The following is a 57671-nucleotide window of genomic DNA, read 5'->3' on the forward strand; positions in this document are numbered from 1 at the left end:
GACTTGGCAAGATGGAAAGGTAAAGGTAGATAGAGTTGGAGCATTAGTTGTTAGTATGCTAATAGTATTTGGTACAAGATTAGATATATTAGCACTTTTAGAAATAGAGACTGTAATACCTTTCTTAGGGGTTGTTCTTACTGGAATACTTATTAGCAGGGGATCTAATTTTATACATGATCTATTAGTTAGGTTGAGCAACAAGAATACAGAAGTTCCAAAAGAAATTAGTCCTAAGGGAGAAATAACAAATTTTAATGGAAAGTAAGAGTAGTCAAATAGGCTACTCTTTTAATTTATTTAATAGAAGGAGGAAAAGATATGATAATAGGAATAGACAAAGGACATAGTACATGGGATAAAAGTCCGTGTGGAGCTGTAGGTTTACTTAATGAATCTAAAGAGAATAGACAAGTTGGAGATAAGGTTATACAAAAGTTAAGAGCTTTAGGCCATACAGTAATAGATTGTAGTTGTAATAGTGCTAGCTCTGTAAATGAACAGCTAGCAGCTATAGTTAATAAAGCTAATGCACAAAAGTTAGATCTATTTTTAAGCTTACATCTTAATGCTGGTGGAGGTACAGGAGCAGAGATATATACTACCAATACTAGTGGAGCTAAGGAAGAAGCTAAGAGATTAATAGAAACTTATTGTAAGAGAACAGGGTTTAGAAATAGAGGGCATAAGTATAAAGAACTATATGTATTAAGGCATACAGTAGCGCCAGCTATGCTAATAGAAATGGCTTTTGTAGATACAGAAGCAGACTTTAAAAAGTGGAATGACTTAGGAGCAGAGTTAATAGCAAATGCAATAGTAGAAGGAATTACAGGGCAAGTAGTGCAAGAAAAACCTGTAGAAAATAAACCTATAGTTAAGGAGGAAGGAAAATTGTTAAAGAATTGTAAGAAGAACGTATTAAAATATGGAGCAAAGGGGACTTATGTATTTTTAGCACAATCAAGTATGAAAGCTTTAGGATTATATAATGGCCCTATAGATGGTTCATATGGTCCGGCTAAAGGTAATGGAAGCTTTTATCAAGGTGTTGTAAATTTAAATGCTAAATTAGGATTTAAGAACGACAGTAATTTAGGTCCTGCATGTTGGGAGTATATTTTAACTAAGTAGTATAATAAAGTTGGTCTTAAATTGCTAATCAAATAAAAAATACAGTAAGTATAGTGAATATTATTACTTACTGTATTTTTTCTGCAAGGTAAATAGTGTTTTTATGACAGCGTATATTAGCTGGAAGTATTATACATTACAAACTAACATAATTGCTAATTACCCATTATTCTTTAATTTTCTATAGTATACAATTCCAACGACGTATAGAACAATCCATAACGCGGAAAGATATAATATTATTAGTAAAGAATTATAAATTTCTAATGCATTAAGGATTGAAAATATGATAATTGATATAGGAATAATTATCATACCTATTATATATGCGTATCTACCAGCCTTATCTCTATATAAAGTATTTCTTTCATCATGTAATATTATTTCTTCATTTTCAATTTTTTTTGAAAGTTTATCCACTCTTTTTGGATTGCTCCAGTAAAAATATCGGGATATCATTATTATACCTACAACTATTCCTGCACCTGCAAAACCTGAAAATAAACTACTTAGTTTACCTTCGTTTAAGCAGGTCATAACAACAAAGAAAATGCCAGCTAAGATATAACAAATTCCATACCATAGATTATTTTTTAATTCGTTCTTTTTCACTTTTGGCTCTCCTTCCATAAAAAAATTTCTTCAATTGGCATTTCAAATAAATCAGCTATTTGAAATGCAAGTTCTAAAGAGGGGTTGTATTTCCCAGTTTCTATAGCACTAATAGTTTGCCTTGATACCTTAAGTAACTTTGAAAGCTCATCTTGATTTAGCCCCATTTTTTTTCTTATATGTTCAACACGGTTTTTCAGAATATCGCCTCCTTTTTTGTAAATGTTCCTTTACAATTTTAATATATAATGATTAATACCTTTTGTCAAGTTTCCTTTACAAAAGATTTGATTTTATTCTTTTTTTGTATAAATAAAGTGTTGCTTATAAACAAACTTTTGATCAATAATTTTTAAGAGTATAATATATGTTTAACAGCATTAAAAAAGAGCGATTAATCACAATAGGGGAGGATTAATCGCTCTTTTTGTTTATATATGGTTCTAGGAGTATTAATTTAATTGAAAATTAATACCAACTTATGTTTCAATAAAAAAATATCATAAAAATAACAAAAAATCAATAAAAACTAATTTATGGTGTAAAAAGGTATATAGTTGGTTATACTTATAGATAAAAGCTAGTAGATAGGGATAAAACCTTGTTTGCTAGCTTTTTTTTATTAAATTCAGGAAAGAGCTTATAAGGTATTAAAAAAATTCTAGAACATGAGTCTCAAGAAACGACATAAAGGTATGCACAGATTTCTCAAGAGAATCTTAAAAAGGAATATAAGAGATTAGTAAGTAAAAAAAACGCTTCATTATATATAGATTATTTTAGGTATATTAATGTAACAAACATACAACTAACAAAATAGTTTATAAACTCGATAAATACTATATTTCAAATTCTCAAAGAGATAATACAAGAGTTTTTCAAAACCCCACAAACCAAATGTTTGTGGGGTTTATTTATATTTAAATTAATAAGTATTAAAAAAGCTAAGGACTTAATCCTTAGCTTTTTTTGACAGAAGAACTTTTAATTGTGGAATATATGTTCATAATAACCATGTCAACAGCTATAAATGGTTGTAACTTGTAAGGAATTTCATTGTTATTATACAAATAATAAATTAATATGAAAATATAAAAAATCAAGTGAAAAACATGGAAATAATTAATCCTTTTTTCTTTTATACTATCAATTAAAAGGTATAATTGACATAAAATAATTAATAGAAGCCAAAAAATGATACTCATGCTATATTCTCCTTATAATAGAAGTTCACATTTTAATTATATAACATAAATGTAAAATATTCCTTGAATTGTTTAGTAAATCTTTCTTTAGTATTCATTAAATAAATACATCCTTCTTAATATATATTATAAGTAGTTTCTATGTGTCCATCAAATTAGGTATACTCCAGAAGTGCGTGATACTGGAAAAAGAAAATTAGAAGAAATATTTAAAAAGAACAATAATAAAAAGGCATTTTGCTCACAGTTCAGAACATTACTATAAGTGACATATAACTAACAGAGTATATACAAGTCATTGAAATTACATAAACTCAAATTCTCAAAGACATAGTATGGAATATTCAAAAGAGAGGCTTTACATCTCTTTTTTATTGAGAAATATGGTAAAAAAAGGTTTATTAAATTCATGTTAAAAGTATTTATATTATATTAACAAAAGGTAAAAAATAAAGTAAACTAGGTTATGTAATGCTAGAAGAGTTGGAGGAGAAGAACCTTGGAATCAACAATAATGATAATTATGAAGTTAATGGGTGGTCTTGGACTATTTATTTATGGTATGAAGTTAATGGGAGATGGTCTAGAAAATGCAGCTGGGGATGGATTAAAAAAGATTCTTGAAAAAGTAACTAGCAACCCAATAAAGGCTGTTCTTGTTGGTGCTATTGTTACTGCTGTAATTCAAAGTAGTAGTGCAACAACAGTAATGGTTGTTGGATTTGTTAATGCAGGTTTAATGAATTTAACACAAGCTACAGGTATAATTATGGGTGCCAATATAGGGACAACAATAACTGCTCAGCTTGTATCATTTAAACTAGATCAAATAGCGCCGTTATTTGTATTTTTAGGAACAATAATGGTTATGTTTGCAAGAGGTAAAAAAAGAAAAGATATTGGTAATATAGTATTAGGTTTTGGTATCTTATTTACTGGAATGGGAATAATGAGTGGTGCAATGAAACCTTTAACTAGTTCACCAGTATTTGAGCAGTTAATAGTAACTATAGGAGATAACTGGCTTATAGGAGTAATTGCAGGTGCTACTATAACAGCAATATTACAAAGTTCATCTGCCACTACAGGTATATTAGTTGCATTGGCTACAGCTGGTGCTATTAACATACAGGTTGCCTTACCAATAATATTTGGATGTAATATAGGAACATGTATTACTGCTATCATTGCGAGTATTGGTGCAAATAAAACTGCGCATAAGGCTGCAGCAATACACTTGATATTTAATATAGTGGGAACAATAATATTCTTACCATTCTTAGGATTGCTAGGAGTAGCAGTAACTAAGATGAGCCCAGATGTTAGCAGACAAATAGCTAATGCACATACAGTATTTAATATTGTAAATACAATGTTATTACTTCCATTTAGCAAATACTTAATTGTAATAGTTAATAAAATCATTCCTGGTGAAGACGAGGAAGAAAAGGCTGGACCTAAATATATAGATGATAGATTATTAGAAACACCTGTAATAGCAGCAGGGCAAGTTATAAAAGAAACTATAAGAATGGCTAATAAGGCTAAAAAGAATTTAGAATTATCTATGGATGCATTCTCTAATCAAGATGAAAAGTTAGTTGAAAAGGTATATGAGAATGAGAAGATAATTAATATCTTAGAAGAATCAATAACTACATACTTAGTAAAGCTTGCTAAATGTGAAATGTCAGATAGAGAGAAAGATATTGTTGCATCTACTTTCCATGTAATAAACGATATAGAGAGAATTGGAGATCATGCTGAAAATGTAGCAGATTTAGCCTCTCAAAGAATTAATAGAGATTTATCATATAGTTCAGATGCAATGGAAGAGCTATATGAGATATATAATTATACAGTAAATGCGTTAGAGATTTCTATAGAAAGTTATGCTAATAGAGATGTGGAAAAAGCTAGAAGTATAAGAGCTATAGAATCAAGAATAAATTCTTCGCAAAAGAAATTTAGAGATAAACATATTAAGAGACTATATGATGGAAAATGTAATGCATATGCAGGTGCCATATTCTTAGATTTAATAAGTAATTTTGAAAGAATTGGAGACCATTCAACAAATATAGCAGAGAGTGTTATTGAAAATTATTCAGCATAGTTTAATCCCCCATAATTTATGGGGGATTTTTTCTTTGAATAAATGGACAAATTAATCACATAATAACTTTGTGATAATAAGTTTGAATGGAGGATGCACTATGAAAGTAAGACGAATAATAGTGGCAGTGTTTATAGCATTATTAATGATAAAAGTACCTGTTATGGCAGAAGAAGTATCAAAAGGCATTGTACTTATAGATGCTGGTCACGGTGGCATTGATGGTGGTGCACAATCAAGAAATGGAACTATTGAAAAAGATATAAATCTTCAAATTAGTAAAAGATTAAAAGAAAAACTTGAAAAAGAAGGATATAAGGTATACATGACTAGGGAGGAAGATAAAGAATTATCTCCTAAAAAGGTAAAAGATTTAGAGGCTAGATGTAAAATGAAGATAGAAACTAAATGTGATATTTTCATTTCAATACATCAAAATAAGTTTAATAGTGAAAAATGTTTTGGAGCTCAAGTATGGTATGCAAGTAACGAAAAAAGTATGAAATTAGCAAAGTATGTACAAGGTTCCTTAAAAGAAGTAGTAAAAGATAATAACAAGAGATTAGAAAAGGCCGCAAAAGAACAATATAAGATATTAAGAGATAAATATGATGGTGCTTGTTTAATAGTAGAATGTGGTTTTTTATCAAATAATGAAGAAGAACAAAGGTTAAAAAGCGAAAGCCATCAAAATCAAATTGTAGAGGGAATAACAATTGGAATAAATAAATATTTTGATGAAATAAAATAAATTTCCGGGGAAATATGTAGAAGAAAGAAGGTGTTTGTATGCACCTTCTTTTTTATTACGAATTTTGCAAGTAATTGAAAAGTAAATGAACTATTAGTATAATATGGATGTAAGTTATATTAGAGGTAGAGGTGAAGTTTATGAGAGAGATAAATGTAAGAGAAATAGAAAATGTAGTTAAACAATTATGTATTGATGCAAATTATTATATAAGTGATGATATAAAAGATGCTTTAAATAAATTTAAAGAAGAGGAACCATTCATGATAGCTGAGGATGTATTAGATAAAATTTTATTAAATGCAGATATAGCTGCTAATGAGAATGTCCCAATATGCCAAGATACTGGAATGGCTTGTATTTTTATAGAAGTTGGACAAGATGTTCATTTTGTTGGGGGATTACTTGAAGATGCAATTAATGAAGGGGTAAGAAAAGGATATGATGAGGGATTTTTAAGGAAGTCAGTAGTGAAAGACCCTATAGATAGAATAAATACTAAAGATAATACTCCAGCTGTAATATACTATAATCTAGTAAAAGGGGATAAGGTCAAAATTACTTTGGCACCTAAAGGGTTTGGCTCTGAAAACATGAGTAAAATAGCAATGTTAAAACCAGCTGACGGTTTAGAAGGTGTTAAAAAGTTTATTTTGGATACAGTTAAGCAAGCTGGACCTAACCCATGTCCCCCTATGGTTATTGGAGTTGGAATTGGTGGTACTTTTGATAAGGCTGCATATTTGGCTAAGAAGGCATTAATTAGACCAATAAATGAAAGAAATAAAAATGAATTTTATAAAGATCTTGAAATTGAACTTTTAGAAAAAGTTAATAAGTTAGGTATAGGACCACAAGGTTTTGGTGGAAGAACAACAGCCATTGGATTGAATATAGAAACTTACCCTACCCACATAGCAGGATTACCTGTTGCAGTAAATATAAATTGTCATGCTACAAGGCATAAAGAGATAATATTATAGGAGGTAATTATGGAAATAAATTTAAAAACACCATTAACTGAAGAAAAAGCAAAAAGCTTAAAGGCTGGAGATACTATATTATTATCAGGTACAATTTATACTGCAAGGGATGCAGCCCATAAAAGATTAATAGAATTAGTAGATATGGGAGAGGAGTTGCCTTTCAATATCAAAGATGAAATAATTTATTATGTTGGACCTACTCCAGCAAAGCCTGGGGAAGTTATTGGTTCAGCAGGGCCAACTACTAGTTATAGAATGGATCCATATGCTCCAATACTTTTAGATTTAGGTCTTAAAGGAATGATAGGAAAAGGTTCAAGAAGTGAAGAGGTAATAAATGCAATTATAAGAAATAAGGGGATTTACTTTGGTGCTATTGGAGGAGCAGGAGCATTAATAGGTAAGAGTATTATTAGTTCAGAAATAATAGCATATAACGATTTAGGTGCAGAAGCTATTAGAAAAATTGAAGTTAAAGATATGCCATTGGTTGTTATAGTAGATACTGAAGGAAACAATTTATATGAAATTGGACAAAAGAAATATTTAGATAGCAAAAAAGCCAGATAAAATATCTGGCTTTTTATTATAGGTTTTGGAATCCACGCCCTTTAACTTCAGAAACGTCTAAGATACTAATAAAAGCTTTGGGGTCGCATGATAATATTCTGTTTTTTAAAGTAATCATCTGCCTAGAGGTAACTAGACAGTATAACATTCTCTTGTCTTGATCTGTAAACTCTCCTCTTGCAGGAAGAGTAGTGACTCCTCTATGCATATCAGCTATTATATATTTAATAATTTCTTCTTCTTTTTCAGTTAGTATCATCATTAACTTTTTACTTGAGAAACCTCTTATAACTTGGTCCAATACAAGACCTTGAATAAACATTGATATTAATGTATATAAAGCTCTAGGAATACCAAATATTATAGCTCCTATAGTTACTATTATTAAATTTATAGCAAAGTTAACTGCTCCTATATTAAAATTAGAATATTTTTTTCTAATTAGCATGGTTATTATATCTGTACCACCAGCAGAGCCATTACGCAAAAAAACAAGTCCGTAACCTATTCCGCATAAAATCCCTCCGTAAATACAGTAAAGAAGCATATCATTTACTTTTATATATGAAGAAAATTGCTTAGTAATGATTAGTGACGTTGATAATGAAACCATACCTACGGCAGAATAAATGGTAAAATCTTTACTTAATTTTTTATAACTTAATATAAAAAGTGGGATATTTAAAATAAAAAGAGTAATACCAGAGGAGATATTCCACATGTATTCTAAAATAAGTGCAATACCTGTAGCACCACCACTTAATAATTGAGCATGACTCAAAAACAAGTTAATACCTAAAGATGCTATAAAGCAACCAATAAAAATAATAATTACATCTAAAATAAAGCTTTTGTTATTTTTTATAATTTCCATAAAAAAACCCCTAAATTAAAAAATTAATCATTTGATTTATACTCCCTGTCCATTATATATAAAGAAAAAGAGAAATAAAACACTTTACTGTTAAAATTATAGTAAAATTATGAATAGAGGTGATAGTTATGAGTAGAATAAATTTGCCAGGAAGTAAGGAAAATAAAAAGATTTTACTTATTATACTAATAATTATTGCTATAATTGTTATAGCAAAATTTAAGATAGATAATAAGCAAAGTAATACTTTTTACTTTGAAAATAATGAATATACTATAGAAGAAGGAAAGTAATAAAAACTTAATAAAGGATTAGTAAAGATATGATTTAATAAGAATAGGATATAATTTAAATATATAAGTTTAAGGGGGCAATTGGTGTGTATAATGTTTTGGTTGTAGACGATGAAAAAGAAATTAGGGATGCCATTGAAATATATCTTAGAGGAGAAAAGTTAAATGTAATAAAGGCTGAAGATGGTTTAGAGGCTTTAGATATATTAGAGGGTAAGCAAATACATTTAATTATATTAGATATAATGATGCCTAAATTAGATGGAATAAAGACATGCTTAAAAATTAGGGAAAGCAAGAATATTCCTATAATAATGTTATCAGCAAAAGGAGAAGATTCTGATAAAATTTTAGGATTAAATGTAGGTGCTGATGATTACATAACAAAGCCATTTAACAATTTAGAGTTAGTAGCGAGGGTTAAGTCTCAATTAAGAAGATATGAAAAACCTTTGAGTATAGAAGAAAGTTCAGTTATAAAGGTAAAGGACTTAGAAATAGATACTTTGCTTAAAAAAATAACTGTAAGAGGAGAAGAGATAAAAGCTACAGCAACAGAGTATAAAATATTGCTTTTATTGGCTTCAAATTTAGGTCGAGTTTTTTCAATAAAAGAAATATATGAAAAGGTTTGGGAAGAGCCGTTTTATAAAAGTGAGAATACAGTCACTGTTCATATAAGAAGAATAAGAGAGAAAATAGAATTAAATACAAAGGAGCCAGAGTATATTAAGGTGGTGTGGGGTATTGGCTACAAAATTGAAAAAGAAAATTAAGAGCTATTTCAATCATATATGGATGATTGAAATATTAATAGTAGCACTTACTTGTATATTTTTTGGAGTTGAGGTATATAAAGACGTATTTACTAGATATTCTTCGAAGAATTTATCAGCTATGCAAGCAACTATAAATCCTAAGGGATTTTATAAGCAGACATTTTTAGATGAAGTAAAAGGACTTCAAAAGTATATCTATAATAATACATTTGGATTAGAAGAATTATATTATAATGACAAAAATAGAGAAGATGTTTTAAAAGCATACTTTATTAACAACTCCTATGAGGGTAGTGATATAGATTCAAGTGATAGTAAGCTATATTTCATTATACGAGACAAGAGAGATAATTCTATTATAACCAATGATTTTAGTGAGACGTTAAGTGTAAGCAATGGATTAACAGAGCAGGATATACAGGATTATTTATATAGTAAGTATAAAGGACGTGAAATGCTTAAGATAAGTGATAACGAGAATATTTCCGAAGAGAACTTAGTATATAATAGTAGTATATTATCAAACTTTCAGGAGTATTATTATTCGGATATAAATAGATATACAAACATTAATAATTTAAAGATTGCTATTTTAAACTTTATAATTATTTTTATTGCTATATTCATGTTTATAAAAATAATATTTGTATTTATAAGAAGTAGAGGTAAAGTTGAATTAAGAGGGAATTTTGTAAAAAGCGTAATATTTGTACTTAAGTATGGAGTTGCTTATAAGGAAACTAGAAGGACTTTAATGATAACTTTCAGCAGCCTATCACTATTTTTTATAGTATATTTATACTTATTAGCAGTAAATGGTGGGTATGAGAATAATATATTAGCTAAGTTTTTTTCTATGTATCCATTTAAGGGGAGTTTCTTTATAATGTTATTACCTTTGATAGGAATAACTTATTCATTAAAGAAATCTATTGAGATAATTAAGGTGAATGAAGCTATTAAAAAATCCGAAGATGGAAATATAAAATATGAAATTAAAGATCAATGTAGTCCAGAGGTTAGAGAATTACTTAATAATATAAGTAAAATAAAAGAAGGATATAGCATTGCGGTAGAAGATGCATTGAAAAATGAAAAGTTAAAAACAGAACTTATTTCTAATGTATCCCATGATTTAAGAACACCATTGACATCTATAATAAATTATGTAAATATTTTAAGACAAGATATAACTAAAGATGAGAAGGAAGATTATCTAGCTATTGTTGAAAAGAAAGCTAAGAAGTTGAAGGTTTTAATTGATGATTTGTTTGAGATGTCTAAGATTAATAGTGGCAAGATGGAATTGTTTAAGGATAATATTGATGTAGTTTCCCTTATTCATCAAACAATAGGAGAATATTATTATATATATGAAAGCAAAAATATAGAATTTAAGGTTGATAGCTATAGAGAAGAGGTATATATTGACCTTGATGGAAAGTTGATTTCACGAGCAATAGAGAATATCATAATAAATGCTATGAAGTATTCATTAGAGGGGACTAGAGTATATGTAGATATTAGAGAAAAGGATGGATACATTGTTCTTTCTTTTAAGAATATATCTAATTATGAAATGAACTTTGATAATAAGGAGATATTTGAGAGATTTGCAAGGGGAGATTCTTCTAGAAATTCTAGAATAGAGGGGTCAGGACTAGGATTGGCTATAACTAAAAGTATAATTGAATTACATGATGGGAAAGTATATATAACAAGAGAGGGAGATATGTTTAAAATATTTATATATTTACCTTTAAATAAAGAGAATGAAGTAGATCTAGGATAAGCCTAGATCTATTTTTTTGTTCTTGGAGTAATAGGATTTATTTATTAATAATCATTACAGGTAAGCGAAGTAATATGGAGTAAAATGATAAAAAGATATAATTTTTGACCAGAAAAGGAGTATATAGAATTTTACATACTTATTTATAAAAATTATAATGTACTATATATTGTACTGTAATTAGGAAATGATTAAAAAGAATACTATATATAGTGGAGGGGTCGAGTTGGAAAAGATAGAGAAGTTATGTAGAGAAGGGCTTTTAGCAATTAAAGATAACGAGGGAATATATACCCTAGATAGGTTAAAAGAAGCTTTAGAGCATATTATAACACCTAAGATGAATGATAAACAGCTTATGGAATGTATCATTCAAGTATCATTAGAGTTAACTACGGAGATGGAACCAAAGTGGCAATATGTTTCGGCTAGATTATATACTCTTAAGCTTTATGATGAAGTTAAGAAAATAAGAGGAATAAATAGCGAATCTGGATTATATTCGGGCTTGTATAAATTTATTGAGGAGTTAACTGAGGAAGGTTTATACGGGAAATATATATTGGAAAATTATACAGAAGAGGAAGTTAAAGAATTAGAGAATGTGATAAAGCCTGAAAGAGATTTTTTATTTACATATAGTGGGATAAGCTTGTTAAGTAAGAGATATCTTGTTCATAACTATGATAGAGAGGTTGTTGAATTACCACAACAAATGTTTATGGGAATTGCTATGCACTTAGCTATTCCTGAAGAGAAAGAGAATAGAGTAAATTGGGCTATAAGATTTTATGATGTATTAAGTTCATTAAAAGCAACTATGGCAACTCCAACTATGTCAAATGCAAGAAAACCTTTCTATCAATTAAGTTCATGTTTTATTGATACTGTTGATGATAGCTTGAAGGGTATATATAAATCTCTTGATAATTTTGCAGAGGTATCAAAATTTGGTGGTGGCATGGGCATATATATAGGTAAGGTAAGAGCATTAGGATCTGCTATAAGAGGCTTTAAAGGAGCATCAGGAGGAATAATACCTTGGATAAAACTATTTAATGATACAGCTATAGCAGTAGACCAGCTAGGAGTTAGAAATGGTTCAGTAGCTATTTGGTTAGATGCATGGCATAAGGATTTGCCTGAATTTCTTCAATTAAGAACAAATAATGGTGATGATAGAAAAAAAGCACATGATATTTTCCCAGGACTATGTTATCCAGAATTATTTTGGAGATTAGCAGAAACTGATATTGATGCTAATTGGTATATGATGTGCCCACATGAAATAAGAACTGTAAAAGGATATTCATTAGAGGATTTTTATGGAGAAGAGTGGGAAGAAAGATATTATGATTGTGTTAATGATTGCAGAATAGAAAAGAGAGTAATGTCTGTAAAAGATATAGTAAGGTTAATAATTAAGAGTGCGGCAGAAACAGGAACACCATTTGCATTTTATAGAGATACTGTAAATAGGATGAATCCTAACAAGCATAAGGGAATGATATATTCATCTAATTTATGCACAGAAATAATGCAAAATATGAGTCCTATGGAAATAAGGAAATCAGAGATAGTTGACGAAAATGGAGATAAAATTGTTGTAGAAAGAACTAAGTCAGGAGATTTTGTAGTATGCAATTTATCTTCTATAGTTCTAGGAAATGTAGATGTACTTAATGATAAGGAACTAGATTATGTAGTAGAAACTCAAATTAGAGCAATGGACAATGTTATAGATTTGAATTATTATTCTGTACCTTTTGCTGATATTACTAATAAAAAGTATAGAGCTATAGGATTGGGAACAAGTGGATATCATCATATGCTTGTAAATAATAGAATCCATTGGACATCAGATGAACATTTAGATTTTGCTGATAAGGTATATGAGAAAATAAATTATTATGCAATTAAGGCAAGTATGGAGATAGCTAAAGAAAAGGGAAGATATTCAGAATTTCAAGGCTCAGATTGGCAAAGTGGAGATTATTTTGACTTAAGAAGATATGATTCTGATGAATGGAATTCCTTAAAAAAAGATATTAATAAGTATGGGATAAGAAATGGATATATTATGGCAGTGGCCCCAAATGGTTCTACAGCTACAATCGCTGGTACAAGTGAAGGTGTTGATCCCATAATGTCTAGATTTTTCTTAGAAGAAAAGAAAGGAAGTATAGTGCCGAAAACTGCACCACAGTTATGTGATGATAATTATTGGTATTATAATTCTGCTTATAATATAGATCAAGAATGGTGCGTTAAAATAAATGGAATAAGACAAAGACATATTGACCAAGGGCAATCATTTAATTTATATATAACAACAAATTATACAATGAGAGGTATAATGAATCTTTATATTGAAGCTAATAAATGTGGAGTTAAATCAATTTATTATGTTAGAAGTAAATCTTTGACAGTAGGAGATTGTGAAAGTTGTTCTGCATAAAAATTTTAGAGGGTGAATGTTATGAAAATAAATAGAAAACCATTATTTAATGAGTTTGGAGATATTGAAGTTAGTAAAAAAAGAATGATTAACGGAAATACTACTAACTTAAATGATTTTAATAATATGAAGTATGGATGGGTTAGTGATTGGTATAGGCAGGCTATGAATAACTTTTGGATACCAGAAGAAATTAACTTATCACAAGATTTAAAGGATTATTTTAAATTGAATGAGGCAGAGAGAAGTGCATACGATAAAATATTATCATTTTTAATATTTTTAGATTCAATTCAAACTGCAAATTTAAGTAATATATCAAACTATATTACAGCAAGCGAAGTTAATCTATGTTTGACAATTCAAGCATTTCAAGAAGCTGTTCATTCACAAAGTTATAGCTACATGTTAGATACAATATGCTCTCCTGAGAAGAGAAATGAAATATTATATCAATGGAAAGATGATAAAATATTATTAGAAAGAAATAAATTTATAGGGGAATTATATAATAACTTTTTAAGAGAGCCTAACAAGTATAATTTAGTGAAGACAATTATGGCTAATTATATATTAGAGGGTATATACTTCTACTCTGGATTTATGTTCTTTTATAATTTAGAGAGAAATGGTAAGATGCCTGGATCTGCACAGGAAATTAGATATATAAATAGAGATGAGAATACTCATTTGTGGCTATTTAGAAATATAATTAAAGAACTTCAGAAAGAAGAACCAGGGTTATTTAATGATGATTTAAAAAAAGAACTAGTAGATATGATGAAGAAAGGTGTTAAAAATGAGATCGCTTGGGGACATTATGTAATAGGTGATAACATACAAGGAATAAACAAAAAGTTGATAGAAGATTATATTAAGTATTTAGGAAATTTAAGATTAAGCGCTATAGGATTACCTAAAATATATGATGGGTATGATGAAAATCCTGCATTGTGGGTAGATGTATTAGCAGATGCTAATTCGGTTAAAACAGACTTTTTTGAAGCAAAATCTACAGCATATGCAAAAGCTGCCACCCTGATAGATGACTTATAAAGATTGTATTAGGGTAAAATTTAATTATATTAAAAGTTTTTATGCGAAATGTTAAAAAAGAAAGAAATTAAATAATAGGTGTTAACATGTTTTGAAAATATGTTATAATAAATAATAGTTGCATTTATAATGTAAAAGGTTTACTACAGGGTATTAATATATTTAAATAAGAGTTGTGAGATGGTTAAATTAGTGGAATATATAGTTTGAGGAGGATCATTAATTATGAAAAAAGGTATTGCTGCTTCAAAAGGTTATGCAATAGGAACTGTATTTTTACAAGAACATGAAGAAATAGTTATAACAGATCAAAAAGTTACAGATGTAGCTGCTGAAAAAGAAGCTTTACAAAAATCTTTAGATGCTTCAAGAGCTCAATTAGAAAAGATTAAAGAAAAAGCTGCTGCAGAAATGGGAGAAGAAAAGGCTGCTGTATTTGAGGCTCATATAACATTATTAGATGACCCAGAATTTACAGGGGCTATGGCTATGGAGATTGAGTCAAATAGTATAAATGCTATGAAAGCTGTAGACAATGTTACTAATATGTTTGTATCAATCTTTGAATCAATGGAAGATGCATATATGAGAGAAAGAGCTGCTGATATTAAAGATGTATCTAAGAGAATAATTGCTAACTTAGCTGGTAAGAGTGCAGATGCATTTGCTATAACTGAAGCTAATACTGTAGTAGTTGCTCATGATTTAACTCCATCAGACACTGCTCAATTAGATAGAAGTAAAGTTGTAGGTTTTATTACAAACATAGGTGGAAGAACTTCTCATGCTGCTATTATGGCAAGAACATTAGAAATTCCAGCAGTTTTAGGATTAGGAGATATTACTTCAGCTGTTAAAACTGGAGATAAGATAATAGTAGATGGTATTACAGGTGATGTAATAATAAATCCATCAGAAGATGTAATAGCTGAATATGAAGCTAAGAAAGAAAAGTTCAAAGAAGAACAAGAAGAATTAAAGAAGTTAATAGATGTTAAGACTACTACTAAATCAGGAAAGAGAGTAGAAGTTTGTGGTAACATAGGTCAACCAGAGGATGTACTTGGCGTTATTGCTAATGGTGGAGATGGTGTTGGTCTATTCAGAACAGAATTCTTATATATGGATAGAGACAATGCTCCAACTGAAGAAGAACAATATGAAAGTTACAAGTTCGTTCTTGAAAAAATGGAAGGTAAGCAAGTTGTTATCAGAACATTAGATATCGGTGGAGATAAAACTTTACCATACTTACCATTACCAGAAGAAATGAACCCATTCTTAGGATATAGAGCAATAAGACTTTGCTTAGATAGAAAAGAAATATTCAAGGTTCAATTAAGAGCATTATTAAGAGCTTCTGTTTACGGAAACTTATGCGTAATGTTCCCAATGATTTCTGGATTAGAAGAATTCCAAAATGCTAAGGCTGTTGTTGAAGAATGTAAAGCTGAATTAAGAGCAGAAGGAAAAGAATATTCAGATTCAATCCAATGGGGTATCATGGTTGAAATCCCAGCTGCAGCAGTATATGCTGACGAATTAGCTAAGCATGTTGATTTCTTCTCAATAGGAACAAATGACTTAATACAATATACATTAGCTGCTGACAGAATGAGTGAAAAGGTATCATACCTATACAACCCAATGCATCCAGCAGTATTAAGATTAATAAAGATGACTATCGATGGTGCACATAAGCATGGTAAGTGGGTAGGAATGTGTGGAGAAATGGCAGGAGATGAAGCTGCTATTCCAACATTAGTAGAATATGGATTAGATGAGTTCTCAATGAGTGCTACATCAATTTTAAATGCTAAAAAGATAATATTAGATCAAGAATAATATAAAAACACTCGCATATGGCGAGTGTTTTTTTTTTGCAAAGTTATCCTACAGTTGATAAAATAGAAAATGTTTTGGATTTATATTACATATATGAAAAAGAAGGTTATAGGAATATTAAGTTTTAGAATAAAGGTGTTGTCGAATAGCAACACCTTTTATTTTATAAAATATAAATATAAAATCTATTATAAGCACACAATATTTATATGATAGAATATAAGTTGAAAAATAAGGAGATTATATAGCAATATGGAAAAGTTATTAAAAATGTTCTTTTCTTTTTTTAAAATTGGAGCATTTACATTTGGTGGTGGATATGCTATGATTCCGCTTATTGAAGAAGAAGTTGTTAATAAAAATAAGTGGATAGAAAAAGAAGAATTTATGGATATGTTAGTTATATCTCAGAGCTTTCCGGGAGCTTTGGCTATCAATTGCTCAACATTTATAGGATATAAATTAGGAGGTGTGATAGGAGGTATAATTGCAATATTAGGAGTAACGTTACCGTCTTTTATGATAATATTATTTGTAGCTACAGTATTTATGCAATTTAGAGATAATTACTATGTAAATTTAATATTTAGTGGGATTACAGCTGCAGTACCTATGTTAGTTTTAGCTGGTGTAGTAAGCTTATTAAAAGGTGTAAATAAAAATATATCTAATTTAATAGTTGGAATTATAGCTTTAATTGCATTAGTAGTATTTGATATTCATCCTGTTATAGTTATTATTTGTTCAGCTATTTATGGTATGGTATTTCTTAGAGAGAAGGTGGGATGATGGATATCCTATTAAAATTATTATTCACATTCTTTAAGATAGGTTTGTTTAGCTTTGGTGGTGGCTATGCAATGATACCATTTATGCAAAGAGAAATTATTGAAAAACATCAGTGGTTAAGCAGCAGTGAATTTGTAGATATAATAGGGATATCTCAAATGACACCAGGACCAGTGTCAGTTAATTCAGCAACTTTTGTAGGATATAAAGTTGGTGAAGTAGTAGGAAGTATTTTTGCTACATTAGGAATAACGGTGATTTCCTTTATACTTGTATCTATTGCATCTAAGGCTATAGATAAGTTTAAAGAATCTAAATATTTAAAGGCAGCACTTTTGGGAATGAGGCCTGTTCTTATTGCGTTAATAATAAATGCATTTATATCATTAGCTAAAGATGCATATGTAGATGTGAAATCTATTATAGTTACTTTGATTGTAGGAGGATGTTTATTCTCTAAAAAGATTCATCCTATAGTTATAATAGTATTAGCAGGTTTATTAGGAATTATATTTTGGGGGATTATTTAAATGAAACAAAAGAATAACAATAAATTATATTCAAAGGCAATTAAATATTATGAAGAAGGAAAGCTTGAGAAAGCATTATTACAGTGTGAAGAGGCAATAAGTTTAAATTTAAGAAATTCTGCTGCGTTGAATTTAAAAGGACTTTTACTATATTTAAAAGGAAATTTAGATGAGGCAGTTGCTACTTGGAAGATTAATTGGGATTTTAATGATGATAAAATTGCAAAAAATTATATTCAAGATAGCAAAGCTGATTATAATAGAGTGAAATTATTTAATAAGGGAGAAAAACATTTAGCTAGATTAGAAATAGATGAAGCTATAGAGAGTTTTATGAAATGTAGAGAAAGTGATTTTAATTCATTAAATGTAAATCTCTCTTTAGCAAAGTGCTATTTAAAAAAATGTGAGTATGTTTTAAGTTCATATTACTTAATAAAAGTTCTAGAAATAGATAGGTTTAATAATGAGGCAAATAATATAAAAAAGAGTATAGAGTCATATAGTAATGAAAAAGTGAATGTGGCCAATAATTTATTAGATTTGAAGAAAGTTATAATTTTTATAGGAATTATATTAATAATTATTGCGATACCTTTAATAAGCAGCTTATATGCATCTTCTGCAAAACAGCAGGAAAATGTAGACAAGCAGTATTTTAATGATAATAATATGAATGAAGATACTAAAAAAGAAGATAATAAAGAAGAGAGTTCTGTAGACTTTAGTAAAATAGATAAATACATAGATGAAAAAAATTATATAGAATTACATAATATAATTAGTAAAGTAAGGTTAGAGAACCTAAGCAAAGAAGAACAAGTATTTTATTATAAGGGCAAAGAAGCCTTAGAAGCTAATAGTGCTGATTACTTATACAAAAGAGGAATGGAATCTTATAATAATAAAAAATATGAGAGCGCAAAAAGTGATATGAATTTAGCTTACATATATGGAAGAGAAAATTATTTATATCCACATATATTGTTTTTTAATGCAGTAATTGAAGCAAAATTAAATAATGTTGATGAGTCAATAAAGTTTTATGAAGAATATGAGAAGTTGTTTTCTAAAGGAGAATATATTGAAGAAGTATTGTATGAATTAGCATTAATGTATAAGGAAAAAGATATTAATAAAAGTATTTATTATGCGAAGAAGTTGAAAAAGAGCTACTCAAAATCTATTTATTATAATAAAAATATACAGAATATCTTAGAGCTTAATTAGAAGGGATGTGTCTTTGTGATAACTGTAATAAGGGATGTAGAAGTATATTCGCCTGAATATTTAGGTAAGAAGAATGTAGTTGTGGTAGGAAACAAGTTTGAAGGAATATATGATGAAATAAATATACCTAGTGATTTTATAGAGATAAAGATAATTGAGGGAAAAGGTAAATTGATGTTTCCTGGATTTATAGATGCTCATGTACATATACTAGGTGGAGGAGGAGAAAATGGATTTTCATCGAGAACACCAGAAATTAAGTTTACAGATTTAACCAAGGCGGGTATTACAACAGTAGTAGGTTGTTTAGGCACAGATGATGTATGTAGAGATGGAAGAGCTTTATTAGCAAAAGCTAGAGCTCTTGAAATAGAAGGAATAACAAGCTATTGCTATACTGGATCATATTCTATTCCTGTAAAAACAGTTACTAATAGCATTAAAGAAGATATAATGTTAATTGATAAATATATTGGTGTTGGTGAAGTCGCCATATCAGATAATAGAAGTTCTCAACCAGCTTTTGAAGAGTTTACAAGAGTTGTTTCTCAATCAAGGGTTGCGGGGTTATTGTCTAATAAAGCTGGAGTAGTGAATATACATGTTGGAGATGGTAGTGATAAGTTGAATATGATTTTTAAGTTAAAAGAAAATACAGAAATCCCTGTATCTCAATTATTACCAACTCACATAAATAGAAATATAGATTTATTTAATGAAGGGATTAAACTGGTTAAAGAAGGTGGATTCATAGATTTAACTACAAGTTGTGATCCGGATAATATGGAAGAAGGGGAAGTAAGAGCAAGTAAGGGATTAAAGATGGCCTATGATTTAGGGGCAGATTTAAATAGAATAACATTTTCGTCAGATGGAAATGGAAGTTTACCTAAATTTGATAGTGAAGGAAACTTAAGTGGTATGGGAATATGTTCTGTTTTTAGTTTATATGAAGAGGTAAAAATTGCAATACAAGAGCATAAAGTACCTATAGAAAGTGCAATTAAGGTTATAACATCTAATATTGCAGATGTATTAAAGTTAGATTTAAAAGGGAGAATAGAGTCTAAAAAAGATGCGGATTTTGTATTAGTAGATAAAAATGAATTGACAGTTATTGATGTGTATGGAAAGGGAGAGCCTTTAATAGAAAACAGAGCAGTAATTAAAAAAGGTATTTTTGAATAAAAAAAGAGGGGTATAAAGCCCTCTTTTTAACATTTGAAAAATACGTGATTACCAATTGATTTGGTATCTTTTTTTTGTGTTTGTTTCATCCATGAGCAGGTAGCTATGGCAGGATTATAGAAGTAAAGCGCTTCATTTGTTGGATCCGTACCATTAATAGCTTCATAGACAGCATCATAACAACTTTGATCTGGATTAGCTTTAATATCTCTATTTTTAACGCAAGAAAATGCATTAGTTTGAAATATAACACCTTCAATACTATTTGGGAAACCTGGATTAAGTAATCTATTTAGCACAACAGATGCTACAGCTACTTTTCCTTCGAAAGGTTCCCCTCTACTTTCTGCATAAACGAGTTTAGCCATTAGATCTATATCACATTGTGTTATATATATCTTTTCCTGACCATGATTAAAAACTTCCACTGTTTCTTCTGTATTTATATTATTTAATTTATTTACTATATTAATTTCCTCTAGTGTAATGTCATAACTAGAAGTGTTACCCATTACTATTGCTTTAGCTGGGATTGCTGAGAAAAACAAACTGAGAAGAGCTAAGCAAAGAGTAAATTGGCACATAAATTTTTTCATAAATAACCTCCTTTTTCTAACCCAGTCAAGTGTTAGTATTGCCAAAAGAAGATTATTTATACTTATTTATTATTAAAATTATCCAACTCAGATTTTAAATCTTTTAAGCTATCAGTAAAGTCTTCATATTTTTCAAAACTATTTTCATAGTTTATATCTATATTATCATCCTTATCTTTTTCGTTAGATGTTTTTTCTACTACTATGGAATGTTCAAGAGAAGTTATATATAGTTCATAGTAGTTTAATGTGTCTTGAAGTACTTGATAACATTCATTTCCGTTTTCAGGAATGCTAAATGAATAAGTTTTGCTTTTTAATTCATTAAATTTACTTCTCTTATCCTTTACGTCTTTAAGTAGATTATCAAGAGAACGACCATCTTCTCTAATTTTATTTAGAGCAGGACGTAAATCTTCGTTAATAGAATTTAGAACTTCTATGCATTCTTCAAGATTTAGTATATAAGTACTTTTTTGACTTATTTTTATATCATTTTCTCTATTGAGCTTTATTAAGGTATTGATAAATGTAGTGGATGTTGTAAAAAATTCATCTGCTTCTGAAGGAAACTCTATATCTAGTCCTAATAAATGTAGTGTATCATAATTGTTTTTAAGTAATTCATATGTTTGGGTATATTCATTGTATGTTTGTAATATTTCCGTAGAATTAGGATTTTTTATAATTGATAATGTTAATTGGTATAGATTTATATTATATTCAAGTGTTTCAGATAATTTTGTTTTTAATTCTTTATTTTGGTCTAATACATTAGCTGAATCTAAAGTAGATTGGATATTTGATAATTCTATTAATTCATTAGTTAATGTCTCTTTTGTGGTATCAGAATTTATACCATTATCATCTAAACAATCTTTTAGTTTTTTGTTACAAGATTCTATTTTTTTTCCTATGTTATTTAATTGAGATATATTTCTATTACTTGGTGTTAATTTAATTACGCATAAAATAACAATAGGGAGTAAGATTATACATATGATTGCAATAATATATTTTTTATTGATGTTAAGTTTATCTAGTTTCATATTTTTTATCCCTCCTTTTACGGATATAAATGTTCTATATAAGATTTATATTATTTATTTATGTAAAATAGTATGATTAATTAAAAAAAATCATAATTTTGTAATCTCGATTATATTAAGAATTGGTAAATTAGTGTATAATTTAAATAGTGATTAAGAAGAGGGGTGAGACCAATGAATGAAATAGGAACATTAATAATTAATACGGTGAAAAATATTACCATTTGGTCTATTTTAGATATACTAGTTGTATCTTTTATTTTTTATAAGGGATATATGTTGATAAAGGAAACAAGAGCAGAGCAATTATTAAAAGGTACTGTATTCATATTTGCTCTTATTCCAATAAGTCTATTTTTAAGGTTGGATACATTGAATTTTATATTAAACAAAACACTTACTATTGGTGTTTTAGCTATGATTATAATATTTCAACCTGAAATTAGAAGGGTATTAGAGCATTTAGGTAGGAGTACATTTGAAGATATACATTATGGTCAGCCCATTGAGTATAGAAACGAAGTAGTAAATGAGATAGTAACAGCTGTGGAGAATCTTGCAGCTACTAAGACTGGAGCATTAATAGCTATAGAGCAAGGAACAGGTCTAGGAGAGATTATATCCTCAGGAACACTTATAGATGCACAGGTTAGTGCAAATCTTTTAGAAAATATATTTGTTGTAAATACTCCATTGCATGATGGAGCAACAATAATTAGAAGAAATAGAATTCATGCTTCAGGATGTGTTTTGCCGTTAACAAATAATAATAGCATAAATAAGAAGCTTGGAACTAGACATAGAGCCGCAATGGGGCTGTCAGAGAATTCAGATGCATTAGTTATAGTAGTATCTGAAGAAACAGGAGTTATTTCATTAGCTGTTAATGGTAGATTGACTAGAAATTATGATAAGGAAAAATTAAAAACTATACTTTTGAAAATAATGGAAAACAGAGATGCTAAAAGAGTAAAAAGTGCTGGAGAGAAGGTGAAAACATGGATAAAGGGAATGAAAAAAGAGGCGTAGTACAATTAGTTTGCGTTTTATTAGCTTTTTGTCTATGGCTTTATGTAACTAGCATAGAAAATCCTAATAAATCTTCAGAAATAAAAGATATACCTGTAGATATAATTAATTCAGAGGTACTAAGAGAATCTAATTTGGCATTATCCCCTAATCAAAACTTTACTGTTAATTTAAGGGTAGAGGGACCTGCAAATGCGGTTTATTCTGCCAAAGTAGCTGACTTTAAAGTTACAGCTGACTTAGGAACTTATGTATTAAAGAAGGGTGAAAATAATGTTCCAGTAAGAGTGGTTAATTATCCGCAAGATGTAAATGTAATGAATACTGGAGTATTATCAATAAAAATTAATGTAGAAGAGTATACCGAAAAGTATGTTAATGTTGTATCTAAAGTAGATACATTTTTTAAAGAAGGTTTCGTAGAAAGAGCTGTAGAATTTACGCCACAAAGTGTTAAGATTTATGGTCCTGAAAGTGCAGTTTCAAAGGTAGAATCAGTAGCCTTAATTGGAGAGACTAAAGATATATCAGAAGACTTTGAAAGTGAATATGAGTTGATTCCTATAGATAGTGAAGGAATTGTGGTAAAAGGTGTAAATTTAGATAGGTCAAAAGGAACGTTAAAAATGCAGGTGGGAAAAGGAACGGAAGTTCCTATAAAAGTTAAATATACAGGTTCATTAAAAAATGGATTAAGTATAGAGAAGGAAACATTATCAAAGAGTAAAGTAAGTATTATTGGTAATCCTAAGGATGTTGAAAATATTAAATATATAGAAACAGAGCCGTTAAATTTATCTGATATAGTATCTAGTAAAGATGTAAACTTGAAGTTATCAATACCGGAGGGAATAACAGTAAGTTTAGATGAGCAGTATGTAACTGTTAACTTGAAGATAAAGGATGAGATTCCAGTAACTAAAAGCTTTGATGTTAAGGTGGATTATATTGGAGTTGATACAAGTCATGAGTATACACCTAACACAGTAAAGGTGGTATTAGAAGGGACAAAAGAAGCTTTATTATCAATAAAAGCTGATAATATTAAAGTTGAAGCAAGTGTTGGCGGATTAGTTGAAGGAAATCATGAAATTGAGTGGAAAGCAACTTTAGTAGGAATTGATAGACAGGATGTATCCATAAAAACAAATAGTGGAAAGGTTACGGTAGTTATAACGACATTGCAGTAAAAACTATTAATTCTTCCAATTAAAAAAGTGGCGTAGCCACTTTTTTTTTGTTATAGTAGGAAATAAAAGATATCTAATAAGAAAAGGTGAGAATATGACAATTAGAGTTAATAATATAAGCTTAAGTATAGAAGAACCATTGGAGAATTTAAAGGGAAAAGTAGCTAAAAAACTTAGAATAAATGAATCAGATATTTTCAAGTTTAAAATTTTAAAAGAAAGTGTTGATGCTCGTAAAAAAGACAATATAAAATTTAATTATTCTATAGATATAAGTTGTAATGGAGAAAAGAGAATAGTATCTAAACTAAAAGATAAAGATATAAAAATTGAGGATAACATAGAAGAAGTTAAGGTTGAATCGGGAAATGTAGTATTAGAACATAGGCCTGTAGTAGTTGGATTTGGACCAGCCGGTATATTTTCTGCATTAAGACTAGCTCAATACGGATATAATCCTATTGTAATTGAAAGAGGAGAAGATGTAGATTCTAGAACAAAAACTGTAGAGGAATTTTGGATGGGGAATTGTAAGCTAAATCTAGAATCAAATGTACAGTTTGGAGAAGGTGGAGCAGGAGCATTTTCAGATGGTAAACTTACTACTAGAATAAAAGACAATAGATGTGGATATGTTTTAGAAGAACTAGTGAAAGCAGGAGCGCCAGATGAAATAATATATTCTGGGAAGCCACACGTAGGCACAGACTTATTAAAGGGAGTAGTTAAAAATATAAGAAAAGAAATTATTAGGTTAGGTGGAAAAGTTAAATTTAACTCAAAGTTAGAAAAGGTAAATATCAAGGATGGAGAGTTAAAGAGCATTATTGTAAATGGTGAAGAGATTCCTTGTGAAGCATTGATTTTAGCAATAGGACATAGTTCAAGAGATACATATGAAATGTTATTTAGAGAAGGAGTTTTTATGCAACCTAAGGCTTTTGCAGTAGGTGTAAGAATTGAACATCCACAAAATATGATTGATGAAAGTCAGTATGGTAGGTATGCTGGTCATCCTAGATTAAAGGCAGCAGATTATAGGTTAGCTTATCAAAGTGAAAAAACAGGAAGAGGAATATATTCTTTCTGTATGTGTCCTGGAGGAGTGGTTGTAGCAGCTGCTTCAGAGGAGAATAGATTAGTTTCTAATGGAATGAGTTATCATGCAAGAGATTTAGAAAATGCAAACTCTGCATTAGTTGTAACTGTTGGACCTGACGATTTTTATGGAGATTCACCGCTTAAAGGTATGGAGTTTCAAAGATATTATGAAAGTTTAGCATATAATTTAGGTGGCGGTGGCTATAAGGCACCGATTCAACTAGTTGGAGACTTTATGAAGGATGAAGTAAGTAAAAAATTAGGCTGTGTGACACCATCATATAAACCAGGATTTGAATTTAGGGATTTAAGAGAATGTTTACCTAATTATGTGGTTGATTCTCTAAAAGATGGTATAACTAAATTTGATACTAGAATAAAAGGATATGGAATGAATGATGCAGTACTTACAGGTATAGAGACTAGAACATCAGCACCTGTAAGAATGTCAAGAAATGAGAATTTAGAAAGTATAAATACATCAGGATTATATCCTTGTGGAGAAGGAGCGGGTTTTGCAGGAGGAATAATATCAGCTGCAGTAGACGGAATTAAGGTTGCTGAGAAAATTATAGGTAAATATAAAGAAATTTAATGAAATATTCTGAAAACTTCGGTTTTCAGGATATTTTTTGTTACAATGGAATTAATATCTATGGATAAGTATAACTATGAATGTTATAAATTTAACATAGTTTTATGTTGTTTAACTTGTAAATAATTAAAAATATAGATAAAAAGTATAAGAGGTGTGTAAAATGAGTAAGAATTTTGATGATTTATTATCAAGGGTAAAAGAGTGCAAAAGAAAAAAGGTTTCTGTTGCAGTAGCACAAGATGAACCAGTATTAGAAGCTATTAAAGCTGCTAAGGAACAAGGAATTGCTGATGCGATTTTAGTAGGAGATAAAAATAAGATTAAAGAAATAGCTGATTCAATAGGTATGGATATAACTCAATTTGAAGTTATTCATGAACCAGATGTAAAAAAAGCTGCATTATTTGCAATCCAACTAGTATCTAGTGGCAGAGCTGATATGGTAATGAAGGGGTTAGTAGATACAGCTACTTTTTTAAGAAGTGTTTTAAATAAAGAAGTTGGATTAAGAACAGGAAAGGTAATGTCTCATGTATCAGTGTTTGAAATTGAAGGATTTGATAGGTTAATATTCTTAACTGATGCTGCATTTAATACTTATCCTGATTTAAAGGCTAAAGTACAAATAGTACAAAACTCTGTTAGTGTTGCACATGCATGTGGAATAGAATGTCCAAAAGTAGCTCCAGTTTGTGCGGTTGAAGTGGTAAATCCAGATATGCCAGCTACAATAGATGCTTCATTATTATCAAAGATGAATGATAGAGGACAAATAAAGGGATGTGTAGTAGATGGACCATTAGCTTTAGATAATGCATTATCAGAAGAAGCTGCTCATCATAAAGGAATAACAGGACCAGTTGCAGGAAAAGCTGATGTTATAATGCTTCCTAATATAGAAACTGCAAATGTAATGTATAAAACTTTAACTTATACATCTAATAGCAGAAATGGTGGAATACTTGTTGGTACTTCAGCACCAGTTATATTAACTTCAAGAGCAGATAGCTTTGAAACAAAGGTTAACTCAATAGCTTTAGCAGCTGTTGTAGCTGAATCTATTAAATAATCAAGAGAATTAATGGAGGTTATGGTATGTCATACAAATTATTAATTATAAATCCAGGCTCAACTTCAACTAAAATTGGAGTGTATGAAGATGAAAAGGAATTATTTGAAGAAACTCTTAGACACTCAACAGAAGAAATAGCAAAATATGATAGCATATATGCACAAAGAGGGTTTAGAAAAGAAGTTATTTTAAATGTTTTAAAAGAGAAGAATTTTGATATAAAGACTTTAGATGCAGTAGTAGGTAGAGGGGGAATGCTTAAGCCAATTCCAGGTGGTACTTATGCTGTAACTGAAGAATTATTAGAAGACTTAAAGGTTGGAGTTCAAGGACAACACGCTTCCAACTTAGGTGGAATATTATCTAATGAAATAGCAAAAGAAATAGGAGTACCAGCGTTTATAGTTGATCCAGTTGTTGTTGATGAATTAGAAGATATAGCAAGATATTCAGGTGTTCCAGAACTACCAAGAAAGTCAAAATTCCATGCTTTAAATCAAAAAGCTGTAGCAAAGAGATATGGAAAAGAAAGTGGAAAAGGATATGAAAATCTAAATCTTATAGTTGTACACATGGGTGGAGGAGTTTCTGTTGGGGCTCATAACCATGGTAGAGTTGTGGATGTAAATAATGCATTAGATGGAGAAGGAGCTTTTTCTCCAGAAAGAGCAGGTACAGTACCAGCTGGGGATTTAGTTAAGCTTTGTTTTAGCGGTAAGTATACTGAAAAAGAGGTTTATAGCAAGTTAGTTGGTAATGGTGGATTAAATGCATATGCTAACACTAACGATATGAGAGATGTATTAAAAATGATAGATGAAGGCAGTGAAGAAGCAAAGGAGTTATTTAGTGCGTTTATTTATCAAGTTGGAAAAGATATTGGAGCTATGGCAACTGTCTTAGAAGGTAAGGTTGACCAAATAGTTTTAACAGGAGGAATAGCATATTCTCCAGTAGTTACTGAAGCTATAAAGAAAAGAGCTGGATGGATAGCTGGAATAACAATTTATCCAGGTGAAGATGAATTACTTGCTTTAGCACAAGGAGCTATAAGAGTTCTTAGTGGGGAAGAAGAGGCGAAGGTTTACTAAAATAAATTATTACTTATAGAAGAAGCTTGTTTTAAACGAGCTTCTTTTTGTTTTTAAGAACTTAAAAACTTAAGAAGTTAAGAAGTAATAGTAAAAATGCGGTGTTGAACGGATTTTGACGAGATAAATTCTAATTAGAAATAATTTATTCGTTAATAATACAATGAATAAATTTGTGATAAAATTAAGATAAAAAATATTGAGGTGAGTTTATGAGAACATCTATGAATATTCAAAACAAATTGACTATGTTATCAGAGATGAGAAATGATTCGAAGTTTCAGATTTTAGAATTTGATCGTTTAGAAGGAGCAACAGATGTTGGAACAGCTCTTGGATTACAAATAATGAATGACAGTGGAATAAAGCTGAGACAAGTTAGAATTATTCTTGAGGATAGTTCAGTAAAGCTTGAATCAGGCGCGTTAAGTTATATGAAGGGTGAAATAGAAATAAAGACTAAAACAGGTGGAGTAGTTGGATTAGGGAAAAAGTTTTTAAATAGTAAGTTGACAGGTGAAACTATGTTTAAACCAACCTATGAAGGAACAGGTGAAATATTTTTAGAGCCGTCATTTGGACATTTTGCCTTAATAGAATTAGAAGATGAAGAAATTATAGTTGATGATGGATTGTTTTATGCTTGTGAAGAAGATGTTGAAGTTGGGGCAGCCATGCAAAAAAGTGTTTCTTCAATGTTATTCGGAAATGAAGGAATATATCAAACAAGTATTTCTGGAAGTGGAATAGTTGTATTAGAGATTCCTGTACCGGAGTCAGAAATTTTTAAATGTAAATTATTTAATGATACCTTAAAGGTAGATGGTAATTTTGCTGTATTAAGAACTAGTAATATTAAGTTTACTGTAGAAAAATCATCTTCTTTAATAGGAAGCGTTACTAATGGTGAAGGGTTATTAAATGTATATAGTGGAACAGGAGAGGTATGGTTATTACCAACGATGAGTATTTATCAAGATTTAAGGTTAGAAGGATTAAACTCTTTAGCTAATCCAGAGGGCAGTAGGAATACAGAAGTATAAAATAAATCTTGCTTTAACTATATGAAGTTGTGAATTGTAAAAGCTTAGAGTATAATTAACTAGTATATTATTCTAAGGAGTGAATAAAATGAGTGAGATAAACTCAAAGATAAAAAGTAAAGAGATGGATTTGTTTTTTGAAGCTATACTCAAACTTGAAAATTTAGAAGAGTGTTATAATTTTTTTGAGGATGTTGCAACCATAAATGAAGTAAAATCCTTAGCACAAAGAATGCATGTGGCTAAGCTGTTAAATGAAAAAAAGACATATACAGAGATAGTTGAAATAACAGGAGCAAGTACTGCTACTATAAGTAGGGTAAATAGATGTTTAAATTATGGTAGCGATGGCTATAGTTTATTACTTGAAAGAATAAGAAAAGACGAGGAATAGTGTTGCCAATATTGAGGGCAATGATTATACTAAATTATAGAAACTTAAGAAATTAGAGTACTTTTAATGAAAAGAGGTAAATTATGAGTAGAATGTTTGGAACAGACGGAGTAAGAGGTATTGCAAATACTGAATTGGATGCAAGGCTAGCTTATAATTTAGGAAGAGCTGGTGCGTATGTTTTAACTGAGGGTGCACATAAGCCAAAGATATTAGTAGGTAAAGATACAAGAATATCAGGGGATATGTTAGAAGCAGCTTTAGTTGCAGGAATACTATCAGTAGGAGCTGAAGCAGTTGTTTTAGGAGTAGTACCAACACCAGCAGTAGCACATTTAACTAGAGAATATGGAGCAGATGCAGGGGTAATGATTTCAGCATCACATAATCCTGTTGAGTATAATGGAATAAAGTTCTTTGATGATAAGGGATATAAATTATCTGATGAATTAGAAGATGAAATTCAAAGAGTTATTGAAAGTGATTTTGAAGGTGTTCCAAGTCCTGTAGGAACACAATTAGGAAGAGAAATAATAGAAGTTGGAGCATTAGACGATTATATAGAGTTTGCAAAAAATACTATACCGTTTAAATTAAATGGCTTAAAGGTTGCTTTAGATTGTGCAAATGGAGCTTCATATATGTCATCAGTTAGAGCATTTAGGGAATTAGGTGCAGATGTATATGTAATAAATGATAATCCGGATGGGACTAACATTAATGAGAAATGTGGCTCTACACATCCAGAAGAATTAATGGAGTATGTAGTTAAAAAGGGATGCGATATAGGATTTGCATTTGATGGAGATGCAGATAGATGCTTAGCAGTAGATGAAAAAGGAAATTTAATAAATGGTGATTTCATCCTTGCTATATGTGGAAAGCACTTAAAGGAAATTAATAGATTGAAAGACAATACTTTAGTAGTTACAGTAATGAGTAATTTAGGATTAGATATTGCATGCAATGAATTAGGAATGAATACATTAAAAACTAAGGTTGGAGACAGATATGTATTAGAAGAAATGATTAAAGGAAAATATGTTTTAGGTGGAGAACAATCTGGACATATTATATTCTTAGATTACAATACAACTGGAGATGGCTTAGTTACGGCTCTTCAAATAGCATCAATAGTTAAGAAAGAAGGAAAGACATTAAGTGAACTTTGTTCAATAATGAAAGAACTTCCTCAAGTGTTAGCTAATGCAACTGTACCTAACAATAAGAAAAATATTTATTTGGAAGATAAAGAAATACAAGATGAAATAAATAGAATAGAAGAATTATTACATGGAAAAGGAAGAGTTTTAATAAGGCCTTCAGGAACAGAACCTTTAGTAAGAGTGATGCTAGAGGGAGAAAATCAAACTGAAATTGATGAATTAGCCCATAATTTAGCTAATATGATTGAAGAGAAGAGTAGTAAGTAAAAAAAGTTAAATAAGTAGAATTGTAAACCGTGCTTTATGATTAAATGAAGTACGGTTTTTTATTGTATTGCTTTGATAGAAAGTTTGACTATATAGCAGATTTAACAAAATCAGAAAAGAAGTTTAACTAAATGGTAATAAAGTTGCAAAAGTAATAATATTATAATAAAAAAGATATATAAATATTTAACTATAATACAAATAAGTATGTGATTAATTGATGAATTGTCAAAAAACAATTAATTATATCTAAAGAAATCTTAAAAGATAAAATAAGAATAGGATTTCACTAACAAATTTATAAAAGTAAATTTGATTCATTGACAATACATGGATGAAATAGTAAAATTTTATCAACAAAACATTTATGGAAATTAATCGCTATGAAGGAGACGTTTATTTAAGCAAGAAGGTTTCAGAGAGTCGATGGTAGGTGCGAATCGATACTTTATTTAAATAATTATCACTCCAGAGCTGAATCCAGAAAGTTCTTTTAGAATGAGTAAGCGATATCCGGTGTGCATCCGTTATATGCAAGGGTTTGTTGGAACCTAGTGATATTATATTTCAGGCGGATTTTTATCCCACCTCTTATGGTTCATATCATTAAGGGTGGGTATTTTTATACCTTTTATCTAGTATTATTGGGGATATATTTTAATAAGGAGGAGGCTATATGGAACAAAGGCATGTGTTATCTGTTTTGGTAAAAAACTCATCAGGAGTTTTAAGTAGAGTTTCTGGATTATTTTCAAGGAGAGGCTATAACATAGATAGTCTAACTGTAGGAAGAACAGAAGATGAAAAAATCTCAAGGATGACTATTGCGATAGTTGGGGACAATGACACTTTAGAACAAGTGAAAAAACAATTAGATAAGCTTGAGGATGTAATCAAGGTCATCGACTTAAAAAGCGGAAATTCTGTGTATAGAGAACTTGTTTTGATTAAAGTTAAAGCAGATGCTGAAAAGAGAGCGGCAATTAATGAAATAGTTACTATTTTTAGAAGTAAGATTATTGATGTGTCAGTAGATACTCTAACTATAGAATTAACAGGTGACGAGAGTAAGATAACAGCATTAATAAAACTTATGGAAGAGTATGGAATACAAGAGTTGGTAAGAACAGGGGTAACAGCTCTTGAAAGAGGGGACAAAAATATAAGGAATCATTAATTAGCAATAAATAAAGGGGGCATTATATATGGGGCAGAGAAAGATTGATATATTTGATTCCACCTTGAGAGATGGGGCACAAGGTCAAGGAATATCTTTCTCTCTAGAGGATAAGTTAAAAATAGTTAGGGTACTAGATGATTTAGAAGTTACCTATATTGAGGCTGGAAATCCAGGATCTAACCCTAAAGATATGGAGTTTTTTAAGAGATTAAAGGGCGAAAGACTTAAGAATTCTAAAATAGTGGCTTTTGGTTCTACTAGAAGACCTAATACCGAAGTAGGTGAAGATAAAAATATAAAAAATTTATTGTTGGCTGAAACTTCAGTCGTTACTATATTCGGTAAGTCATGGGACTTCCAAGTGAAGGAAATATTAAAAACATCTCTAGATGAGAATTTAAATATGATTGGGGACACAATTAAATATCTGGTAAGTAAAAATAAAGAAGTGATATTTGATGCAGAACATTTTTTTGACGGATATAAGCAAAATAAAGAGTATGCAATTTCAACAGTAAAGATAGCTGCTGAAGCGGGGGCAAAATCAGTAGTTTTATGTGATACAAATGGGGGAACTTTACCAGACGAGATAAGAAATATTACTAAAGAGGTAGTAAATATAATAGGGGGCAACGTAGGTATACATTGTCATGATGATATGGGGATGGCGGTAGCTAATTCAATCGTGGCAGCACAAGTTGGGGCTAATCAAATTCAAGGAACTTTCATTGGTATAGGTGAAAGATGTGGTAATGCAAATCTAAGTACAATCATCCCAACATTAAAGTTGAAAATGGGTTATAGGGTTATTGATGATAATAACCTTTCTAAACTTACAACCGTTGCTAGATTCATAGCTGAAATTTCAAATATAACATTACAAGATGAAGCACCTTATGTAGGAGGATCAGCCTTTGCTCATAAGGGAGGAATGCATATAGATGCTGTTTGTAAGGCACCTAAGTCTTATGAACATATTAAACCAGAGTTAGTAGGAAATAAGAGAAGATTTTTGATATCTGAAGTTAGTGGTAAAAGTACTGTATATTCAGAAGTTCAAAAGATATTTCCTAATATATCTAAAGATAGTGAAGAAGTTAAGAAGATTACAAATAAATTGAAGGAATTAGAATATGAAGGATATCAATTTGAAGGTGCTGAGGGTACTGTAGAACTGGTAATGAGAAAAATTATAGGAAAATATAAACCGTTCTTTAAGTTGAATTACTTTAAAGTATTTTCAGAACAACCTTCTTGGGATAAAGAGTTTAGTTCTTCTGTAATGATAAATATAACAGTTGATGGGAAAGAAGAGATGAATGCAGCAATAGGTGATGGGCCTGTAAATGCATTAGACAAAGCTTTAAGAAAAGCATTAGATGTATTCTATCCACAATTACAAGATGTAAGGCTTGTTGACTATAAAGTAAGGGTTTTAGATTCTGAGAGTGCTACAGGCGCAAAAGTAAGAGTATTAATAGAGTCTACTGATGGGGTAGAAAATTGGAGTACAGTTGGGGTGTCAAGAGATGTAATTCAAGCAAGTTGGATAGCTCTAGTGGATTCTATTGAATATAAGCTTATAAAAGATATTGAAAGAAAAGCAAGAACATATTTTTAAGGGGGATGATTTACAAATGGGAATGACAATGACACAAAAAATATTAGCAGCACATGCAGGATTAGATAGTGTAAAGGCAGGACAATTAATTGAAGCTAAACTTGATTTAGTGTTAGGTAATGATATCACAACACCAGTTGCAGTAACAGAGTTTAAGAAATTTGGTGTTGATAAAGTATTTAGCAAGAGCCAAATAGCTATTGTTCCAGACCACTTTACTCCGAATAAGGATATAAAGGCTGCAGAACAAGTTAAATATATAAGAGAATTTGCTAAAGAAAAGGAAATTGAAAATTTCTTTGAGGTTGGTGAAATGGGGATAGAGCATTGTTTAATTCCTGAAAAAGGACTAGCTGTAGCAGGAGATGTAGTAATTGGTGCAGATTCTCACACTTGTACTTATGGTGCATTAGGAGCATTTTCAACAGGAATTGGTTCTACAGATATGGCAGCTGGAATGGCTACAGGACAATGTTGGTTTAAGGTTCCATCGGCGATTAAATTTGTGTTGAAGAATAAACCAGCTAAATGGGTAAGCGGTAAGGATATTATCTTACATATCATTGGAATGATAGGTGTAGATGGTGCTTTATATAAATCAATGGAATTTGTAGGAGATGGATTAGAATATCTTTCTATGGATGATAGATTTACAATGGCTAATATGGCTATTGAGGCAGGTGGAAAAAACGGAATTTTTCCTGTAGATGAAAAAACAGAAGAATATTTAAAAGAGCATGCTTCAAGGGAATGGAAAAAGTATGAAGCTGATAGTGATGCAGAATATGATGAGGTTTATGAAATTGATTTAAGTACTTTAAGACCAACAATTTCTTTCCCTCATTTACCAGATAACACAAGAACTATAGATAATGTGGGAGATGTAAATATAGATCAAGTAGTTATAGGGTCTTGTACAAATGGTAGAATGTCAGATTTAAGAGTAGCAAGAGACATAATGAAAGGTAAGAAAGTTAAGAAGGGAATAAGATGCATAGTGTTCCCGGGAACTCAAAAAATATATCTTCAAGCATTAGAAGAAGGAATTATAAAAGATTTAGTAGAAGCAGGAGCTGTAGTTTCAACTCCAACATGTGGTCCATGTTTAGGTGGTCATATGGGAATCCTAGCAGCTGGTGAAAGGGCTGTTTCAACAACTAATAGAAACTTTGTAGGAAGAATGGGTCATGTAGAATCAGAAGTTTATCTAGCAAGTCCAGCTGTGGCAGCTGCATCTGCAATAACAGGAAAGATTACAGATCCAGAGTTAGTATAAGGGGGAGTTTGAAATGAAAGTAACAGGAAAAGTTTTTAAGTATGGCGATAATGTAGATACAGATGTAATAATTCCAGCAAGATATTTAAATACTTCAGTGCATAAAGAACTTGCTGCACACTGTATGGAAGATATAGATAAAGAGTTTGTTAAGAATGTGGAAGATGGAGATTTTATTGTAGCAAATAAAAATTTTGGTTGTGGATCTTCACGAGAACATGCACCTATAGCTATAAAGGCAGCAGGGGTTAGCTGTGTAATAGCTTCAACTTTTGCAAGAATATTCTACAGAAATGCCATTAATATAGGATTACCTATTTTAGAATGTGATGAGGCTGTTAAGGCAATAGATAATGGAGATAAGCTAGAGGTTGACTTCTCTACAGGAGTAATTAAAAACCTAACTAAGAATGAAGAATATAAGGGAGAACCATTCCCAGAGTTTATGCAAAATATAATAGATAATGACGGATTAATTGGATATATAAGAAATAAATAAATTGGGGGTTAAAAAAATGAAATATCATATAGCAGTTATACCTGGAGATGGTATTGGACCGGAGGTAGTAGAATCAACTATTAAAGTTTTAAATGCAGTAGGAGAAAAATTTGGTCATAGATTTGATTATGAATATTTATTGGCAGGGGGATGTGCAATAGATAAAACAGGCAATCCTTTACCTCAAGAAACAATAGATGCATGTAAGAAAAGCGATGCTGTATTACTGGGGGCAGTAGGAGGGCCAAAGTGGGATAATCCAACAGCTAAAGTAAGGCCTGAACAAGCTTTGTTAGGTTTAAGAGGTGGGCTTGGACTTTATTGTAACTTAAGACCAGCATTGTTATATGCACCACTTAAAGATGCGTCACCATTAAAGGAAAGCATAATTGGTGATGGTATAGATGTACTTGTGGTAAGAGAATTAACTGGTGGAATTTACTTTGGAGATAGAGGACAAACTACTGTAGATGGAATTCCTGCAGCATATGATACTGAAAGATATAACGGAGAAGAGGTTAGAAGAATTGCTAAAATTGCTTTTGACTCAGCAATGAAGAGAAAGAAGAAGGTAACTTCAGTAGATAAAGCAAATATACTTGAAAGCTCAAGGTTATGGAGAAGAATTGTGGAAGATGTAGCTAAGGATTATCCGGAAGTAGAATTAAATCACTTATATATTGATAATGCAGCAATGCAAATGGTAAGAGATCCAAGACAATTTGATGTAATAGTTACTTCAAATATGTTTGGAGATATATTATCAGATGAAGCAAGTATGGTAACAGGATCTATTGGTATGCTTCCATCAGCATCATTAGGGAAAAATAGTTTTGGTATGTATGAACCTATACATGGAAGTGCACCTGATATTGCAGGTAAAGGAATTGCAAATCCTCTTGCTACAATACTTTCAGGAAGTATGATGCTTAAGCACACATTTAAACTAGACGATGAGGCTGCATTAATAGATAAGGCTGTTTTAAGAGTTTTAGAATCAGGATATAGAACAGGAGACATAATGAGTGAAGGTATGAAACTTGTTGGTACTGAAGAAATGACAAAGTTAGTTTTAAGTGAGATAGAAAAGGGGATGTAAAATATGAGAAGTGACGTTGTAAAAAAAGGTCCTCAAAGGGCTCCGCACAGGTCACTATTCAAAGCGGCAGGTCTTACTGAAGAAGAATTAGAGAGACCTCTAATAGGAGTAGTAACCTCACAAAATGATATTATTCCAGGGCATGTGCATTTAGATCAAATTGTTGAAGGTGTAAAAAAAGGAGTACTTATGTCAGGTGGAACTCCACTAGTATTTCCAACTATAGGAGTTTGCGATGGAATTGCTATGGGACATGAAGGAATGAAGTATTCTTTAGTAACTAGGGAGCTTATTGCAGACACAATTGAGTGTATGGTTAAAGCTCATGGATTCGATGCATTAGTGTTAATACCTAATTGTGATAAGATTGTTCCAGGTATGATGATGGCAGCGTTGAGATTAAATATTCCAGCTGTAATTGTTAGTGGAGGTCCAATGCTACCAGGAAAGTTTAAAGATACAGATGTTTCTTTAACAACTGTATTTGAAGCTGTAGGAGCATATGAAAATGGAACAATGCTTGAGGGAGATTTAAAGGAGCTAGAAGATAATGCATGTCCAACTTGCGGCTCGTGTTCAGGAATGTTCACAGCAAATTCAATGAATTGCTTGGCAGAAGTATTAGGATTAGCTTTGCCTGGAAATGGTACAATACCTGCTGTTTATTCAGAAAGAATTAGATTAGCAAAGCAAGCTGGTATGGCAGTAATGAATCTTTTAGAAAAAGATATAAAACCAAGAGATATAGTAACTGAAAAAGCTATTGAAAATGCATTAGCCTGCGATATGGCGCTTGGTTGTTCGTCAAACTCTGTATTGCATTTAACTGCTATAGCAAATGAAGCAAAATTACCAATAAATCTTGATATTATAAATGAGGTTTCTAGTAGAACACCTAATCTTTGTCACCTTGCACCAGCATCACAAACGCATATTATAGATCTTTATTATGCAGGGGGAATTGGAGCAGTTTTAAATGAATTATCTAAGAAAAATATTATTCATTTAAATTGCATTACTGCTACAGGTAAAACTCAAGGTGAAAATATAGAAGGTAAGAAGGTCAAAGATTATTCAATTGTTAGGCCAATAGAAGAGCCATATAGTGAAACAGGTGGTATTGCTATTTTAAGAGGAAACCTTGCTAAAGATGGGGCAGTTGTAAAAAGATCAGCAGTTGCAAAAGAGATGTTAAAACATAAAGGACCAGCAAGAGTGTATGACTCAGAAGAAGAGGCAATAGAAGCTATTATGGGAAAACAAATAAAAGTTGGAGATGTTATTGTTATTAGATACGAAGGACCAAAGGGTGGTCCAGGTATGAGAGAAATGCTATCACCAACATCAGCAATTGCTGGAATGGGACTAGATAAGGAAGTTGCTTTAATAACAGATGGTAGATTTAGTGGGGCAACTAAAGGAGCTTCAATAGGACATGTATCACCTGAAGCAGCTGAAAGTGGAGTAATAGCTTTAGTTGAAGAGGGGGATATTATATCAATTGATATAAATGCAGGAAAACTAGAACTAGAGGTTTCTGATGAGGAGTTAGAAGGAAGAAGAAAAAGATTAAAGCCAGTAGAACCAAAGGTTACTGAAGGATATTTAGCAAGATATGCTAAATTAGTAAGTTCTGCAAGTACTGGAGCTGTATTTAAATAAAAAAAATTATGGTAAGGAGGGGGAGGGATGATTTTAACAGGGTCAGATATAGTTGTTCAATCACTTATAGATGAGGGTGTAGATATTGTATTTGGTTATCCAGGTGGACAAGTTATTAATTTGTATGATTCGTTATATAAGTACCAAGATAAAATACGTCATATTTTAACTTGTCATGAGCAGGGGGCTGCTCATGCTGCAGATGGATATGCAAGAGCTACTGGAAAGGTGGGAGTATGTATTGCAACCTCTGGACCAGGTGCAACAAACTTAGTAACAGGTATAGCCACAGCTTATATGGATTCTATCCCTATGGTAGCGATAACTGGGAATGTTCCTATGAGTTTATTAGGTAAAGATAGTTTTCAAGAGGTGGATATAACAGGAATAACAATGCCTATTACTAAACACAATTATATAGTTAAGGATATAAATGATCTTCAAGAGGTTATAAAGAAAGCATTTTATATAGCTAAAGAGGGAAGGCCGGGACCTGTTTTAATTGATATTCCAAAGAATATTCAAGTAGAAAAAGTAGAATACAAAAAGTTAGAACCATTAGAAGTAGCAAGAAAAGAAAAATTAATTTATGAAGATAAAGTTAATGAAGCTATTGAATTAATTAATAATTCTAAGAAGCCATTTATATGTGTAGGGGGAGGAGCTATTACTTCAGACGCTAGTGAAGAGGTTATTGAGCTAGTAGAAAAGATTAACTCGCCTATATGTAATTCTTTGATGGGTATTGGAGTTGTTCCTAAGGGACATCCGTTATTAACTGGAATGATAGGGATGCATGGCACAAAAGCTTCAAATATAAGCGCTACAAAGTGTGACTTATTTGTTGCGCTAGGAGCAAGATTCTCTGATAGAGTAATATCTAATCCGGAAAATTTAAGCAATGCAAAAATTCTTCATATAGATGTAGACCCAGCTGAAATAAATAAAAATATAAAGGTTGATTTATCAGTAGTTGGTGACTTGAAGTTAGTGCTTCAAAGAATTTTACCACATATAGATGAAAAGAAGAATAAAGAGTGGTTAGAGCATGTTGAATATTTAAAAACATTAACTGCTTATAAGAAGGAAGAAGAGGAGAAGTTAACTCCACAGTATTTTTTTGAAATATTAAACAAGTTGAATCAAGGTAACTTAATTATATCTACAGAAGTAGGACAACATCAAATGTGGACAGCTCAATATTTTGATTTTAATGCTCCTAGAAGATTGATAACTTCTGGAGGTCTTGGAACTATGGGATTTGGGTTGGGTGCTTCAATTGGTGCACAACTTGGTAAACCAGATTGTAGAGTTATTAATATTGCTGGTGATGGTAGCTTCATGATGAATTGTAATGAGTTAGCAACAGCAGTTAAAAATAATTTGCCAATAGTTATAGTGATTATGAATAACAATGTTTTAGGTATGGTAAGACAGTGGCAAACATTATTCTTTGATGGAAGATATTCTAATACTACATTAGATAGAAAGACAGATTTAGTTAAGCTTGCAGAAGCTTTTGGAGCAGAAGGTTATAGAGTAACTAAAAAGGATGAGTTAGAGAGTATTTTAGAAAAAGCTTTGAAGTCAAAGGGACCTGTAGTTATAGATTACGTAATAGATAATGACAAAAAGGTATTTCCTATGGTTGCACCAGGTGCACCAATTAATCAAATAATAAGCGAGGAAGATATTCAATAAATATTAGGAGGAATAAAAAATGGTAAAAATGTATTATGAAAAAGACACAAACCTAGATTATTTAAAAGGAAAGAAGGTTGCAATAATTGGTTATGGTAGCCAAGGACATGCTCATGCATTAAACCTACATGATAGTGGAATAGATGTTATAGTTGGTTTATATGAAGGAAGTAAGTCTTGGAAGGTAGCAGAAAATGATGGATTACAAGTTGCTACAGTACCAGAGGCTGTTAAAGCGGCTGATATAGTAATGATGCTTATTCCAGATGAAAAACAAGCTGCTATATATAAAGAACAAGTTGCTCCATATTTAGAAGCAGGAAATGCTTTAGCATTTGCTCATGGATTTAATATAAACTTTGGTCAAATAGTTGCACCTAAAGATGTTGATGTATTTATGGTTGCTCCAAAGGGACCAGGACATATGGTTAGAAGAACATATACAGAAGGGTCAGGAGTACCATGTTTAGTAGCTGTACATCAAGATCCAAGTGGAAATGCTAAGGATATTGCTTTAGCATATTCAAATGCTATTGGTGGTGCTAGATCAGGAGTGCTTGAAACTACATTTAAAGATGAAACTGAAACAGATTTATTTGGTGAACAAGCAGTTCTTTGTGGAGGTGTAACAGCCTTAATCAAAGCTGGATTTGAAACTCTAGTAGAAGCTGGATATGCTCCAGAAAATGCTTATTTTGAATGTATGCATGAAATGAAATTAATAGTAGATTTAATGTATCAAGGTGGTATGGCAACAATGAGATATTCTATCTCTGATACTGCTGAATATGGTGATTACATGATAGGTAATAGAATAATCACTGAAGATACTAAGAAAGAAATGAAGAAAGTTCTTACTGAGATTCAAGATGGAACTTTCGCAAGAAACTGGCTAATGGAAAACCAAGTTGGAAGACCAAACTTCAATGCTAAGAGAAGAATGGAAGCAGAACATCCAATAGAAAAGGTTGGCTCTGAATTAAGAGAAATGATGACTTGGATTAATAAGAAGCTGGATTAATAACTACTTTAAAAAAACGCTAAAATCCCACTAATATCCACTGAATTGTGTAACAGCAACTCTCCCCAGGATATTAGTGGGATTATTTATATTAACATTTTTTAGACTATATCAATTTTGGTTGATATAGTCTTTTAATATTTAACGAAAAAGTTAATAATGTAAATACTTGTGCTTTTTGGTTATTAATTAAGTAATATAATAGATGATATTGTTTACAAAGATTAGTCGGCTAATAATTATTTTATGAAGAATTTATTAAATAGCGCACAAAATATTGAATGATAAAATATTATGCATTATTATAATAGTTAGTCGACTAATTAAAGGAGGGCTAATTATGAACAAAAACATAGATGATGAAGAATCTTTGAGATATGTTTTTTCTCAGGTTATGCGACTTCATTTTATAAGAACTCATTCATTACTTGAAGAAACTGGTTTGTATCCAGGACAGCCGCCATTATTATTTTCTTTAAATAAGAAGAATGGTCAGAGTCAGAGAGAATTATCAGAAAATCTTAATGTTAAAGCATCTACAATGGCTGTGATGATTAAGAGAATGGAGAAGACTGGTTTAATAAAAAGAGAGCAGGATGAGAAAGATCAAAGGATTTCAAGAATTTTTATTACAGATGCAGGAAAAGAAATTTGTTCAAAATTAAAAACTGTACATGAGCAAATAGAGGAAGAGGCTTTTAGAAACTTTACAGTTGAAGAGAAGTTACTACTTCGAAGATTAATGATGCAGTTAAGAGAAAATTTAGAGGAAGCTTGCGGAAAAGATAAAAATATAAGTTTTTGTAATCATCATAAGTAGACAGAGAAAGGAGAAAGGATATGCTAAAGCTTTTAAAGTATTTAAAGAAATCAATTGTACCAATTTTAGTAATAGTTCTATTCTTAATAGGGCAAGCAGTATGTGATTTATCCTTACCAGATTATACTTCTAAGGTAGTTAATATTGGTATACAACAAGGAGGAGTTGAAAATCCTGTTCCAGATGTAATAAGAGCTACTGAAATGAATAAGCTTATGCTTTTTATGAATGAAAGTGATAAGAATACAGTGTTAAGCAATTATAATCATTTAGATAAGGCATCTCTTTCAGATAAAGATTTAACAGGGGATGAGCCTATATATGAACTTAATACAAAAGATAAAAAAACTATAGAAGAGTTAAGTAATATTTTTGGCAAACCTATGTTAATAGTAGAGGGGTTTGAAAGTGATAGTAAAGAAACTAAAAAGATGAAGGAACAAATGATGGCTAATCTACCACCTCAAATGATTCAAAATGGTGACGTAGATGTGTTCCAAGTATTTTCATTAATGCCAGAAGAAGAATTATCAGAAATGAGAAAAACTATTGATGAAAAGTTTAGTGATATGCCAGATAGCATAATAACACAAAGTGCTATTTCTTATGTAAAAGGAGAATATAAAAACTTAGGAATTGACACAGATAAGCTTCAAACAAATTATATGTTTTTAGCTGGAGCTAAGATGTTAGGAATTGCATTATTAAGTGCATTAGCAACTATAGTTGTTGGGTTCCTAGGGGCTAGAGTAGCAGCTACTCTAGGTAAAAATTTAAGAAGTAAAGTCTTTAATAAGGTAATGTCATTTTCTAATACAGAGATGGATAAATTCTCTACAGCATCATTAATTACACGTAGCACAAACGATATTCAACAGGTTCAGATGCTAATGGTAATGATGTTAAGAGTAGTTATTTATTCACCTATTATAGCAATAGGAGGAATAATAAAGGTAACTAAGACTAATACATCAATGACTTGGATTATAGCAGTAGCAGTAATAGCAATACTTTCATTAGTAATGATTTTATTTATTGTTGTAATGCCTAAGTTCAAGGTTGTTCAAAAATTAGTGGATAGAGTTAACTTAGTAACACGTGAAATATTAACTGGTATACCTGTTATACGTGCATTTAGTACTCAAAAGTATGAAGAAAAGAGATTTGATAAAGCAAACTTAGACTTAACAAAGACAAATATATTTGTAAATAGAGTAATGGCTTGTATGATGCCAGCTATGATGCTTGTTATGAATGGAATTAGCGTTCTTATAATGTGGAATGGTGCACATGGAGTAGATTCAGGAGCAATGCAAGTTGGGGATATGATGGCATTTATTCAATATACAATGCAAATAATAATGTCATTCTTAATGATATCTGCAATATCAATAATGCTTCCAAGAGCAGCTGTTTGTGTGCAACGTGTTGATGAAGTAATATCTACAGATTTAATAATAGAAGATAAAGAACAAACAGAAAACTTTAAAGAAGATAAAAAGGGATATATTGAATTTAATAATGTATCGTTTAAGTATCCTAATGCTGAAGAAGATGTTCTAAGCGATATATCATTTGTTGCAAAACCAGGAGAGACAACAGCTTTTATTGGTAGCACAGGTAGTGGTAAATCAACACTGATTAACTTAATACCACGTTTTTATGATGTGACAGAAGGTAGTATTAAGGTTGATGGTGTAGACGTTAGAAATGTATCTCAACATGACTTAAGAGAGAAGATAGGATATGTTCCTCAAAAGGGTATATTATTCTCTGGAACAATAGATTCAAATTTAAGATATGGGAGAGAAGAAGCTACTGATGTAGAGATTGTAAGGGCTGCTGAAATAGCACAGGCAATGGAGTTTATTTCTTCAAAACCTGAAAGATTTGAAACTGAAATTTCTCAAGGTGGTACAAATGTATCTGGTGGACAAAAACAAAGACTTTCTATTGCAAGAGCAATAGCTAAGAATCCAGAAATTTATATATTTGATGATAGTTTTTCTGCTTTAGATTTTAAGACTGATTCAGCATTACGTAAGGCACTTAAGCAAGAAACAAGTGATAGTACAGTGTTAATAGTTGCGCAAAGAATAAGTACTATTTTACATGCAGATCAAATTATTGTTTTAGATGAAGGAAAAGTAGTTGGAAAAGGAACTCATAATGAGCTTCTAAAGAACTGTGAAGTTTATAAGCAAATAGCTTTATCACAACTTTCAAAGGAGGAGCTAGAAAATGAGCAATAATAAAAGTGGCGGAATGAAAAGAGGATTTGGTGGACACGGTCCTATGGCAGGAATGCGTGGCGGAGAAAAGGCAAAAGACTTTAAGGGCACAATGAAAAAGCTTTTAAAATATATTGCAGACTTTAAAGTTGCTTTAATTGGTATTGTGATTTTTGCATTTGGAAGTGCTGCGTTCTCAATAGTTGGACCTAAGATTTCAGGTGAAGCAACTACAGAAATATTTAATGGATTAGTGGAAAAGGTAACCGGAGTAGAAGGTGGAGGAATAAACTTTGATAGAGTAGGTCAAATACTTTTATTCCTAATAGGATTATATGTTATTAGTGCTATGTTCTCATTTATTCAAGGGATAATAATGAGTGGAATAACACAAAAAATATGTTATAACCTTAGAAAAGATTTATCAGAAAAGATAAATAGAATGCCAATGAAGTACTTTGATACGAAGACTCATGGAGAGGTTTTATCAAGATTTACAAATGATATAGATACCCTAGGGCAAAGCTTAAATCAAAGTATGAATCAGCTTATTACTTCTGTAACAATGATAATTGGTGCATTAATAATGATGTTATCAATAAGTTGGCAAATGACTCTTGTTGCTTTACTAATGTTACCATTATCAATGGGACTAATAATGGGTATAGTTAAAAAGTCACAAAAATACTTTAAAGATCAACAAAAGTATTTAGGAAATGTTAATGGTCAAGTTGAAGAATTATATGGTGGCCATACTATAGTTAAGGCTTTTAATGGTGAAGAAAAAGCTGTAAAAGAATTTGATGAGTTAAATAATCAATTATATGGATCAGCTTGGAAATCACAATTCTTATCAGGAATTATGCAACCTATGATGATGTTTATTGGTAATTTAGGATATGTTGCAGTTGCTATACTTGGAGGCTTCTTAACTATTAAGAAAACTATTGAAGTTGGTGATATACAATCATTTATTATGTATATAAGGAACTTTACTCAGCCTATAACACAAGTAGCTCAAGTTACTAACCTTTTACAATCTACAGCAGCTGCTGCTGAAAGAGTATTTGAATTCTTAGATGAGGAAGAGGAAGACCAAACAGTTGATAATCCAGTTCGTATAGAAGGTTTAGAGGGTAGAGTGGACTTTAATAATGTTCATTTTGGATACAATTCAAATAAGACAATTATTAATGACTTTACAGCTCATGTAAAGCCGGGGCAAAAGGTTGCAATTGTTGGACCAACTGGTGCTGGTAAAACTACTATGGTTAAACTTCTTATGAGATTCTACGATGTAAATAGTGGTGAAATTTTAATAGATGGTCATAATATAAAAGACTTTAATAGAAGTGAATTAAGAGAAATGTTTGGTATGGTACTTCAAGATACTTGGTTATTTAATGGAAGTATCAAGGAAAACATTAGATATGGTAGATTAGATGCAACTGATGAAGAGGTGATTGAAGCATCTAAGGCGGCTCATGTTCATCATTTTGTTAAGACATTACCTGATGGATACAACATGGAACTTAATGAAGAAGCAAGCAATGTATCTCAAGGGCAAAAGCAATTACTAACAATTGCAAGGGCGATACTTGCTGACCCTAAGATCTTAATACTTGATGAAGCTACAAGTTCAGTTGATACAAGAACAGAGGTATTAATTCAAAAGGCTATGGATAACTTGATGGAAGGAAGAACTAGCTTTGTTATAGCTCATAGATTATCGACAATACGTGATGCTGATTTGATTTTAGTTATGAATCAAGGGGATATAGTTGAGCAAGGAAACCATGAAGAGCTATTAGCTAAGGGTGGATTCTATTCTAAATTATATAATTCACAATTTGAAAAAGAAGAGGGAACAGCAGTATAGCATTATAAAGAACTCTTTAAGAAACTAATATTATTAAGATAAGATTTCAGAATTAAATATAATTTCAAAGAGCAAGGTGTGAAATAAATGTCTTGCTCTTTTTTAGTGAAAATACTTGGAGAATAAACGGGTTCTTTAAATTTTTCTTATTTTCTTTTATACTTGATTTATAAGTTTTAGATAGGGTGAGTTTATGAATTATGTTTATATATTAAAATGTGGCGATGATTCTTTATATACAGGTTGGACTAATAATTTGGAAAAAAGGTTTAAGGACCATTGTAGTGGAAGGGGAGCTAAGTATACTAAGGGAAGAGGTCCCTTAGAATTAGTTTACTATGAAGAATTTGAAGATAAAAGTGGAGCTATGAAAAGAGAGTATGAAATAAAGCTACTAACTAGAAAGCAAAAAGAAGAGTTGATTTTTCAGAAAGTAAATTTATAAGTTATTAGTTATATAATAAGTGAAGCTCAAGGTTTTAACCTTGAGCTTTTGCTATTGTTGAGAAACTTCATTAAAGAATGAAGCAGTAGCATCTATTAAAGGTTGAGGGGCAGGAGATAATGGATAGAATCCCTTTTTAACCATCCACTCCCAAACTTCATAAGCGTGATTACATGCCATTGTAAAAGCATCTTTTAAAAATTCTCTTAAAGTAGGATTACCGGCTTCCATGGCACTCCAAGCATACTCTCTGCCTGCTCTTTTTAAAGTTAAAAGATATGCTGTAGCCATCTCTCTATCATTAAATTGTTGAATGCTAGTGTTAGGTGTTACCGGAATCGGTGGTATAGGGGAAGTTGTAAAATCTACTAGTGTTTTATTTAATGGTGGAACATTTAGTTTTTCAGAGGGACCATTTGCTTCTTTAACAAATTTAACCTTCATATTATAGTCTTGAACATGAGCTGCGAATTGACTTTCAAAAATAGCCTTTAATTCAGGATCCATAGCTTTTTCCTTAAACATAGCCATATTTGTAATTGTGTTTACACAGCTCATCATTAATTCGCTTAAATTATGTAATTCTCCAGGTGTAAGTTGCATATAAATACCTCCTAAATAAAATTATTAACAGTATTAGGATTAGTAAAAGAATTGGGAAATATACAAAAGAATAAATGAATAATAATACAATATAAATGAATAATTATTCTTAAATAAACCTCGTGGCAAATACGATGGGAACTAGTTATATAGTTAAATAGAGGTCTAGACATCTATGAAAATAACTAAAAGAAATTAAATTGTCACAAAAATAAATGCAATTTTATACAATATTACTATAGACAAACTTTAAAAATATGATAAAATTTCAATAGGGTGTAAAATATTAATGAATGGAAGTGATTTTATAGATAATAAGATAATTAAAGATAAATAAAAGCGCCAGAACTATATTTTATATAGTTGACGAGGTTGGGGAGTATCGAAACTTTTCGGCGGGTGCCCCACGGTATCGCACTACCGTAAACAACTGGCAAAACTATGGAGCAATTCGTAGCACAAATCCAGTTTGGTGTTAAAGCCTTCAAGGTTATGGCTTTTGAGTCCTAGGATTATTATACCCTTTTATGATTTTGCTAGGAGAAGTCTTAACAGAAGATGACAATTAAATATAGGATACAAAAGGAAGGAAGAAAAAATATGTGCGGAATAGTTGGATATGTAGGAAATAAAGGAGCAAAATCTTTCTTAATAGATGGATTATCAAAACTTGAGTATAGAGGGTATGATTCAGCAGGTATTGCAGTTTTAGATGGGACAAGTATATCTCTTGCTAAGCAGAAGGGAAGACTTTCAAATCTAGAAGGAGCTTTAAAAAGTAAAAGTTCAGAAGGTACTATAGGAATTGGTCATACTAGATGGGCTACTCATGGAGAACCATCAGATAGAAACTCTCATCCACATAAAAGCTCAAAAGGAGATATAGCAGTAGTTCATAATGGAATTATTGAAAATTACCTTGAACTTAGAAAGTGGTTAATATCAGAAGGGTATGAATTCTTTTCTGAAACTGATACTGAGGTGGTTCCAAATTTAATTCACTATTATTATGAAGGAAATCTTTTTGAGGCTGTTGTAAAAGCTACTAAGAAGCTGGAAGGAAGTTACGCTTTAGGAGTGGTTTGTGGAGATGAACAAGACAAGCTAATAGCAGTAAGAAAAGATAGTCCACTAATTGTAGGATTAGGAAATGGAGAAAATTTTATTGCTTCAGATATTCCAGCAGTAATTAAGTATACAAGAGATGTATATCTTTTAGATGATAATGAATTTGTAGTTATGGATAGAAACGGAGTTTCTATTTTAAGTGCAAATGGAGAAAGAATAGATAAGAACATTTATAAAGTAACATGGAGTGAGGATGCTGCTGAAAAGGGTGGATATGATTCATTCATGTTAAAAGAAATTCATGAACAACCCAAAGCTATTAAGGACACTATATCTTCTAGAGTATCAATAGAGAATGGTGTCTTTTTTGATGACTTTAAATTATCTAAACAGGATTTGGATAATGTAGATAGAGTGTTTATAGTAGCCTGTGGTACTGCATATCATGCAGGATTAATGGGAAAAACATTAATTGAAAGAATGGCAAAGATTCCTGTTGAAGTAGATATAGCATCTGAATTCAGATATAGAAATCCACTTGTAACAGAGAAATCTTTAGTGATTATAGTAAGTCAGTCAGGAGAAACTGCAGATACATTAGCTGCATTAAGAGACTGTAATAGGATAGGGGCAAGGACTTTAGCAATAACAAATGTAGTAGGAAGTACAATTTCGAGAGAAGCAAATGATGTAATTTATACAATGGCAGGACCAGAAATAGCAGTTGCATCTACTAAGGCATATACAACACAAGTTGTAGTTATGCATTTATTAGCTCTATACTTTGGAAAGATAAAAGGAATTTTAGAAGAAACAAAGGAAAAAGAAATTGTAAGGGCTTTATTAATATTACCAGATAGAATTGAAAAACTTTTAGAGGAAAAAGAGAATATAGAAGATATAGCTAGATTGTTAGCTAAAGAAGAAGATTTGTTCTTCTTAGGAAGAGGTATGGACTATGCATTAGCTTTAGAAGGATCTCTAAAACTAAAAGAGATATCTTATATTCATTGTGAGGCTTATGCAGGTGGGGAATTAAAGCATGGAACAATAGCTTTAATTGAACCAGGTACAAAAGTAATAGGATTATTTACTCAAGGTGATCTTAAGGACAAGATGGTAAGTAATATGGTTGAAGTAAAAGCAAGAGGTGCTAATATAATTGGGTTAGGATACCATGGAGAAGAACTTGATAAATCGGTATTTGATTATGAAATTAGGATTCCCCAAATATCAGATATAGTAGCTCCAGTTTTGGCTGTAGTAGCGTTGCAATTATTAGCTTACTATACAGCAAAGGAAAAAGGTTGTGATATTGATAAGCCAAGAAATTTAGCCAAGTCAGTAACAGTTGAGTAGGAGGATAGTATTATGAGAGAAGAATTAAATAAATTAATAAGTGAATACAATGAAACTAAAAGATGCTTAGAGATGGGAATAGAATGGTTGCCAGAAAATGATTTTGCTAAAGCAAAGTTAGATATGCTTAATGTTATAATTGGAGATTTAGAAAAGTTATCTAAAAAAGAAATGAACTAATCAAAAGTTATCTTGTGAATAACTAATAAATTTGGTGGATAATTTACAAAGAGCTGTGAATAAAAAGTAATTTTGTTTAGGAGAAGGTGAGGATCACTTTCTCCTTTTAATTTTAAGAATTAGGAATATATATTCTTTTAAAAGAAAAATAATATTAATAATTTATCTTTTAAAAATATTATTATTTATTTTAATTTGTTTTTTAAGTAAAGACTAGTTAAGCAACAAGCGATTGTTATTGTAACAGAAAAAATTGCAACTAATGTTTTCATCTTAAAGTTCCTTAATAAATATTCTATATTTTATCTTATGATAGAAAAATTAATGTTGATAAAATAAATTTCTATTAGAAGTTAAATATTTAGTTCATAGAATAATAATATAACTTTAATTCAATGAGGAGTAATATGTATACTAAGGGAGACTTTCACATACATTCAACTGAGTCAGATGGGGAGCTTAAGCCAGGAGAAATTATTTTATTAGCTAAGGAAAGAAAAATTGATATAATTGCTTTAACAGATCATAATACTGTATCAGGAGATAAACAAGCAATAAAGGTTGGAAAGATTCATGGAGTAAAAGTTATTCCAGGTATTGAATTGTCAACGAGATACAAAGGAAATAGAGTTCATATACTTGGATATTTTAAAGATAATAGATATGAAGGTGAAGAGTTTAAAAAGATGCTTAACTCTATGAAAAAAGGGAAATTTAAAGAGTGCCAGATATATCATAAAGGAAAATTAAGTTTCAAATCAGAGGGAGGGAAGATAAGTACCTCTGCTGGAGTAGAATTTTTACATCATTATGGAGCTTTTGTTGTTTTAGCACATCCAACCTTATTAAAAAGAGAAGCTTTTAATGAATTAATTAATTTGAATTTTGATGGTATTGAAGCTAAATATTATAGGAATAAAGAAAATGAAACTGAATATTTTATTAGCATGGCTAAAGAAAAAGGAATTATATATACAGCAGGATCCGATTTTCACTCTTTAAGAAAAGTGGATTTAAAGCATGGGACCTTAGGACAAATTTTTTTGGAAGAGGATGAAATAAAAGTTTTTTTAGATAAACTATATGAGAAGGGTGTATAATCTTTCTCTATACATATAAAAGGAGAGCAAGAAGAATGCAAAAGATTATTATTGTTGAGGATACAGAGAAGATTAGAAATGAGTTGAAAGAGTTCTTAAGTAAATACGGCTATGATGTTAAAGTGCCCAAAGATTTTAAAAATATAATTAATTACATTTTTGAGGAAAATCCAGATTTAATATTGTTAGATATTAATCTACCTGTTTTTGATGGATATTATATTTGTAGAGAGATTAGAAGTAAGTCAGATGTACCTATTATTATTGTAACAAGTAGAGATAGTGAGATGGATGAGTTGATGAGTATGAACCTAGGTGCGGATGATTTTATAACTAAGCCATATAATACTCAAATCTTATTAGCTAGGATAAGTTCTATATTAAGAAGAGTTAATAGTTCATCATCTCAATTATTAATGCATAATGGACTTAATCTAAATTTATCTAGTGGGAGTATATCTTACAACAATAATATATCAGAGCTTACCAAGAATGAACTGAAAATATTAAATTATTTAATATTAAATAAGGAAAAGATAGTGTCAAGAGATGAACTAATGGAGTATTTATGGTCTTCAGAAGCATATGTAGATGATAATACTCTTTCGGTAAATGTAACTAGGCTAAGAAAGAAGTTAGAGGAAATAGGGTTGAAGAATGTTATAGAAACTAGGAGAGGATTAGGTTATATATTAATATGAGTTTGAAAGCATATCTAAGAGATAAAGGAATGTTTTTAATAGTAAACTTATTTCTTCTATTAACTTTTTCGGCATTTTTATTATTTTTAAATATAAAGAGTGAATATGTAATTATAGTAATTTTAGCCTGGAGTATGCCAATTACATCACTTTTAATAATTGAATATTGGAAAAGGAGAGAATACTATACTTCAACAATAGAGCTTTTAAATAATTTAGATAAAAAGTTTTTATTATCAGAGCTAATACATAAACCAGACTTTATTGATGGAGAAATTTTATATGAAATTTTATTTGATACCAATAGAGATATGCATGAATTTTTAAAAGAATATGAAAGAAAGCAAATAGAGTATAGAGAGTATATTGAGACATGGGTTCATGAAGTGAAAACACCTTTAGCATCTAGTAAACTAATAATAGATAATAATAGAAATGAAATAACAAATAGTATAAAAGAAGAAATTAGTAAAGTAGAAGAGTATGTGGATCAAGTATTATATTACTCTAGGAGCAAGGATACCAGTAAAGATTATATAATCAAAGAGTTTTCATTAGGAGATTTAGTTAGAAAGATAATAGGAAAAAACTACAAAGATTTTATTAATAAAAATATTAAGCTAGAGTTAAGTGAAGTTAATGAAAATGTATTTAGTGATACTAAGTGGTGTGAATTTATAATAAATCAAATATTAATTAATTCTATAAAATACTGTGATAAAAATGATCCTAGGATAGAGATAAAATCTATTTCAAAAGATACAAAAGTGATTTTATCGATAAAAGATAATGGTGTAGGAATTTCAGAAAAAGATATAAAAAGAATATTTGATAAAGGATTTACAGGAGAAAATGGAAGAGACTATGGTAAATCTACAGGTATGGGTCTGTATATATGTAAAAGTCTTTGTGAAAAGCTATCTATAGGGATAGAAGTGACATCAGAAAAGGATAAATGGACCAATGTAGATATAATATTTCCGTTGAATAAGAAGGAGCTATTTAAGTAGCTTCTTTTTCTTATCTTTCAAAAATGAAAGGTAAGAGTAATGTTAATCAATACTACAAAAGATAAAATAATTATAAAATATGCTTAAAGATGATAGATGGAGGAACTAAAATGAAAGAGATTTTACAAGTTAAAGATATAGAAAAATATTATGGAAATAAAGGAAATGTTACAAAAGCTATTAATAACATTAGTTTTAATGTAGAAGAGGGTGAATTTGTTGGAATAATGGGACCCTCAGGAAGTGGTAAAACTACATTGCTAAATTGTATTTCTACTGTTGATAATATAACAACAGGAAATATTAAAATAAATGGTAAGGAAATAACTAAGTTAAAGTCTAAAAGTATAGAAAAGTTTAGAAGAGAAGAATTAGGTTTTATATTTCAAGATTTTAATCTTTTAGATACTTTAACTGCTTTTGAGAATATTGCATTAGCATTAACTATTCAAGAGGGGAAAAAAGCTAAAAATATAAGAGATAGAGTTTTAGAAGTTGCTAGAAAGTTAGATATTGAAGAGGTTTTAAGTAAGTTTCCATATGAAATGTCGGGTGGACAAAAGCAAAGAGTTGCAGCAGCTAGAGCTATAATTACTAATCCATCTTTAATATTAGCTGACGAACCTACTGGAGCTTTGGATTCTAAAGCGTCAAGATTATTATTAGATTCCTTTGAAAAGTTAAATGAGGAAATGAATGCTACAATACTTATGGTTACACATGATGCTTTTACGGCAAGCTATGCCCATAGAATTCTATTTATAAAAGATGGAAGAGTATTTAATGAACTAATTAGAGGAAATGATTCTAGAAAAGAGTTTTTTAATAGGATTATTGAGGTTGTAACCTTACTTGGAGGTGACACAAATAATGTATTCTAAAATGTCAGTTAGAAATGTCAAAAGAAGTTTTAAGGATTATGCAATATATTTCTTAACGTTAACTTTTGCTGTATGTATATTTTATTCTTTTAATTCTATATCATCACAAAAGGCAATGATGGATGTTACAAACAGTAAAGCTGAAATAATACAAATGCTTTCTAAAATAATTTCTATGACATCAGTGTTTGTGTCAATTATATTAGGATTTTTAATAATATATGCAAATAATTTTTTAATAAAAAGAAGAAAGAAAGAAATAGGGTTATATATGACCTTAGGTATGGGGAAAAGAAAGATATCCTATCTATTAATAAAAGAAACCTTTTTAATTGGACTCTTATCACTTGGGTTAGGTCTTATGGCAGGTGTAGTGGTATCTCAAGGATTATCTTTATTTACATCAAAACTATTTGAAGTGAATGTATCAAAGTTCAATTTTGTATTTTCTACTAACGCAGCTATAAAAACATCCTTATATTTTGGGCTGATATTTATACTTGTTATGATATTTAATACTTTGGTAATTTCTAAATATAAGTTAATAGATTTATTAAGAGCAGGAAGAAAAAATGAAAGCATAAAAATAAAGAGTACAAAAGTATCTTTTTTATTATTTCTATTATCAATAATTTTAATAGGAGTAGCCTATTTTATAATTTTAAAATTTGGATTTGATAATGGAATTAGCTATGTTCAAATTTCTGTTATCTTAGGCATAGTAGGGACAGTGTTATTGTTTTTATCTTTATCTGGTTTCTTAATTAATGCATTAGAAAAAAGTGAAAAATTTTATCTGAAGAATTTAAATATGTTTGTTCTAAGGCAGATAAATAGTAAGGTTAATACTACATATATTTCTATGTCAGTTATTTCTTTAATGTTATTTTTAACAATTACTCTCTTATCTACAGGGGTAAGTTTTAAGAATTCCTTACAAACAACTTTAAAAAATAACACTCCCTATGATGTGACTTTCTATTCATTTTCAACAGGGGATGAGGAAATTGCGAATATATCAAAATCTTTAGATAAAATAGGACTTGATTATAATAATGCTTTTAGAGAATATTTTTCATATAACTTGTATACAAGTAACGAAGGAATTAAGAAGTATATATATAACTATGGAAATGATAAAGTTAAAAAGAATTTGGATTCTTATGATAAGAATTTAGATTGTATTGCAATATCAGATTATAATAAGTTAAGAGCAATGGCTGGAGAAAGTACATTTAATCCACAAAAAGATGAAGTTATTCTAATATCAAATGTGAATGATTATGATAAGGCTGTGAATAAGTTTATAGAAAATAATAAAACAATGAGAATTGGTAACAACGATTATAGGATTATAAATAAAAAAGCTTTGAAAGATAATTTAGAAACAAGTGCATTAGCCACGAAGTTTATGGTAGCTGTATTACCTGATGAAGTAGTAAAGGATATGGAGATAAGTACTACTTATTTAAGTGGTAATTATAAGGAGAAGTCTGAGAAGATAGAGAATGAAATATATGATGTATTTACAGGATTTACAACAAGAAAATATGGCTATGATGAATATGGATTTATTTTAGGGGAAACTAGAGATATGGCTTATGATGCAAGCGTTGGAATGTCAGTTACAGTAATGTATATAGGTATATATCTAGGAGTAATATTTTTAATATCAAGTGCAGCAATATTAGCACTTCAACAATTATCAGAAGCAAGTGATAATATAGAAAGATATGAAGTGTTAAAGAAGATAGGAACATCAAGTAATAATATTAATAAAGCAGTGTTTTCACAAGTATTTATATATTTTATGATGCCTCTCACGATTGCTATAATTCACTCTATAGTAGGAATTATAATAGCTAGTAAAGTAATATCTATGTTTGGGGCGTCAAGTATTTTAGTATCAGCTATAATTACTGCAATAATAATTATAGTGGTTTATGGTGGATACTTCTTGACTACATATGTTGGATATAAGAATATAATTAAGGTAAGAAGATAAAGAGGTAAGAATGGAAAAAGTAGCTGTTGAATTAATCAACAGCTACTTTTGTATTAAATACTTAAATTTTTTTCTGCATTTTTTTCTTCTGCTCTATCACTATCTTTAGCAAATACCTTGTACACTTGAATTACAAGTGTTGGGAAGAAAGCTAATAAGTATATGGCTAAAACCAATGAACTACTTAAGCTAGCAACTTGGAATAAGTTTTGTAGTGGTGGTATAAATAGTACTGCATTTAAGAATATTAATCCAGTTCCAAATGCATACCAGCTAAATTTGTTAGAGAATACTCCAAGACTAAATACAGATTTCTTACCTCTACAGTTAAATCCATGGAATAATCTAGCTAGACATAAAGTAGAGAATGCCATTGTGCTTGCGATTTCTTTGTTTCCAGTAGATAAACCAATGTGGAAAGCAATTATAGTAAATATTGCAATTAATAAACCTTCAAATGCTATTTCTATCATAAAGTCTTTTGTTAAGATAGATTCTTTACTATCTCTAGGCTTATCTTTTAGTAAATCTTTACTTGATTTCTCCATTCCTATTGCAATAGCAGGAAGTGAGTCAGTTAATAGATTTATAAATAATAGATGAACTGGAGCAAAAGGTACTGATAAATTCATGATTGAAGCATATAAAACAGCTATTATACCGGACATATTACCAGATAGTAAGAACTTAATAGAGTTCTTTATGTTTCTATAAACATTTCTACCATTGGTAATAGACTTAACTATTGTAGCAAAATTGTCATCAGTAAGGATCATTGAAGCAGCATCTTTAGAAACTTCAGTTCCTGTTATCCCCATTGCAATACCAATATCAGCTTGTTTTAAAGCAGGAGCATCATTAACACCATCACCTGTCATAGCAACAATTTTTCCTTTGTTTTGCCATGCGTCTACTATACGAATTTTGTTTTCGGGTGAAACTCTAGCATAAACAGATATATGAGAAAGTTTTTTGTTTAATTCCTCATCAGACATTTTATCAAGCTCAAGGCCTGTTACAGCCATATCACCTTCTTGAAGAATACCAATTTGTTTAGCAATAGCAGAAGCAGTGATTTTGTGGTCACCAGTTATCATAATAGGTTTGATACCTGCCATGATACAATCCTTAACAGCTTCAGCAGACTCAACTCTTGGAGGATCTATCATTGAAATTAATCCTAAGAAAGTATAGTTGTTTTCATCATCTAAACTCAATTCTTTTTCAGAATCTAATTCCTTATAAGCAAAAGAAAGAACTCTAAGGCCATTTTCTGATAAGTATTGGTTTGTATTTAAAATTCTATCTTTATCAGCTTGAGTTATTTCTTTAACACCTTCAGAAGTTCTTATATGAGTAGTTCTATCAAGAAGAACATCTAATGCACCTTTTGTATACATAACATATTTATTATCTATGTAGTGCAATGTACTCATTAGTTTTCTATCTGAATCAAAAGGAATTTCTTTTAATCTCTTAAATTCATCTCTTACATCCTGCTCGTTTAATGAATGAACATGTCCTAAGTTAACAAGAGCAACTTCAGTAGGATCACCTATTTCTTTTCCATCTACAGAAGTAGAGTCATTACAAAGAATTGCAGCTCTCATTAAATCTTTTTGAACTAGGTTATCATTGAACTTTATATCTTCTGATTCAATTAAACTATTATCGACAAAAATCTGTTTTGTAGTCATTTTATTTTGAGTTAATGTACCTGTCTTATCTGAACAGATGATAGATACACAACCAAGTCCTTCTACAGATTTAATATTTTTAATAATTGCATTTTCTTTAGCCATTTTTTGAGTACCTAAAGCTAGTACAATTGTTACAATAGAACTTAAGGCTTCAGGAATAGCAGCAACAGCAAGGGCAACAGCAAACATTGATGCATCTAATATTTCGGTTTGTCTATATACGCTTAAACCAAATACAATAATACAAATTATTAAGATGATTGTAGCAAGCTTTTTACTGAAATCATCTAAAGTTATTTGAAGGGGAGTCTTCTTTTCTTTAGTTTGCTCCATTAAAGTAGCTATTTTTCCAAGTTCGGTTGTCATACCTGTATTTGTTACTACAATAAGAGCACGTCCATAAGTAACTAGTGAACTTGAGAATACCATATTCTTTTGATCACCAAGTGCAACTTCTTCGCTATCAATTACCTCTTCAAATTTATTAACACTTTCAGATTCGCCAGTAAGTGCACTTTCATTTACTTGTAATGAGAAGCTTTCAATTATTCTACCATCTGCAACAACTAGGTCTCCAGCTTCTAATACAACTATGTCTCCAGGAACAACTTCCCTTGAAGGTATCTCTACCTTTACACCATTTCTTATAACCTTAGCATTAGGTGAAGAAAGTGCTTTTAAGCTATTAAGAGATTGCTCTGCCTTTACATTTTGTACTGTACCTAAAATAGCATTCATAATAATAACAGCAAAAATTACAAGGGTGCTTTCAACATCTCCTGTAGCCATAGAGATAAGGGCAGCTACTATTAATATTCCTACTAAA

General features: G+C 30.4%; 50 protein-coding genes (2 of these 50 running past the window's edge). 43 read left to right on the forward strand and 7 right to left on the reverse strand.

All coding sequences use genetic code 11. The annotated features are described in order from the left end of the window. Together G594_RS18915 and G594_RS19685 are read left to right on the forward strand one after the other, a co-directional pair. Window positions 1–268 carry the 3' portion of a hypothetical protein gene (locus tag G594_RS18915; protein ID WP_051196005.1) on the forward strand. It extends 68 nt beyond the left edge of the window, so only the last 268 of its 336 coding nucleotides appear in the window; its start codon lies off the left edge, out of view; the stop codon is at window positions 266–268. Between the two features lie 53 nt (window positions 269–321). Then, window positions 322–1134, forward strand: a complete 813-nt coding sequence (locus G594_RS19685) for an N-acetylmuramoyl-L-alanine amidase (protein ID WP_051196006.1) — start codon at window positions 322–324, stop codon at window positions 1132–1134. Between the two features lie 159 nt (window positions 1135–1293). Here the strand turns inward: G594_RS19685 and G594_RS0112320 are convergent, their stop codons facing one another. Together G594_RS0112320 and G594_RS0112325 are read right to left on the reverse strand one after the other, a co-directional pair. Beyond that, window positions 1294–1746 carry a DUF2178 domain-containing protein gene (locus tag G594_RS0112320; protein WP_034866637.1) on the reverse strand — a complete coding sequence of 151 codons (453 nt, stop codon included), beginning with the start codon at window positions 1744–1746 and terminating at the stop codon, window positions 1294–1296. Further along, window positions 1743–1913 carry a helix-turn-helix transcriptional regulator gene (locus G594_RS0112325; RefSeq protein WP_396334730.1) on the reverse strand — a complete coding sequence of 57 codons (171 nt, stop codon included), beginning with the start codon at window positions 1911–1913 and terminating at the stop codon, window positions 1743–1745. Before G594_RS0112325 ends, G594_RS0112320 begins: the two co-directional genes overlap by 4 nt. A gap of 1552 nt (window positions 1914–3465) precedes the next feature. Between G594_RS0112325 and G594_RS0112330 the strand changes: the two genes are divergently transcribed. From G594_RS0112330 to G594_RS0112345, 4 genes are all read left to right on the forward strand, one after another. Continuing rightward, the gene (locus G594_RS0112330; RefSeq protein ID WP_172458941.1) at window positions 3466–5067 is read left to right on the forward strand and encodes a Na/Pi cotransporter family protein; all 1602 of its coding nucleotides are present in this window, start codon (window positions 3466–3468) and stop codon (window positions 5065–5067) included. 100 nt (window positions 5068–5167) lie between these two features. Then, window positions 5168–5818: an N-acetylmuramoyl-L-alanine amidase gene (locus G594_RS0112335; protein ID WP_027098864.1), complete on the forward strand. Its 651-nt coding sequence runs from the start codon at window positions 5168–5170 to the stop codon at window positions 5816–5818. A gap of 140 nt (window positions 5819–5958) precedes the next feature. Next, window positions 5959–6801: a fumarate hydratase gene (locus G594_RS0112340; RefSeq protein ID WP_027098865.1), complete on the forward strand. Its 843-nt coding sequence runs from the start codon at window positions 5959–5961 to the stop codon at window positions 6799–6801. 9 nt (window positions 6802–6810) lie between these two features. Continuing rightward, window positions 6811–7374, forward strand: coding sequence for a Fe-S-containing hydro-lyase (locus tag G594_RS0112345; RefSeq protein WP_027098866.1), 564 nt, complete (start codon window positions 6811–6813; stop codon window positions 7372–7374). Window positions 7375–7390: 16 nt separating this feature from the next. Here G594_RS0112345 and G594_RS0112350 read toward each other — a convergent pair whose 3' ends face one another. Beyond that, the gene (locus G594_RS0112350; RefSeq protein ID WP_027098867.1) at window positions 7391–8248 is read right to left on the reverse strand and encodes a YitT family protein; all 858 of its coding nucleotides are present in this window, start codon (window positions 8246–8248) and stop codon (window positions 7391–7393) included. A 128-nt stretch (window positions 8249–8376) separates the two neighbouring features. Here G594_RS0112350 and G594_RS20150 point away from each other — a divergent pair, with 128 nt between their 5' ends. The 10 genes from G594_RS20150 to iadA all read left to right on the forward strand — a co-directional run bounded on the left by G594_RS20150 (window position 8377) and on the right by iadA (window position 20208). Beyond that, complete coding sequence (locus G594_RS20150) at window positions 8377–8541, forward strand: hypothetical protein (RefSeq protein WP_155849308.1); 165 nt, start codon at window positions 8377–8379, stop codon at window positions 8539–8541. An 86-nt stretch (window positions 8542–8627) separates the two neighbouring features. After that, on the forward strand, window positions 8628–9317 hold the full coding sequence (locus G594_RS0112360) for a response regulator transcription factor (RefSeq protein WP_027098868.1): 690 nt from the start codon (window positions 8628–8630) through the stop codon (window positions 9315–9317). Next, entirely contained in the window at window positions 9301–11112 is a 1812-nt protein-coding gene (locus G594_RS19690; protein WP_027098869.1) for a sensor histidine kinase, read from the forward strand. Before G594_RS0112360 ends, G594_RS19690 begins: the two co-directional genes overlap by 17 nt. 235 nt (window positions 11113–11347) lie before the next feature. Next, window positions 11348–13570 (forward strand): ribonucleoside-diphosphate reductase subunit alpha, encoded by a 2223-nt coding sequence (locus G594_RS0112370; protein WP_027098870.1) that lies wholly within the window; start codon window positions 11348–11350, stop codon window positions 13568–13570. A gap of 21 nt (window positions 13571–13591) precedes the next feature. Further along, window positions 13592–14626, forward strand: coding sequence for a ribonucleotide-diphosphate reductase subunit beta (locus tag G594_RS0112375; RefSeq protein WP_027098871.1), 1035 nt, complete (start codon window positions 13592–13594; stop codon window positions 14624–14626). Window positions 14627–14851: 225 nt separating this feature from the next. After that, the gene (ptsP, locus tag G594_RS0112380; RefSeq protein ID WP_027098872.1) at window positions 14852–16471 is read left to right on the forward strand and encodes a phosphoenolpyruvate--protein phosphotransferase; all 1620 of its coding nucleotides are present in this window, start codon (window positions 14852–14854) and stop codon (window positions 16469–16471) included. 252 nt (window positions 16472–16723) lie between these two features. Continuing rightward, complete coding sequence (locus G594_RS0112385) at window positions 16724–17260, forward strand: chromate transporter (protein WP_027098873.1); 537 nt, start codon at window positions 16724–16726, stop codon at window positions 17258–17260. Beyond that, on the forward strand, window positions 17260–17790 hold the full coding sequence (locus G594_RS0112390) for a chromate transporter (protein WP_027098874.1): 531 nt from the start codon (window positions 17260–17262) through the stop codon (window positions 17788–17790). The genes G594_RS0112385 and G594_RS0112390 overlap by 1 nt, the downstream gene beginning before the upstream one ends. Beyond that, a complete protein-coding gene (locus tag G594_RS0112395; protein ID WP_027098875.1) occupies window positions 17791–19020 on the forward strand; it encodes a tetratricopeptide repeat protein in 1230 nt (409 codons plus the stop codon). Window positions 19021–19035: 15 nt separating this feature from the next. After that, window positions 19036–20208: a beta-aspartyl-peptidase gene (gene iadA / locus G594_RS0112400; RefSeq protein ID WP_027098876.1), complete on the forward strand. Its 1173-nt coding sequence runs from the start codon at window positions 19036–19038 to the stop codon at window positions 20206–20208. Window positions 20209–20234: 26 nt separating this feature from the next. Here the strand turns inward: iadA and G594_RS0112405 are convergent, their stop codons facing one another. After that, on the reverse strand, window positions 20235–20804 hold the full coding sequence (locus G594_RS0112405; RefSeq protein WP_027098877.1) for a cell wall hydrolase: 570 nt from the start codon (window positions 20802–20804) through the stop codon (window positions 20235–20237). 62 nt (window positions 20805–20866) lie between these two features. Further along, window positions 20867–21853: a hypothetical protein gene (locus G594_RS0112410; RefSeq protein WP_027098878.1), complete on the reverse strand. Its 987-nt coding sequence runs from the start codon at window positions 21851–21853 to the stop codon at window positions 20867–20869. A gap of 174 nt (window positions 21854–22027) precedes the next feature. On the opposite strand from G594_RS0112410, the gene cdaA reads away from it, so the two are divergent. The 20 genes from cdaA to G594_RS0112510 all read left to right on the forward strand — a co-directional run bounded on the left by cdaA (window position 22028) and on the right by G594_RS0112510 (window position 46238). Continuing rightward, complete coding sequence (gene cdaA / locus G594_RS0112415; RefSeq protein ID WP_027098879.1) at window positions 22028–22882, forward strand: diadenylate cyclase CdaA; 855 nt, start codon at window positions 22028–22030, stop codon at window positions 22880–22882. Beyond that, window positions 22852–24072, forward strand: a complete 1221-nt coding sequence (locus tag G594_RS0112420) for a CdaR family protein (RefSeq protein ID WP_027098880.1) — start codon at window positions 22852–22854, stop codon at window positions 24070–24072. Before cdaA ends, G594_RS0112420 begins: the two co-directional genes overlap by 31 nt. Before the next feature lie 94 nt (window positions 24073–24166). Then, window positions 24167–25768 (forward strand): NAD(P)/FAD-dependent oxidoreductase, encoded by a 1602-nt coding sequence (locus G594_RS0112425; protein ID WP_027098881.1) that lies wholly within the window; start codon window positions 24167–24169, stop codon window positions 25766–25768. 163 nt (window positions 25769–25931) lie between these two features. After that, window positions 25932–26840: a phosphate butyryltransferase gene (gene ptb, locus G594_RS0112430; RefSeq protein WP_027098882.1), complete on the forward strand. Its 909-nt coding sequence runs from the start codon at window positions 25932–25934 to the stop codon at window positions 26838–26840. 26 nt (window positions 26841–26866) lie between these two features. After that, a complete protein-coding gene (gene buk / locus G594_RS0112435; RefSeq protein WP_027098883.1) occupies window positions 26867–27934 on the forward strand; it encodes a butyrate kinase in 1068 nt (355 codons plus the stop codon). Window positions 27935–28146: 212 nt separating this feature from the next. Further along, window positions 28147–28977 (forward strand): AIM24 family protein, encoded by an 831-nt coding sequence (locus tag G594_RS0112440; protein ID WP_027098884.1) that lies wholly within the window; start codon window positions 28147–28149, stop codon window positions 28975–28977. 88 nt (window positions 28978–29065) lie between these two features. Continuing rightward, window positions 29066–29371 (forward strand): YerC/YecD family TrpR-related protein, encoded by a 306-nt coding sequence (locus G594_RS0112445; protein WP_027098885.1) that lies wholly within the window; start codon window positions 29066–29068, stop codon window positions 29369–29371. Window positions 29372–29454: 83 nt separating this feature from the next. Further along, complete coding sequence (glmM, locus tag G594_RS0112450) at window positions 29455–30804, forward strand: phosphoglucosamine mutase (protein ID WP_027098886.1); 1350 nt, start codon at window positions 29455–29457, stop codon at window positions 30802–30804. A 676-nt stretch (window positions 30805–31480) separates the two neighbouring features. Continuing rightward, on the forward strand, window positions 31481–31981 hold the full coding sequence (gene ilvN / locus G594_RS0112455) for an acetolactate synthase small subunit (RefSeq protein ID WP_027098887.1): 501 nt from the start codon (window positions 31481–31483) through the stop codon (window positions 31979–31981). 28 nt (window positions 31982–32009) lie between these two features. Further along, window positions 32010–33605: a citramalate synthase gene (gene cimA / locus G594_RS0112460; protein WP_027098888.1), complete on the forward strand. Its 1596-nt coding sequence runs from the start codon at window positions 32010–32012 to the stop codon at window positions 33603–33605. Between the two features lie 16 nt (window positions 33606–33621). Continuing rightward, complete coding sequence (gene leuC / locus G594_RS0112465) at window positions 33622–34881, forward strand: 3-isopropylmalate dehydratase large subunit (protein WP_027098889.1); 1260 nt, start codon at window positions 33622–33624, stop codon at window positions 34879–34881. A 13-nt stretch (window positions 34882–34894) separates the two neighbouring features. After that, window positions 34895–35380, forward strand: a complete 486-nt coding sequence (gene leuD / locus G594_RS0112470) for a 3-isopropylmalate dehydratase small subunit (RefSeq protein ID WP_027098890.1) — start codon at window positions 34895–34897, stop codon at window positions 35378–35380. Window positions 35381–35396: 16 nt separating this feature from the next. Then, a complete protein-coding gene (gene leuB, locus G594_RS0112475; protein ID WP_027098891.1) occupies window positions 35397–36479 on the forward strand; it encodes a 3-isopropylmalate dehydrogenase in 1083 nt (360 codons plus the stop codon). 3 nt (window positions 36480–36482) lie between these two features. Next, window positions 36483–38141, forward strand: coding sequence for a dihydroxy-acid dehydratase (ilvD, locus tag G594_RS0112480; RefSeq protein ID WP_027098892.1), 1659 nt, complete (start codon window positions 36483–36485; stop codon window positions 38139–38141). 27 nt (window positions 38142–38168) lie between these two features. Then, window positions 38169–39842, forward strand: a complete 1674-nt coding sequence (ilvB, locus tag G594_RS0112485) for a biosynthetic-type acetolactate synthase large subunit (RefSeq protein WP_027098893.1) — start codon at window positions 38169–38171, stop codon at window positions 39840–39842. Between the two features lie 19 nt (window positions 39843–39861). After that, a complete protein-coding gene (gene ilvC / locus G594_RS0112490) occupies window positions 39862–40863 on the forward strand; it encodes a ketol-acid reductoisomerase (protein ID WP_027098894.1) in 1002 nt (333 codons plus the stop codon). A 340-nt stretch (window positions 40864–41203) separates the two neighbouring features. Then, entirely contained in the window at window positions 41204–41683 is a 480-nt protein-coding gene (locus G594_RS0112495) for a MarR family winged helix-turn-helix transcriptional regulator (protein WP_027098895.1), read from the forward strand. A gap of 20 nt (window positions 41684–41703) precedes the next feature. Next, window positions 41704–43935, forward strand: a complete 2232-nt coding sequence (locus G594_RS0112500) for an ABC transporter ATP-binding protein (protein ID WP_027098896.1) — start codon at window positions 41704–41706, stop codon at window positions 43933–43935. Next, window positions 43925–45793 carry an ABC transporter ATP-binding protein gene (locus tag G594_RS0112505; RefSeq protein ID WP_051196009.1) on the forward strand — a complete coding sequence of 623 codons (1869 nt, stop codon included), beginning with the start codon at window positions 43925–43927 and terminating at the stop codon, window positions 45791–45793. The genes G594_RS0112500 and G594_RS0112505 overlap by 11 nt, the downstream gene beginning before the upstream one ends. A gap of 193 nt (window positions 45794–45986) precedes the next feature. After that, window positions 45987–46238, forward strand: coding sequence for a GIY-YIG nuclease family protein (locus tag G594_RS0112510; protein ID WP_027098898.1), 252 nt, complete (start codon window positions 45987–45989; stop codon window positions 46236–46238). A 51-nt stretch (window positions 46239–46289) separates the two neighbouring features. Here the strand turns inward: G594_RS0112510 and G594_RS0112515 are convergent, their stop codons facing one another. Then, on the reverse strand, window positions 46290–46841 hold the full coding sequence (locus G594_RS0112515; protein WP_027098899.1) for a spore coat protein: 552 nt from the start codon (window positions 46839–46841) through the stop codon (window positions 46290–46292). A 600-nt stretch (window positions 46842–47441) separates the two neighbouring features. Between G594_RS0112515 and glmS the strand changes: the two genes are divergently transcribed. The 7 genes from glmS (at window position 47442) to G594_RS0112550 (ending at window position 55145) form a co-directional block, all read left to right on the forward strand. Continuing rightward, complete coding sequence (glmS, locus tag G594_RS0112520) at window positions 47442–49268, forward strand: glutamine--fructose-6-phosphate transaminase (isomerizing) (protein WP_027098900.1); 1827 nt, start codon at window positions 47442–47444, stop codon at window positions 49266–49268. Window positions 49269–49280: 12 nt separating this feature from the next. Further along, complete coding sequence (locus G594_RS20335; protein WP_167539562.1) at window positions 49281–49448, forward strand: hypothetical protein; 168 nt, start codon at window positions 49281–49283, stop codon at window positions 49446–49448. Between the two features lie 407 nt (window positions 49449–49855). After that, window positions 49856–50548, forward strand: a complete 693-nt coding sequence (locus G594_RS0112530) for a PHP domain-containing protein (RefSeq protein ID WP_027098901.1) — start codon at window positions 49856–49858, stop codon at window positions 50546–50548. Between the two features lie 35 nt (window positions 50549–50583). Next, window positions 50584–51249 carry a response regulator transcription factor gene (locus G594_RS0112535; protein ID WP_027098902.1) on the forward strand — a complete coding sequence of 222 codons (666 nt, stop codon included), beginning with the start codon at window positions 50584–50586 and terminating at the stop codon, window positions 51247–51249. Next, a complete protein-coding gene (locus tag G594_RS0112540; RefSeq protein WP_027098903.1) occupies window positions 51246–52259 on the forward strand; it encodes a sensor histidine kinase in 1014 nt (337 codons plus the stop codon). The genes G594_RS0112535 and G594_RS0112540 overlap by 4 nt, the downstream gene beginning before the upstream one ends. Window positions 52260–52369: 110 nt before the next feature. Beyond that, window positions 52370–53140, forward strand: a complete 771-nt coding sequence (locus G594_RS0112545; protein WP_027098904.1) for an ABC transporter ATP-binding protein — start codon at window positions 52370–52372, stop codon at window positions 53138–53140. Further along, a complete protein-coding gene (locus tag G594_RS0112550; RefSeq protein ID WP_027098905.1) occupies window positions 53130–55145 on the forward strand; it encodes an FtsX-like permease family protein in 2016 nt (671 codons plus the stop codon). The genes G594_RS0112545 and G594_RS0112550 overlap by 11 nt, the downstream gene beginning before the upstream one ends. A gap of 53 nt (window positions 55146–55198) precedes the next feature. On the opposite strand, the gene G594_RS0112555 is transcribed toward G594_RS0112550, so the two are convergent. After that, window positions 55199–57671 carry the 3' portion of a cation-translocating P-type ATPase gene (locus G594_RS0112555; protein ID WP_027098906.1) on the reverse strand. The gene runs 176 nt beyond the window's last position, so 2473 of the gene's 2649 nt are visible here — the last part of the coding sequence; the start codon falls outside the window, past its right edge; its stop codon occupies window positions 55199–55201.

Source organism: Clostridium paraputrificum AGR2156, assembly GCF_000424025.1.
GTDB classification, from domain to species: Bacteria; Bacillota; Clostridia; order Clostridiales; family Clostridiaceae; genus Clostridium; species Clostridium paraputrificum.

Excerpts from the sequence above, each read along its gene's own strand:
- leuD (WP_027098890.1), top strand. The coding sequence starts at position 34,895 with ATGAAAGTAACAGGAAAAGTTTTTAAGTATGGCGATAATGTAGATACA.
- G594_RS0112420 (WP_027098880.1), top strand. The coding sequence starts at position 22,852 with ATGGATAAAGGGAATGAAAAAAGAGGCGTAGTACAATTAGTTTGCGTT.
- cdaA (WP_027098879.1), top strand. The coding sequence starts at position 22,028 with ATGAATGAAATAGGAACATTAATAATTAATACGGTGAAAAATATTACC.
- G594_RS0112510 (WP_027098898.1), top strand. The coding sequence starts at position 45,987 with ATGAATTATGTTTATATATTAAAATGTGGCGATGATTCTTTATATACA.
- G594_RS0112550 (WP_027098905.1), top strand. The coding sequence starts at position 53,130 with ATGTATTCTAAAATGTCAGTTAGAAATGTCAAAAGAAGTTTTAAGGAT.
- G594_RS0112375 (WP_027098871.1), top strand. The coding sequence starts at position 13,592 with ATGAAAATAAATAGAAAACCATTATTTAATGAGTTTGGAGATATTGAA.
- G594_RS20150 (WP_155849308.1), top strand. The coding sequence starts at position 8,377 with ATGAGTAGAATAAATTTGCCAGGAAGTAAGGAAAATAAAAAGATTTTA.
- G594_RS0112385 (WP_027098873.1), top strand. The coding sequence starts at position 16,724 with ATGGAAAAGTTATTAAAAATGTTCTTTTCTTTTTTTAAAATTGGAGCA.
- G594_RS0112425 (WP_027098881.1), top strand. The coding sequence starts at position 24,167 with ATGACAATTAGAGTTAATAATATAAGCTTAAGTATAGAAGAACCATTG.
- ilvC (WP_027098894.1), top strand. The coding sequence starts at position 39,862 with ATGGTAAAAATGTATTATGAAAAAGACACAAACCTAGATTATTTAAAA.
- G594_RS0112405 (WP_027098877.1), bottom strand. The coding sequence starts at position 20,804 with ATGAAAAAATTTATGTGCCAATTTACTCTTTGCTTAGCTCTTCTCAGT.
- G594_RS0112445 (WP_027098885.1), top strand. The coding sequence starts at position 29,066 with ATGAGTGAGATAAACTCAAAGATAAAAAGTAAAGAGATGGATTTGTTT.
- G594_RS20335 (WP_167539562.1), top strand. The coding sequence starts at position 49,281 with ATGAGAGAAGAATTAAATAAATTAATAAGTGAATACAATGAAACTAAA.
- G594_RS0112500 (WP_027098896.1), top strand. The coding sequence starts at position 41,704 with ATGCTAAAGCTTTTAAAGTATTTAAAGAAATCAATTGTACCAATTTTA.
- G594_RS0112345 (WP_027098866.1), top strand. The coding sequence starts at position 6,811 with ATGGAAATAAATTTAAAAACACCATTAACTGAAGAAAAAGCAAAAAGC.
- G594_RS0112350 (WP_027098867.1), bottom strand. The coding sequence starts at position 8,248 with ATGGAAATTATAAAAAATAACAAAAGCTTTATTTTAGATGTAATTATT.
- ilvN (WP_027098887.1), top strand. The coding sequence starts at position 31,481 with ATGGAACAAAGGCATGTGTTATCTGTTTTGGTAAAAAACTCATCAGGA.
- G594_RS0112335 (WP_027098864.1), top strand. The coding sequence starts at position 5,168 with ATGAAAGTAAGACGAATAATAGTGGCAGTGTTTATAGCATTATTAATG.
- ilvB (WP_027098893.1), top strand. The coding sequence starts at position 38,169 with ATGATTTTAACAGGGTCAGATATAGTTGTTCAATCACTTATAGATGAG.
- G594_RS0112540 (WP_027098903.1), top strand. The coding sequence starts at position 51,246 with ATGAGTTTGAAAGCATATCTAAGAGATAAAGGAATGTTTTTAATAGTA.
- glmS (WP_027098900.1), top strand. The coding sequence starts at position 47,442 with ATGTGCGGAATAGTTGGATATGTAGGAAATAAAGGAGCAAAATCTTTC.
- G594_RS0112545 (WP_027098904.1), top strand. The coding sequence starts at position 52,370 with ATGAAAGAGATTTTACAAGTTAAAGATATAGAAAAATATTATGGAAAT.
- G594_RS0112340 (WP_027098865.1), top strand. The coding sequence starts at position 5,959 with ATGAGAGAGATAAATGTAAGAGAAATAGAAAATGTAGTTAAACAATTA.
- leuC (WP_027098889.1), top strand. The coding sequence starts at position 33,622 with ATGGGAATGACAATGACACAAAAAATATTAGCAGCACATGCAGGATTA.
- G594_RS0112535 (WP_027098902.1), top strand. The coding sequence starts at position 50,584 with ATGCAAAAGATTATTATTGTTGAGGATACAGAGAAGATTAGAAATGAG.
- ilvD (WP_027098892.1), top strand. The coding sequence starts at position 36,483 with ATGAGAAGTGACGTTGTAAAAAAAGGTCCTCAAAGGGCTCCGCACAGG.
- leuB (WP_027098891.1), top strand. The coding sequence starts at position 35,397 with ATGAAATATCATATAGCAGTTATACCTGGAGATGGTATTGGACCGGAG.
- G594_RS19685 (WP_051196006.1), top strand. The coding sequence starts at position 322 with ATGATAATAGGAATAGACAAAGGACATAGTACATGGGATAAAAGTCCG.
- ptsP (WP_027098872.1), top strand. The coding sequence starts at position 14,852 with ATGAAAAAAGGTATTGCTGCTTCAAAAGGTTATGCAATAGGAACTGTA.
- G594_RS0112325 (WP_396334730.1), bottom strand. The coding sequence starts at position 1,913 with ATGGGGCTAAATCAAGATGAGCTTTCAAAGTTACTTAAGGTATCAAGG.
- G594_RS0112390 (WP_027098874.1), top strand. The coding sequence starts at position 17,260 with ATGGATATCCTATTAAAATTATTATTCACATTCTTTAAGATAGGTTTG.
- glmM (WP_027098886.1), top strand. The coding sequence starts at position 29,455 with ATGAGTAGAATGTTTGGAACAGACGGAGTAAGAGGTATTGCAAATACT.
- G594_RS0112530 (WP_027098901.1), top strand. The coding sequence starts at position 49,856 with ATGTATACTAAGGGAGACTTTCACATACATTCAACTGAGTCAGATGGG.
- G594_RS0112515 (WP_027098899.1), bottom strand. The coding sequence starts at position 46,841 with ATGCAACTTACACCTGGAGAATTACATAATTTAAGCGAATTAATGATG.
- G594_RS0112410 (WP_027098878.1), bottom strand. The coding sequence starts at position 21,853 with ATGAAACTAGATAAACTTAACATCAATAAAAAATATATTATTGCAATC.
- G594_RS0112495 (WP_027098895.1), top strand. The coding sequence starts at position 41,204 with ATGAACAAAAACATAGATGATGAAGAATCTTTGAGATATGTTTTTTCT.
- ptb (WP_027098882.1), top strand. The coding sequence starts at position 25,932 with ATGAGTAAGAATTTTGATGATTTATTATCAAGGGTAAAAGAGTGCAAA.
- buk (WP_027098883.1), top strand. The coding sequence starts at position 26,867 with ATGTCATACAAATTATTAATTATAAATCCAGGCTCAACTTCAACTAAA.
- G594_RS0112395 (WP_027098875.1), top strand. The coding sequence starts at position 17,791 with ATGAAACAAAAGAATAACAATAAATTATATTCAAAGGCAATTAAATAT.
- G594_RS0112330 (WP_172458941.1), top strand. The coding sequence starts at position 3,466 with ATGATAATTATGAAGTTAATGGGTGGTCTTGGACTATTTATTTATGGT.
- cimA (WP_027098888.1), top strand. The coding sequence starts at position 32,010 with ATGGGGCAGAGAAAGATTGATATATTTGATTCCACCTTGAGAGATGGG.
- G594_RS0112440 (WP_027098884.1), top strand. The coding sequence starts at position 28,147 with ATGAGAACATCTATGAATATTCAAAACAAATTGACTATGTTATCAGAG.
- G594_RS0112505 (WP_051196009.1), top strand. The coding sequence starts at position 43,925 with ATGAGCAATAATAAAAGTGGCGGAATGAAAAGAGGATTTGGTGGACAC.